Consider the following 40408-nt stretch of genomic DNA (forward strand, 5'->3'; position numbering starts at 1 on the left):
TGTGTCACCGCCGCTTCCGCAGCGTCCCAGCGCCTCAGCAGCGCCGGTGAAGGGGTATTTACGGATTAGGTCTGGGACCTGCAACCCCCATTTTGAAAAAACTTCACGATTCACGAATTTTTCTACAAAAATAAAATAATAACAAAGAGTTATGTGGTGACATGCAGCTTTTACTACTGCTTTGAGGACACTGTCTGCCTATCCAATTGGGGCAAGGCGCAGTCAGAAGACGGAATCGTGGCTAATGACTCAGGGAAGAGCATACCAAATTACCTGAACGTCATGCGTGACAGGCCAGCTTTTCACCCCACCCTTCATTTACCGCGTGCCCTGACTTGAGGTCACAATTGAATTTTAACTTAAATGCAGCAGAGTTTCGAAAACAAGCTGGTCACGGCGGAACAAGGCGCGGAGCTCAACATGCAATTCGACTATGTCATCGTTGGCGGAGGTTCAGCGGGCTGCGTTCTTGCAAACCGTCTGAGCGAAGACCCTGCAACTCGCGTGTGCTTGCTGGAGGCTGGTGGTAGCGGCGATGATGTGGTCGTGCGGATGCCGTCTGCGGCTGTCGCAACTTTGCCAGGTCGACCACGCATCCACAACTGGGCCTTTGAGACTGTTCCCCAGACAGGTTTGAATGGGCGCAAAGGCTATCAACCGCGTGGAAAAACGTTGGGAGGTTCCAGCGCCATCAATGCGATGCTTTATGTCAGGGGTCAGCGGCAGGATTACGATGATTGGGCCGATATGGGCTGCGAAGGATGGGCCTGGAACGATGTTCTTCCATACTTCAACCGTTCCGAGAACAATGAGCAGGGCGCAGATGATATGCATGGCGGCTGCGGACCGCTGCACGTGTCTCATCAAAAAGAACCCCGCCCGATCACCCGCGCCTTTGTCGAAGCCGCTGGGCAACTGCAACACCGCAGAACAAGCGATTTCAATCGGGGCGATAATGAAGGTGTTGGTCTGTATCAGGTCACGCAGTTCCACGGCCCAGCAAAGAATGGTGAGCGTTGCTCTGCCGCGTCGGCATTCTTGATTCCGGCAATGGACCGTCCAAACCTGACCGTCATCACACATGCCGTTGTCAAAGAGCTGACATTTGAAGGAAAACGCGCCAGTGGTGTAACCTACCGGACCAAGGGCAAAGGTGCGGACATCAGCGTAAAGGCCACACGCGAAGTTCTGCTGTGTGCGGGCGCGCTAAAATCGCCGCAACTTTTGCAACTTTCGGGCATAGGTGCTGGCTCAGATCTGAACCCCCATGGAATAGCCATACGTCATGAATTGCCTGGTGTTGGGCAAAACCTTCAAGACCATTTGGATTTCACCCTGACATACCGCACCAAAGACACAAACACATTTGGTATTGGTCCGGTTGGGGCTGTTCGGCTTCTTGGGCATATCCAGCGATGGTACAAGACCGGCGCTTCCATGGCCGCCACACCCTTTGCCGAAGGGGCAGCCTTTTTGAAAACCAGCCCTGATCTGGAACGCCCCGATATCCAGCTACATTTCACAATCGCAATGGTCGATGATCATGCACGCAAACTGCACTACGGATACGGGTATGGTTGTCATGTCTGCAAATTGCGCCCGGACAGCCGGGGGGCAGTTGGGCTGCGCAGCGCCGACCCAATGGACACACCGGCCATTGATCCCGCTTTTCTATCCGACGCGCGGGATCTTGAAACTATGATCAAAGGGGCGCGGATGACTCGGGATATCCTTGAAGCGCCTGCTTTGGCAAAATACCGACACAAAGAGATGTTCGGAACGGACACCGCCCAGACGGATGCCGATTGGGAAAAACACATCCGCGCCCGCGCCGATACGATCTATCACCCGGTCGGCACCTGCAAAATGGGGCGCGATCCGATGGCAGTTGTGGATCCCCAACTGCGTGTGCACGGGTTGGAGGGGCTTCGTGTTGTCGATGCGTCAATCATGCCAAAGCTGGTATCCGGAAATACAAATGCGCCGACCATCATGATTGCGGAAAAAGCAGCGGACATGATCAGGTCAGCAGCGGGTTAAGGTGCTACTGGCCTTTCATCAAGGCGTCTAACCCGACCCTGTAATTGGGATAGATCAAAGTCACGCCTAGCTCGTCCTTGATCCGACTGTTACGCACACGCTTGTTTTCATTATAGAAGCTGCGCGCCATTGGCGTCAGGTCGGCCTCTTCATAGGATACCGCCGGCGGAAGGGGAAGACCTTGTAGCTCAGCAGCGTAACCAATGACGTCCTGTGGCGGGACGGGTTCATCGTCACATACATTGTAGACACGACCCGGGTTGGAGTTGGTCATCGAGGCGTCGAGGATTTGCGCGATGTCCTCCACGTGAATGCGCGAAAACACCTGCCCCGGCTTGATGATACGCCGCAACCCGCCGCGTTTGAGCTTGGAAAATGGACCCCGGCCCGGCCCATAGATTCCCGCCAGCCGGAAGATATGGATGGGTAGGTCGGGAATGGACGACCATTGCTGCTCGGCCAGCATGCGCCATTTGCCGCGTTTGGCCGTTGGTGCCAGAGGCGTATCTTCGTCAACCCATCCACCCTGATGATCGCCATAGACGGCAGTTGTCGACAAATATCCAACCCATGTGAATTGAGCCGCGCGGCGGGCGATTTCATCACCCAGCGCCGCCAAGACCGGATCACCCTCTGCATTCGGGGCGGTCGAAATCAGCAGATGCGTCACCCCATCCAGGTTCGGTTCCTGTCCTGGCCAGACCAACGGCTCTGCACCCGAGTCACGGATGGCTTCCATACCCTCGCTGTCACGTGTGGTGCCAAGAATGCGCCAGCCTTTCGGAGCAATATGTCGGGACAGGGCCTGTGCGGAATAACCATGGCCAAATGAAAAAAGCGTCTGAGTCATGCCCCTTTGATGGGCCTCAGTGATCCGGGATGCAAGCGCTGCATGGACGCACTTGAATCGAATCTTTGGATGCGGCTTTCTGTTGGGTATGAGCGACAAGAAACCCGATTTGCATTCGGCCTATACGCTGAACTCACCTGATGAACACAAACGCCTCTATGCGGAATGGGCTGGGGATTATGATGACAGCTTCGCCGCGCGCGAAGACTACTTGCTGCACACCCACACGGCGCGGGCATTTGTGCGTGCTGGCGGTCAAGGCCCGGTTCTGGACGTCGGCGCAGGCACAGGCCTTTGCGGCGCTGTGTTGTCCGGGCTGGGCGTCGGGCCGATAGACGCAACTGATATGAGCACGGAAATGCTGGATCAGGCCATGCGCAAGGATATCTACCGCGACGCGATCGAAGCAGACGTGACCCAAGGTATCCCGGTACCGCGCGAAAACTATTCCGGCGTCGTCTCATCCGGGACCTTCACCCATGGTCATCTTGGCCCCGAGGTCTTTCCCGCGCTGTTGCGTATCGCACGGCCCGGCGCGCAGTTTGCCATTTCGATCAATGCCCGTCATTTCGAAAAGCTGGGTTTCGCAGACATGCTGCGCCAATTGGAACAAGGTCAGATTCGAAATCTGACCCTGCCCGAGGTTCGTATTTATGGCGATCTTGCCGCCGGTCCGAACAAGGACGATAGGGCATTTGTTGCCTTGTTCGAACGGGTTTGACCCAAGGCGATTAAATCGGCCCTATCAAGTATACATCTGCTTTTTATAAGCGCGCGTACGTGTCGTCGCCTCAGCCGATCCATCGTGGTAGGTGCCGAACCACTTATCAAACGGGATTTCGGACGTGCCGTAGTTGCACTCGAAATACCGGTGATGAAGCTGGTGGAAGAAATCCCCGGCCCGCGCGGCGTCGGTCTCTCCTGCCTTCAGTTTTTCGAACCCTGAATGCGACAGAACCGGGCTGATCTGTTGGAAAGAGCTGTGAAACAACAGATGCAGCGGATGAGACGGCACAATCAGGTGGATGAAGTAGGTGGTGAAATACAGCAGGTTTTCATACCAGTGGTTCGAAATGCCAGACCATGGTCCAACGTTTACATTACGGTGATGAACGGCGTGGACGTGTTTGTAGAGCTTTGGGTGATGCTCCAACCGGTGTATCCAGTAAAAGTGCAAGCCAGACCACATGGGGATGAACATTATCCAGACGACAAACCAAACCGGAGCTTCAGCCCAGGTGATCGTTGGTGCCCAACCATTGGCCATCGCCCAGTAGATGATCCACTGGTAAACGGTTGCCACTGTCATGGCGCTGCCCAGCGTCCACCAGATATTGTCCCAAACCTGATTGCGGAAGGTAAACACGCCGTTGTTCCGCGTCAGATCCCGGCGGTCGAACTTTTTATACATGCCCTGCCCTTTGCGCATGTAAAGCCACCAGTGTAGCGCACCGGCGACCAGGATTTGCGGCACCATGTTCAACAGCCAGATCCGAAACATCCAACCGGGCGCGAAGCTCTTCATCGTCTCTAATTCGGGGAAAAAGAAGGCATAGGCCGTTACCGCCAGGACCATGCACAAGGTCAGGGACGTGATCTGTAACCACGCGCCACTGTACCATTTCAGCACAGCCGCAGGGCGCGGTGGCCAGCTGAACAGAGGGTTCAGACCTACGGGGCCTTCGGGATGATAGTGCCAGCGGGCGGTTTCGGGATCCGGGGCGATATCTGTCATGAGGCTATCTGAAGAATTGGCGGTTAGGATGCGTAGTCCGAGCCCTCTGTGTCGAGAATCGCCTTTATCTCACGCAGATGGGCTTCGGCCTGATCGGGGTAGTCGTCCAGCTCTTTTGCGGTTTTCTCGGCAATCTCATCCGACAACACACGCAGGGGCAGGCCCGTTTGCAACGCGCGAATATACGTCTCGGCGGCGCGTTCGAAGTAGTACAACCTGTTGAAGGTATCTGCGGGGTCACTACCGATGATCAAAACGCCATGGTTGCCCATGATCATGACCTTTTTCTTTGGGTCCGTCAGCATTCCAGCACAGCGTTCACCTTCATTTTCGAAGGCCAGCCCACCAAACTCTTGGTCAATCACATAGCGATTGTAGAACGTTGCGGTGTTCTGATCGATCGGTGGCAAAGTGCTGTCGGCCAACGAGGCCAGAACTGTCGCAAAGATCGAATGCACGTGCATGACGCAACGCGCGTGCGGACAGTGGCGATGGATTGACCCATGCAATCCCCATGCCGTGGGATCCGGCGCGCCAGGTTGAGACATCACCTCGGGGTCATTGGCATCCAACAGCAGCAAGTCCGACGCGCGGATGCGCGAGAAATGCGCCTGGTTGGGGTTCATCAGGAACTGCGTGCCGTCATCGTTCACAGCAAGGCTGAAATGATTGGCGACAGCCTCATGCATATTCAACCGCGCAGTCCAGCGGAACGCGGCAGCCATATCCACGCGTTCGGACCAGTGGTCGATATTGGGGCGAAGGTTGGTAACACTCATGCGTGGGCTCCTATTGCGGCTGACCTTTTGTAAAGCCTGCATTTGGTCTGCCCGTTTGACCAACGAAAAAAACAACACTATCCCATTAGCAAAACTAATGCCGGGATTATGTCGATGCAGAATAAGCTGCCTCCGCTGGGCTGGCTGCGTACGTTTGAGGCCGCAGCGCGTCATTTGTCATTCACTGGCGCGGCTCGGGACCTAAACATGACCCAAAGCGCCGTCAGCCAACAGATCAAATCGCTGGAAGGCCATCTGGGTCAGCCCCTATTCCTGCGCCGCCCCAAGGCGTTAGAACTGACCGAGGCCGGAATCACCTATTTGCCAGTGGTCCGAGAAGCGTTTCGAACTCTGATGCGCGGCACACAGGCTGTCACCGGTGCGCAACCAAACGCCGTTCAGGTGCAGTGCAACATCAGCTTTGCCGTCAATTGGCTGGCCCCGCGCCTGCCGATGTTTCAGGCCGAGCATCCCGATGTACAATTAAATATCTTCACCGAACTCTGGGAACCGCGAGAGATGGCCGAAGGCGCCGCGGTTGAGATTCGCTTTTCGTTGCGCCCGTCGGACACCACCCGGACTGAAATGCTGCGCACTGAACACTATTATCCGGTCTGTGCCCCGGGGTATCAGGTGAGTCTGGACGATCTTCAGGAGAAGCCATTGTTTGATTGCTCCAATCTGCTGTCCAATTGGTCAAGCTGGGCAGAGGAGCAGGGTCTAACATGGGGCAATCCATCGATTACCTATGCAACAACCTATCTGGTTTGCCTTTCTGCAGTCACGGCAGGCGGGGGCCTGTGCCTGGCGCACGACGCCATTGCACAACACCTGATCGAACGCGGGCAGCTTGTCGCGCCATTCGAACATCGCGCACCAATGCCCGAGGCATATTATTTGCTGCTATCCCCGCAGGCCGAGGACACGCCCGGTGCAGTGGCTTTTGCGAATTGGATTCGGCGCGAAATTGGGTCAACAACGTAATCCGGTAAGCTCCCGCCGTTGCCCAAGGCCATTGCGCACCTGTCCGATGGTCGGGCAGCACGAGTTGGCTGCAAGTGGATGGAGGCCAAACAGGAATCTATGATCTATTTGTGACGACGCAGAACCGGGGTTGCACCCGCTCGCGCATTCGTGAAAGTTGAGCCATGGAATACACACCTTTCCCAAGTTGGCCCGATGTCGCCCCCAAGTTGATCGAAGTCGCGGCCGGACGCGCGCCTGCAGACACGATCATTCAGGGCGGTGTTTGGGTAAACGTACACAGCCGCGAGTTACTGCCGGATCATTCCGTTGCGATTGCAGAAGGACGGATTGCTTTTGTGGGACCTGACGCCTCGCATTGCATCGAACCGAACACACAGATCATAGACGCGCGCGGCCGCTATATTCTGCCCGGCCTGTGCGACGCGCATATGCATATCGAATCCGGCATGCTCACCCCGGCCGAATTCGCCCGTGCGGTCATCCCGCACGGTACGACCAGCATGTTCACCGACCCGCATGAGATCGCCAATGTGCTTGGTCTAGAAGGTGTGCGCATGATGCATGACGAAGCGATGATGCAACCGGTCAATATCTTCACCCAAATGCCATCTTGTGCGCCATCTGCGCCGGGGCTGGAAACCACGGGTTATGAAATCACGCCCGAAGATGTGACAGAAGCCATGAGTTGGCCAGGCATCATCGGGCTGGGTGAGATGATGAATTTTCCGGGCGTAATCCACGGCGATCCCAAGATGCTGGCCGAGATTGCAGCCACACAACGTGCTGGCAAAACCGTGGGTGGGCATTACGCTTCGCCTGATTTAGGGTCTAATTTTGCAGCTTATGTGGCCGGTGGGCCAGCGGACGATCACGAAGGCACCTGCGAAGCCGACGCCATTGCTCGAGTGCGGCAAGGCATGCGGTCGATGATGCGCTTGGGCTCGGCCTGGTATGATGTCGAAAGCCAAATCACCGCAGTGACCGAGAAAGGGCTGGACCCGCGCAACTTCATTTTGTGTACCGATGACTGCCACTCGGGCACGTTGGTGAATGACGGACATATGAACCGTGTCGTACGCCATGCGATTGCTTGTGGATGTGAGCCTCTGATCGCCTTGCAAATGGCGACAATCAATACAGCCACGCATTTCGGGCTGGAACGCGAAATCGGATCCGTCACGCCAGGACGGAGGGCGGATATCGTTCTCAGCTCGGACCTGACGAGCCTGCCGATCGAGATAGTGATTGCACGAGGAAAAGTGGTCGCGGAAAACGGAGTAATTCAGGTCGATTGTCCGCATTTGAACTGGCCCCAAAAAGCGCGCAACACTGTTCATTTGGGCCATGCGCTAAGCTCGGCCGATTTTGAGATCAAGGCACCGGCCGGTGCGAACCGGGTACGGGCCAATGTCATCGGCGTAGTTGAAAACCAAGCCCCGACAAAGGCGCTGAAGGCCGAACTGCCAATCATTGGCGGGCTGGTCGAGGGCGAAGGTGATGTTTGCCAAATCGCTCTAGTCGAACGGCATCGGGCGACGGGTGGAGTGACCAATGCGTTTGTCTCGGGCTTTGGATATCAGGGCAAGATGGCTATGGCCTCGACCGTGGCGCATGACAGTCATCATATGATTGTCGTAGGCACGGATAAGGAACAGATGGCACTGGCAGCCAACCGACTGGCCGAAGTGGGTGGCGGCATTACCATTTTCCGCGACGGGCAGGAACTGGCGCTGGTCGAATTGCCCATTGCTGGCCTGATGTCCGACAGCCCCGCCGCCGAGGTCGCAGCCAAAGCCGATGAGATGGTGCAAGCCATGCAGGACTGCGGCTGTCATCTGAACAACGCGTATATGCAGCACTCTCTGCTGGCGCTGGTCGTGATCCCTGAACTCAGAATATCGGATCTGGGGTTGGTAGACGTGCGCACTTTCGAAAAAATCGACCTTTTGGAACCTTTGGCATGACGACACTTCTGACCCCTGACTCACAAGCGCCAGAGCAATTCACCGATCCAGCAGCCGCCGTTGCCCGTTTGGAAGAGCTTTACACACAAGCCACGGAATTCCTGTGCGACAGCTTTTCCAAGGCGATGCAAGAAGGTGCTCCGTCCGCACGATACAGAGCCTATTACCCGGAAATTCGCATTCAAACGTCCACTTACGCGCAGGTCGACAGCCGCCTGAGCTTTGGTCACGTCTCAGAGCCCGGCGTCCATGCCACCACGGTGACACGGCCCGATCTTTTCCGGTCTTACCTGACACAACAGATTGCTTTGTTGATCAAGAACCACGGCCAGCCGGTGACAATTGCGGCGTCAGAAACGCCCATCCCGGTGCATTTTGCTGTGGCGAACAATTCTGATCTGGTTGTGCCACATCAGGGAGCGGCCGCGTTCACCCTGCGTGACGTGTTTGATGTACCAGATCTGAGCACAACCAACGACGACATCGTCAACGGTGTGCATGATCACGAGGATGTCGTTGGACCCCTGTCGCTGTTTACCGCCCAGCGCGTGGATTATTCGCTGGCTCGTCTGGCGCATTACACAGCGACCGATGCAAGCCATTTCCAGAACCACGTGCTGTTCACGAACTATCAGTTCTATGTCTCGGAATTCGAAAACTACGCCCGCGAGCAATTGGCAGATCCCGCCAGCGGCTATACCAGCTTTGTTTCGACCGGAAACGCCGAGATCACGGACCCAGAGGCAGCGATTGAACAGCCGCTGAAACTGCCGCAGATGCCGACCTATCACCTCAAGCGGGAAGACGGTTCGGGGATCACGTTGGTGAATATCGGTGTTGGTCCGTCGAATGCAAAAACCGCAACGGACCACATTGCGGTGCTGCGCCCACACGCCTGGTTAATGGTCGGCCATTGTGCCGGGCTGCGCAACACGCAGGCGTTGGGGGATTTCGTCCTTGCCCATGCCTATCTGCGCGACGACAAGGTTCTGGATGACGATCTGCCGGTCTGGGTTCCAATCCCACCCTTGGCCGAGATCCAGGTAGCGCTGGAACGCGCCGTGGCCGAAGTGACAGAGTTGGAAGGGTACGAACTGAAGCGGATCATGCGGACGGGCACTGTAGCCTCGGTCGATAATCGCAACTGGGAATTGCGCGATCAATCCGGTCCGGTCCAGCGCCTCAGCCAATCGCGGGCGATTGCGCTGGATATGGAAAGCGCCACCATCGCTGCAAATGGCTACCGCTTCCGTGTTCCCTACGGCACGTTGCTGTGCGTTTCGGACAAACCGCTACATGGCGAATTGAAGCTGCCAGGTATGGCCTCATCCTTTTATACCACGCAGGTCAGCCGTCATCTGGCTATCGGAATAAAAGCGATGGAACACTTGCGCGGCATGCCGCTGGAGCGGTTACACAGCCGGAAATTGCGTTCGTTTGACGAAACAGCCTTCCTCTGACGCAAAAAAGCAACGTTTTCCCCATATTTTTAGGGGTTTCAGCGCTACTATTCGTTGTGTTTGGCCACAATATCCCGTTACAGTTACGCGGTGAGGCCCTATAGATCGGGCACGTTAAGGAGACCAAGAAATGGCAAAGCCTATGACTAAGACTCAGCTGGTTGCTGCTCTCGCTGAGGAAATGGGAACCGACAAGAAATCGGCGAACGCCGCGCTTGAGGCCGTGACCGGCCTGATCACACGCGAAGTTTCTGCCGGTGGCGCAGTCACCCTGCCCGGCGTTGGCAAAATCTACTGCCGCGAGCGCCCCGAGCGTCAAGTTCGCAACCCGGCCACTGGTGAGACCTTCACCAAAGAAGCCGACAAGGTTGTGAAAATGACCATCGCGAAAGCGCTGAAGGACAGCGTGAACGGCTAAGTTCCGTTTTTCGACATGATCAAGGGCCGCCAATTGGGGGCCCTTTTTCTTTGGCCTCAGTTTCTTTGGCCTCAGTGCAGACTGAGCAAAACCTCAAGATCACGCCGGCTTAGTCGCTCCATCAGCGACCGTTCGTCGGATGTGAGCTTTGCATCGCTGCGGATGTATTTTTCTATATGCAATGCGATGTCGCTGGTCGGTCGGTAATACAGATCGGGATCAAGTTGGCTAAGTGCTTCGACCATGCGCATCAGAATTTTCTTCTGCTTCTCTGAGTCAAGATCTTTGCGTTTTTCTTCCAGCACTCTGCACACCTTTCGTCTTTCCCTGTGTAACATAGGGCAAACCTGATGGTCGCCAAGATGCAACGAAAAGGGGCACCATTTGGGTGCCCCTCGGATCAGTGCTTTGATCGACAATTAGTGAACCGTCTCAACCTTATGGAAGTCCAGATCGCGGTCTTCTGGCATCGCATCGATGCTCAACACCTCTTTGCGCTTTGTGATCAGGATATAGACCACGCAGGCCAGATACAGACCGACAACCACCGCTCCGATCCACTGGATCTGCAGCCACTGGCTTTGGAATAACAGGGTCAGAACAAACAACAGCGCAACGTTGCCGGCCACATAAGTGGCCTTACCGAACCGTTCGACCGTCATTTTCAGGTTGTCCGTATACAAGCGGATCAACGAGTCGAGCGAGTTGATCACGAAGGTCACACCAACGATCACCATCGCGATATTGGTGATTCCTGCGGTGCTGATGCCGTTCAAATGGTAATAGTAGAGAACGGTGAACCAGATCCCCAGCGGGATGGATGGAAAGATAAGCAGCGCCGCCAGCAATTGCCACGTGGTCAGACCGCCCACAAATCGCGAGGTAAACTGACCAATCATGATCGACCAAGCGAACCACCAAAACAGATAGAAGGCGTGATAGTCGGTCAGCGGCAGGACAAACTTGTGAAGGTTGGCGAAATAAGCGCCGATATTGCTGCCGGTTTCCAAAAAGCCAGTCACGCCCATGCCTGCCGCAGCCCACATTCCGATGATCAGCGCGAGGAACAGAAAGGTCGAACCCACCGACAGGATGCGTACGTATTTCAGGTCAGTCGACGAATAGGCCGCCGCCAGGATGACCACAAATACGATGATGTAGAACGTTGTTACAACGGACTCGCCGTCTCCGACTTCGGGTAGGTAGCCGGGCAGATAGATCAGGAACAGGCTGGCGGTGAAGGCGCAGGTGCCGATGATGACCACGTTATTGATCAGCTTGACCAGCGGAATCTCAAAGAACTTCACGCGTGGTTCGATCACGCAGAAATAGAAGGCTGTCAGGAAGTAGAACGCCCAGATCAGGAAGCCCCAGAACCCAAACTCGATCGCCAGCGGGTTGGCAAATGCATAAGCAGTGTCCTCGGCATAGCCACCGAATTCTGTCAGTGGGAACATGATCAGGCCGACATCCAGACCGGATGTGAACAGGATCGCGATGAACGTGAACAGATGAACCGGTGTCACACCAACGCAACGCAGGTTCCACCATTTCACGACGAAGAAAGCGACCAGGCCCAATGCCAGCAGGACGCCAAAAGATAGAATGTACTCCAGAAGCACTGACAAACCTCCCTTGTTTGGTCAGATCGTCACGCCGTTATAGTTTATTGGCTGATCAATCAATAAAAACATACATAAATCACACCGCATGTTACCTGCGTGTCTTTTTTGGCGCAGGCAACTTGCAGCGAGCTGGAAAATCGGGAACAGTCCGCCGAACATGACAGGGGGTCTCCATGGATCTGCGCGCCATAGCCATGGGGCTTACATTTGCTCTGATCTGGTCATCTGCCTTTACCTCGGCGCGGATCATCGTTGCAGATGCCTCACCTTTGTTCTCGCTGGCGTTGCGGTTCCTGATTTCTGGTGTTCTGGGCGTGATAATTGCAAGGGCAATGGGCCAAAGCTGGCACCTCACCCAAAACCAGTGGCGCGCGACGATCCTGTTCGGGATTTGTCAAAATGCTCTTTATTTGGGTCTGAATTTCTACGCAATGCAAACAGTTGAGGCTTCGGTTGCGGCCATTATTGCATCTACAATGCCGTTGTTGGTTGCACTTGCAGGATGGCTGATCTTTGGTGAAAAGCTGCGTCCGCTGGGCATTCTGGGTCTCTTTGCCGGTTTCGCAGGTGTTGCTCTGATCATGAGCAGCAGGATAAGCGCTGGTGTTGACATGTTCGGTGTCGCGCTTTGCGGTATCGGGGCGCTTGCTTTGACATTCGCCACGCTAGCGGTTCGCGGCGCGACGTCTGGCGGGAATTTCATGATGGTCGTGGGGCTGCAAATGCTGGTTGGCTCGGCCGTCTTGTTTGTCGCTGCGCCGATCTTTGAAACCATTTACATCCATCCAACGGTGCCGCTGGCACTGGCTTTCACATACACCACCTTGTTCCCTGGGCTGCTTGCCACACTGATATGGTTTCTGCTGCTGGATCGCATCGGTGCCGTCCGGGCAGCGACCTTCCACTTCCTGAACCCCGTATTCGGGGTCACAATCGCAGCGATATTGCTAGGTGAAAAACTAGGCGCGCTGGACGCGGTTGGTGTCGCTGTCACAACGCTTGGAATTCTTGCAGTCCAGCTCTCGCGTCAACCCGCTCAGGGCAGCAAAGCTTCCACCTGATTCAACAATTTGCGTGAGTCGGGTTTGACGTTTGAACCATAAGTCGCAACTACTTCGCCCGCTGGGTCGATCAGGATCTTGTTAAAGTTCCATTTCGGTGTGAACCCAGTCTGGGCGGCAACAGCCTTGTAAAACGGATGAGCGTCTTTTCCCTTAACCGGCGTGATATCTGTCATCGGCAACGTCAGCCCATAGTTCATCTCGCAGAACTGCTTTACCTCTTCCGCGGACCCGAGTTCCTGATTGAACGAATCTGAGGGAACCGCAAGCACGACCAGCCCTTTGCCGGAATAGGTCTCATGCACCCTTTGTAGAGCCTTGTATTGCCCGGTGAACCCACAGTGTGACGCGGTATTGACTACCAGCACGGGTTGGCCACGCCAATCTTCAATGGCCAATGTGCCCCCGTCGATCGAGGCGAACTCACCGGTCACCGGCGCAGCCTGAACGGCGCGACCCAACAAGATCAAGGCAGTCAAAAGCAGCAATCTGAACATGTCTTGCCCTCCCTTTTTAAATTGATACGCAGAACGGCACACTCCAGATCACTTGCACGACTGCGAGAGCGGTTTGAAATATCGCTTTGCTTTCCACCCTGCAGCCCCCAGATAATGGCGCAATAAAAAATTCTGCCGGAGGATCCATGACTCGCTATACCAAAGACCCCACGGCCATCGCTGCGCTTTCGCCCGAAGAGTTTCACGTCACTCAACGCAGCGGCACCGAACGTCCGGGCACTGGACAATACCTGAACAACAAGGAACCGGGTATCTATGTGGACATCGTATCGGGTGAGCCTCTTTTTGCCTCTACCCACAAATACGAATCCGGATGTGGCTGGCCCAGCTTTACCAAGCCGATCATCCATGAGCATGTGGAAGAGTTTCGCGACACGACCCATGGTATGATCCGGACCGAGGTCCGCTCGAAACACGGCGATAGCCATCTGGGGCATGTCTTCCCCGATGGCCCGCGCGAACATGGCGGGCTACGTTATTGCATCAATTCCGCCTCTCTTCGATTCATCCATCGCGATGACATGGAAGCCGAAGGGTATGGCGAATATCTGATTCATGTGGAGGACATCTGATGACCGAACGACGCGCTGTACTGGCCGGGGGATGTTTTTGGGGCATGCAGGACCTGATCCGCAAATTGCCGGGCGTTTCACGCACCCGCGTCGGTTACACCGGCGGCGATGTGCCCAACGCGACCTATCGCAACCACGGTACCCACGCCGAAGGGATCGAGATCTGGTTTGACCCGTCGCAGATCAGCTATCGCGACCTGCTGGAGTTCTTTTTCCAAATCCACGACCCGACCACGATTAACCGTCAGGGCAACGATCGCGGCATGAGCTATCGCTCGGCGATCTACTATTTGGACGACGCGCAAAAACAGGTCGCGGTCGATACCATCGCTGACGTGAACGCCAGTGGCTTGTGGCCCGGCAAGGTCGTGACCGAAGTCGAACCTCTCGGAGATTTCTGGGAGGCCGAGCCAGAGCACCAGGATTATCTGGAGCGTATCCCCAACGGCTATACCTGCCACTTCCCGCGCCCGGACTGGGTCTTGCCCAAACGCGCCAGCGCCGCAGAATAAAGCACCACCTGCCCGGCCCCTCTGAACCTTTCAGGGGGGCTAGCCTGTCGCCACCCTTGGTCGCCCGCTTGCCTCGACCGTAATCATGGCTTCGACAAACACATCCTTGGCCTCGACCCGCGCCGTTTTGATATCGCGATCCACAATCACCCGGATATCTTCCGCACCAGCTTCTCTTACAGCGCCCTCAGCCTCGGACTTGAGAACACGTTCCAACAAATCCAGAGCTTCTTCGGACACCGCGAAATCCTGTGGCCCATCCTCCAGATGCACACGATACCGCCCTTCGGTCGGTGACGTGACCGTACCTGACCGCCGCATGGTCAACCGACCAACAACAGCACCGATTGCATTCGCTACACCCGCGTGTTCGGGCAGGATCATGCGGCAATGCAACCGCTCACCCACAGCCGGGTAATAGCTGGGGGCTGACGCCCCAAGACCCACCACATCCACATTCAACGCGGCATTCAACGACAGCAACCCACGATGTTGCGCCAACCCACGCTGCGTCAGCACGTGGCGCGCCAAGTCATGCGGCGGCAGTCCAAACCCTTCGCTCTCCTCGTCGAAAGCAGCCTCTAACAAGGTCAAACTGGTCTGTTCTGTCAATTGATCCACAATCATCTGCGCCAACGCCTCTGGCGAATTTGCCAGCATGTCCCCAGATCCGACCCGTTTGCGGGCCACCAGCTCCAAGGCCTTGCGCGCTGCTTCGGCGTCCCAGGCATTGACGCGCCCAAGCACGTGACTGGCATCCGAGGGTGTCACACCCGAGACCTGAACGATCCCGCGGTCGACCAAGCGGTTCAGAGCGCCATTCTCCATCCGTGACCGCAGCAACGCGCCAAGGGGGAGGACCTGATCGCCCAGACGCTCCAACAAAATCTCTTCCCGTACGCCCACGCCGTCAGCATGGACCCCCGGCACGCGTCGCACAAATCGAGTGTCATGTTCTCCGACCGTTGTGGCTCGCATCTGAGTATCCAGAATGCCATGCACAACATCTGGCGCCTCTGCCGCGATCAAAGACACAGGTAGAACACGCCGTGGCCCCAGAAACACACCGCTCTGCAATCCTTCGGTCACTACGTGCACCTGGCTGTCGCCGCCCAGACCATGGGTGCGCATCGCCACAGCTTCAACCATGGTTCGAAACCCACCCACTTGCGCACCGGCAGGATCAATCGCGGGCTTTCCACCCCGGATCAACGCCACATCGGTTGTGGTGCCACCAATGTCGGACACCAGCGCATTTTCCGCCCCGGTCAGCCAGCGCGCCCCGACGATCGAGGCCGCTGGGCCGCTGAGAATCGTTTCAATCGGGCGTTCCCGCGCCTGTTCGGCGCTCATCAATGCGCCATCGCCACGCACCACCATCATCGGGGCCGTGATCCCCAATGCGCGCAACTGATCTTGCGCGCGCCCGATCAGACGGTCGATCATGCCGATCAATCGTGCATTCAGAACCGCCGTCACAGCGCGCTTAGGGCCGTTCAGCTTGGCAGACAGGTGGTGCGAGCATGTCACCGGCGCACCGGTCTCTTGCAACACAACCCGCGCTGCTTCCAGCTCATGCGCCGGGTTGCGGGTCGCAAACTGAGATGCAATGGCAAAGCCCGAAACCCCTTTATGAGTGTCTAAAAAAACCTCCAAGGCGGCGACATCAAGCGGCGCGGCCTCGCTGCCCGAATGTGTGTGCCCACCCGCAATCACAAGGGCTGGATCGTCCTTTAGTGCGTCCTTCAAGCCATGTTTTTGCAGATCGCTATGCTTGAACCCGATATAGATCAGGGCCACACGTCCACCCTGCCCCTCGACCAGAGCGTTTGTGGCCAGTGTTGTCGACAAAGACGCCATCGCGATCTGATCCGGCGCAACCTGCGCCTCTTCCAAAACAGACGAAATCGCATTGCCCACGCCAATCGCCAGATCCGCGCGCGTGGTCAGGGACTTGGCCGAAGCAATCACCTCTTTCTCGTCCCGGATCAACACCGCATCAGTATAGGTGCCGCCTGTATCTACCCCCAATGACAGCGTCATCGGATCCTCCTTACTGTTTGCTGCGGATGGGTGTAGCGGTTATGCGCGACGCGTCCAGCCTGTTTGCGGCATTTATAACAACTGTTCCACCGCCCAGCGCGCAGCATCAGCCACGGCTGGATCCGGATCTTCTGTGAGCGCCCGAGCGACAGATATCAAACACGGCTGTCCCGAGTTTCCAATCGCATAAAGCACATTTCGCACGAACCGATCTCGCCCGATGCGCTTGATAGGTGATCCGGAAAATTTCGTGCGAAAACCCGCATCATCCAACGCAGCCAATTCGCTCAGTACAGGCGCTTTCAGATCGTCCCGGGCGGCATAACGTATGTCGCTCGCGGCAACAGCAAACTTGTTCCATGGGCAAGCCGCCAGACAATCATCGCATCCATAGATTCGATTACCCAACTTGCTACGCAACTCGATCTCCACCGGACCTTTATGTTCAATGGTCAGATATGAAATGCACCGCCGCGCATCTAACTGATACGGGGTTGGAAATGCGTCGGTCGGGCAGCTGTCCAAGCAAGCGCGACATGAACCGCAGTGATCTACCTCCGGCTCGTCCGTCGGTAGTTCAATTGTTGCAAAGACAGAGCCTATAAAGGCCCAATTACCCCATTCCCGACTCACTAAGTTGGTATGTTTTCCCTGCCACCCTAGTCCAGCCGCATGCCCCAATGCCTTTTCCGGGACGGGTGCGGTGTCGACAAACACCTTCACCTCACCTCCGGCTTCAGAAACCAGCCACCGCGCCAATCGCTTCAGCCGTTTCTTTACCAGATCGTGGTAATCCTTGTTTTGCGCATAAACCGAAATCGCGCCCCGGTCTGGATAATTCAGAACCTCCGTCGGGTCATGTTCTGGCGTGTAACTTTCGGCCAACATGATCACCGACCGTGCCTCGGGCCACAAGGCACCAGGATCACCGCGCCAATGCACCCGCTCGGTCATCCACCCCATCTGTCCGTGATACCCCGCACCCAAAAATGCCCCAAGGCGCTCTGGCACCTGCGGAACATCCCATGGGCGGCATACTCGACACGCCACAAACCCCTCTGCCAGGGCCTGTTGTACCAGCTTTTTCTTCAGATCTGATCCGCTCTTCATCTGGCCAAAAATACCTTCGGGGGAATCGCGCCTCCGGCGCGATGGGGGCAGACAGCCCCCTGCTGAACCCTATCAGAAATCCAGATCGGCGTAATGAGGCGGCGGTCGAAACCCTGGTACCTGATCCGCCAGAATAGACCGAAACGCCGGGCGCGACTTGATCTTCGCGTACCAATCCTTGACCACCTGGCTGCGGTTCCAATCCACATCCGAGATATAGTCCAGCGCCGACAAATGCGCCGCCGCCGCGAAATCAGCCAATGTCATCTGATCTCCGGCCAGCCAACGGCGGTGATCCAGCAGCCAGGCCATGTAGTCCAGATGATACTTGATCGCCTTGGCACCCTGTTTGACATTCTTGCTGTCCGGGTATCCCTGACCTGTCACTTTCTTGTTCACCCGTTCGTACAGCAGCTTGGACGTCACTTCGTGATGGAACTTGTCATCGAACCAGCCCACTAGGCGCCGGACCTCAAACCGGGCTTCGGGGTTTTTCGGCATCAACGGCGGTTCGGGGCGGGTTTCTTCGATATATTCGCAGATTGCTGCGCTTTCAGACATGATTTGCCCATCCAGACGCAGCACTGGTACTTTACCTGCCGGGTTGCGGCGCAGAAAATCCGGATCCTGTTCCCAGTATCGCTCCTCGACCAATTCAACCTCGATCTTCTTCTCTGCCAAAGACAATCGGACCTTGCGGCAATACGGAGATAGGGGAACATGAAACAGACGCGCCATGGGCTTCCAATCGAACCAGTGAATTCCTGACTGATTTAGCCCTTGAGGGAGGCGGGTTTCAATCCTCGAAACAATCTGCGCGACCATCTGCGCGGATGGTGGCCGCCCCATCCATAATCGCAGCCGCACGCCGACGTGTGCGCACGCTTGGATCCGTGACCGAACGATTGCGCGGAGATGGCAGGATGGCAGCAATCCGCGCCGCCTGAACCGAGCTCAACTGCGCTGCACTTCTGTTGAAATAACGCTGTGCGGCTGCTTCAACGCCAAACACTCCATTCCCGGTTTCCGCGACGTTCAGATAAACTTCCAGAATGCGTTGCTTGCTCCAGAAAACCTCGACGACCGGAGTGATCGAGGTTTCCATCGCTTTCCTGACCCAACTGCGCCCCTGCCACAGGAATACGTTCTTCACCACCTGTTGTGTGATGGTCGACGCACCGCGATTGCCGCCGCCCTCAATCGCGTCACGAATGGCCTCGACATCGAATCCCCAGTGCAGGCAAAAATTTGCATCCTCAGCCGCAACGACGGATCGCGCCATGATGGGAGAGATTTCTTCAATCGAGACCCATTCGCGCTCAACCTTGCCCAACCGACGCCACTCCGACCATATGGTGTGGGTTACCGGCGGATTTACAACTGAATACAGCAAGACCAACGCGACAACCAACGCGACAGCCGCCAATGCGACTCGCATCACCCAACGGCGAAGTTGTTGCGCCACTGGTGTTTTCTTGCTGGATGCCTTCTTATTCTTACCGCTTGATTTGCGGGCTGCTTTCTTCGCCATGTCTCAGCTATACGACGCACCGCCTGCGTTTGAAACGACCTAAATCACGAATGCGCGCGCCTCGCGCGGGTGAACCACCGGCCGCGCTGTTTCCAGAAACATTGGATCCGCCCCCGCCAGTTCGGGGAACAAATGTAACACTTCGCTTTGAGTTTCCCGGTCTGACGCTGATAAGGCATGACCCGGATAATAACTTTCGCTCTTTGCCCCATTGGCGATGATAATCTGATGCTGCCTGAACAACAGGTGGATATATTCCACTTCACCACCTTCGACACGTGTGACGGTATCGCCATTGACCAGAACATGGGCTGCAACCAGCGCCTCGGCATGTCCAAAAAAGTAGGATGCACGCCAATCTTCGATCAGCATTCTATGCTGCGGCGAGACAAGAAGTGGACGATCAAGATCAAAAACGCCTGTCTCAAAACGGATCGGTGCTAATTTACCCTTGGCCTTGACCACCGTACGCCCCACCCAGATCAATGGTTGTGGGCCATGATCCAGAGTTGTGACCAGATCACCGGCTTTCAGGTCTTCCACTGCGCGGTCCCCTTCGGGGGTCGCGATCATCGTGCCAGGTGTAAAACAGGGCGGACCCAGGGTACCGACATCCAATGGCCCTTGCGTGGTGACAAATGTGGTCGAAACCAACGTGCCGGGTTGTAGCACCTGACCGTCCGTCGGCGTAAAAACCCGAGAGCCATCGGCAAGATAAAACGTGGTTCCGACATATGTTACGTTGCCGACACCTGCCACATTGATCGTAATTGTGTCCCCTGGCCAGGAGTTTGTGACGTCCTGCCCATTTACGGTATCACCGCTTGGCGCATCGATTTCGTTGTCATCATCCACATCCGTGAAATCAAGACTGACGACCGCAACAGATGTTCCCGCCGGCGGCGGGTTCGCCGGATCGAAGGTATAGAACTGGTCGCGATACGTTGTTGGCATACTTCTGCCCTCGATTTGCACCACAGGATTTCCAAAATCATCCTTGGTTTTCGTTCAAATTCTACAAAGACTGGCGAAATTCCTGTGATTAGGCAAGAAACCTACTAAGACAGCGTAAACAAACCGGGCCTCGCGTGGTGCAAATGACACGCGAGGCCCGACTTTTAATACTGTTCAGCCTTAGATTGTTACATCAGGCTTCATTCAGCAGGAACTGCGGTGGCTTCGATACTCAGCGGATGGCTCAGTTTGTTCAGCATTTCCTTGGGGCACACCTGCAAAAAGTTGCCTTTTTCCATGTCCCAATGTTGCAGAATATCAACGGCTTTCCGGCTATAGGTCTCTTCAGCGTGGCGAGCAACAAGAGCCTTCAACTGCTCTTCCCAATGTGCGACAGAAACCGGACAGGTGACAAGCGTCTCCATGTTCATCAGCGCTTGGGCCCTGCCTTCGGGATTATACAGATAAGCCATGCCGCCTGTCATACCAGCGCCAAAGTTGGCTCCGATATCGCCCAAGATCACTGCAACACCGCCGGTCATGTACTCACATCCGTTCGAGCCGCAGCCCTCGATGACCACCTTGGCACCTGAGTTCCGCACAGCAAACCGTTCACCTGCACGACCAGCGGCGAACAGATGACCGTCGGTGGCCCCGTAAAGGACCGTGTTGCCGATAATCGTGTTGTCATCCGCCTTCAAAGGGCTGACCTGCGGCGGGCGCACAACAATCGTGCCACCAGACAGACCTTTACCCACATAGTCGTTGGCATCGCCCGAAACCTCGAGCTTCAGTCCCGGCGCGGCAAACGCACCCAAAGACTGACCGGCCGAGCCCTGTAGTTTCACATGCAGATGGTCATCCTGGAACGTGTTCCGCATCCCGAAATTCTGCACAATGTGACTGGACACACGCGTACCTACCGTCCGATGCGTGTTCTGAATGGCGTAAGACAGCTGCATTTTTTCGCCATCTTTCAGGAACCGTGCAGCATCACGCACGATTTCGGCGTCAAGTGTATCCGGAACTGCGTTACGGTCCTTGTCCCGGTTATAAACGATGTCTTGTGCTCCATCGACGGTGATCAGCAGCGGGTTGAGGTCCAGATCGTCCAGATGCGCAGACCCACGGCTGACCTGCGCCAGTAGATCCGCCCGGCCAATGATCTCATCCATCGAACGCGCGCCGAGGCTGGCCAACAACTCGCGCACTTCTTGCGCGTAGAAGGTGATCAGGTTCACCACCTTGTCTGCATTGCCGGTGAACTTGGCGCGCAGGCTTTCGTCCTGCGTACACACGCCGACCGGGCAGGTGTTCGACTGACACTGACGCACCATGATGCAGCCCATCGCAATCAGGGCGGCAGTACCAATGCCGTATTCCTCGGCCCCCATCATCGCGGCCATAACGATGTCACGTCCAGTGCGCAGGCCACCATCGGTCCGCAAAGTTACGCGGTCGCGCAGGTTGTTCATCGCCAGCACCTGATGCGCTTCGGTCAGGCCCATCTCCCACGGAAGACCGGCATATTTGATTGAGGTCGCCGGAGACGCACCAGTGCCACCATTGTGACCCGAAATAAGGATAATATCTGCTTTCGCCTTGGCTACACCGGCCGCAATCGTGCCTACGCCCGAAGATGCAACCAGCTTGACCGTCACCTTGCAACGCGGGTTGATCTGCTTGAGATCGTAGATCAACTGCGCCAGATCCTCGATCGAGTAGATATCGTGGTGCGGCGGCGGAGAGATCAGCGTCACGCCCTTGGTTGAGTGCCGCAAACGCGCGATCAGGTCCGTAACCTTCATGCCAGGCAACTGACCACCCTCACCGGGTTTCGCGCCCTGCGCGACCTTGATTTCAAGCTCTTCGCACTGGTTCAGATACTCGGCGGTTACACCGAACCGACCCGAGGCAACCTGTTTGATCTTGGCCGATGGATTATCGCCATTGGGCTCTGGCACAAAATGCGCCGGATCTTCACCACCTTCGCCTGAATCAGACTTAGCACCGATCCGGTTCATCGCCACGTTCAGCGTCTTATGCGCCTCTGGCGACAGCGCGCCCAGCGACATGCCCGGGGTGACAAACCGCTTGCGGATCGAGGTGATCGATTCGACCTCTTCAATCGGGATCGCTTTGCCCTTGGGTTTGAAGTCCATCAGATCACGCAGATGGATCGGCGGATTCGATTGCATCTTGGCGGAATATTGCTTCCACAGCTCATAGGAAGCGCGATTACATGCCATTTGCATCATGTGCATCGATGTGGCTTCCCACGCATGGGTCTCACCCGATTTCCGCGCCTTGTAGAATCCCCCGATAGGCAGCACGTCCAGACCACTGTCCCAGGCCTTTGCGTGGATTTCCTCAAGCTTGGTCTGGATACCGGTCACGCCAATACCCGAGATCCGGCTGGTCATGCCCGGGAAATACTCGGCAACCATAGCGCGGCTAAGGCCCACGGCCTCAAAATTCAGCCCGCCACGATAGGATGAGATCACTGAAATGCCCATCTTGGCCATGATCTTCAGAAGGCCCTGGTCGATGGCTTCGCGATACCGCGCAACATTCTCGGTCAAAGTTCCGTCCAGCAGGCCGCGGTCAATGCGGTCAGCCAGCGAATCTTCGGCCAAATATGCATTCACAACCGTCGCCCCGCAGCCGATCAGTACGGCAAAATAGTGCGGGTCAATACACTCAGCTGAACGCACGTTCAACGAGCAGAATGTCCGCAACCCTTGCCGGGTCAGATGAGAATGTATCGCGCTGGTCGCCAGGATCATTGGCATCGCAACCCGACCCTCGCCTGTGTTCATGTCGGACAACACGATATGCCCAGCGCCCGAGCGTACCGCCTCTTCAGATTCGGCTCTAACACGGGCCAAACCTGCGCTCAGCGCGCCGCGACCTGGTTCAAAGCTACAATCAATCTCGACCAACGGTGCATCAAAATTCTCGACCAAATTGTCCCATTGCGCATTGCCGACAAAGGGGCTTTCGAGGACGATGATTTCGGTCTGGCTGCTGTCCTCATCCAACACGTTCTTTAGGTTGGCAAAGCGCGTTTTCAGCGACATCACCCGGTATTCACGCAAACTGTCGATCGGTGGGTTGGTCACCTGGCTAAAGTTCTGACGAAAGAAATGGCTAAGTGGTCGGTACTGTTTCGACAATACCGCCGAAGGGGTATCGTCACCCATCGACGCAAGCGCCTCTTTACCGTCTTCTGCCATCGGAGCGAGGATTTGCTCCAACTCCTCAACCGAATACCCCGCCGCGATCTGACGCTTGCGCAGCTCTTCGCCGGAAAAGATCGGGGCTTCGGTGACACCCGCCAGCGTGCCGTCAAGATCGTTGATCTTGCCGACCCACTCACCGAATGGCAGCGCAGCGGCCAGCTTGTCCTTGATCTGCGTATCGCGGTACAGCTTGCCCTTTTTCATATCCACGGCCAGCATCTGGCCCGGGCCAAGTGCCCCCTTTTCGGTTACGCTGGCCTCGTCGATCGGAACCATGCCCGCCTCAGAGCCCGCGATAACAAGCCCGTCACCCGTCACGACATACCGCATCGGGCGCAGTCCGTTCCGGTCCAAACCGGCACAGACCCAGCGACCATCGGTCATCGCCAGCGCGGCGGGGCCGTCCCATGGCTCCATCACCGAGTTGCAGTAGGAATACATGTCGCGCCACGCCTGCGGCAACTCAACCGCCTGTTTAGACCAGCTTTCCGGCACCAGCATGGTCTTCGCCATGGGTGCGGAACGGCCTGCGCGCACCAAAACCTCAAAAACCGAGTCTAATGCGGCCGAATCTGATGATCCCCCCGCGATGATCGGTTTGATATCTTCCGCATAATCGCCAAAGCTGTCCGAAGTCATCCGGATCTCGTGGCTTTTCATCCAGTTGATATTGCCCTTCAGGGTGTTGATCTCACCGTTATGCGCCAACATGCGGAACGGTTGCGCAAGCCACCATTGCGGGAAAGTGTTGGTCGAATAGCGTTGGTGGTAAATCGCAAAAGCTGATTCAAAACGCTCATCCATGAGGTCGGGATAGAAAACCGCCACCTGCTCGGCCAACATCATACCTTTGTAGATGATCGAACGACAGGACAGAGAGGCAAGATAGAGCCCGGAAATCCCAGCAGCCGCTGCAGCCTTTTCGATGCGGCGGCGGATTACGTACAACTCACGCTCAAAGGTCTCTTCATCCACGCCCTTGGAATTCGAGATCAGAATCTGTTCGATCTCGGGCCGGGTCGCATTGGCTTTTTCGCCCAGGCACGTCACATCAACCGGTACGTGACGCCAGCCGTAGATGTAATAGCCCAAGCGTAGCACTTCGGTTTCTACGATGGTCCGGCACTGTTCCTGGGCGCCAAAATCGGTACGAGGCAGGAAAACCTGTCCCACTGCGATCAGCTCATCCAACTTGGGTTCGTGGCCGGTACGGCGGATCTGGTCATAGAAAAATGGAACCGGGATCTGCACGTGAATACCCGCGCCGTCACCGGTTTTACCGTCGGCATCAACTGCACCGCGATGCCAAATCGCCTTAAGCGCATCGATCCCTGCGTCTACCACCTTGCGCGACGGTTTGCCGTCGACGGATACGACAAGACCCACACCGCAGGAAGAATGCTCTTCTTCCTCGGAATAGAGACCGTTTTCCGCCATCCAATTGCGCTTGGCTTCCTCGGCCCGCACCCAATCGGCATCATATTTGGTCATTGGCTATTTCCTTCTTTCAAGGGAACGTTTGGCGACGAACCCTCTTAATCCTTGGGCTTACTCGGCTGCGATGGCCGCTTTGGCATTGAACCGGTCGATGATCGCGTCGGCGCAGTCGCGGCCGTCGCGGATCGCCCAGACCACCAGTGAAGCACCACGCACGATGTCACCAATGGCGTAAACACCGTCCATTTCAGTTTCTCCGGTCTGGAACGCGGCCTTTACGGTGCCCCAGCGTGTCACAGGCAGGTCCGGCTGGCCGAACAGGGTGGGCAGGTCTTCGGGTTCAAAGCCCAGCGCCTTGATCACCAGATCGGCCTCTTCCACGTAATCCGCACCTTCGATGACTTCGGGCGCCTGGCGACCCGACGCATCAGGCTGCCCCAGACGCATCTTTTGAACCATCACGCCCGTGACCTTATCGTCACCGGTGAAGCCTTTGGGCGCGCTCAGCCATTCAAAAACAACGCCTTCTTCCTCGGCGTTTTGCGTTTCACGCTGCGAGCCTGGCATATTGGCTCGGTCGCGACGATAGAGGCATTTGACCGAGGTCGCTCCCTGACGGATCGAAGTACGCACGCAATCCATGGCGGTGTCGCCGCCGCCAATTACAACGACCTTTTTTCCTTCGGCATTCAGGCGGCCATTGTCAAAATCTTCGACGGCATCACCAAAACTTTTGCGGTTCGAGGCGGTCAGGAAGTCGATCGCCTTTTCAATTCCACCCAGACCGCTTCCCGGCATGGACAGGTCGCGGGATTTATAAACGCCGGTGGCAATAATCACAGCGTCATGCCGGGCACGAATTTCTTCAAACTTGGTGGCGTCAACATCACAGTTCAGTTCGAACCGGACACCGCCATCGGCCAAAAGGTCATTGCGCCTTTGCACGATGTCCTTTTCAAGCTTGAAGCCCGGAATGCCATACATCAACAGGCCACCCGCACGGTCGTAACGATCATATACTGTCACCTGAATACCTGCGCGGCGCAGCATATCCGCTGCAGCCAATCCACCGGGGCCACCGCCGATAATGCCCACACTCTCGCTGCGCTCCGCAGATGGGGTGGCCGGTTTCACCCAGCCGTTATCCCAGGCGGTGTCCGTGATGTATTTCTCAATGGTGCCGATGGTAACTGTGCCGTGACCCGATTGCTCGATGACGCAGTTGCCTTCACACAAGCGATCCTGTGGGCAGATTCGCCCGCAGATTTCGGGGAAAGTATTGGTCGCCTGACTTGTCTCATAGGCTTCTTCCAGTCGGCCAGTGGCAGTCAGATGCAGCCAATCCGGAATATTGTTGTGCAACGGGCAATGTGACTGGCAGTACGGCACACCACACTGGCTGCAGCGGCTGGCCTGTTCGGCAGCTTTTTCGGCGGCGTATTCGGCATAGATTTCGTCAAAGTCTTCCTTGCGGTCACTTGCAGCACGCTTTTCCGGCATGACTCGGTCGATCTGCACAAATTTCAGCATCGGTTGCTTGGCCACGGGTCAGACTCCATGAATTGGCTTGGTCCGGTTTCTCTACGAGATACCGTAGGGGATTAAAAGTCAATCATACTGACCTAAATAAAGAAAGTTTACTGTGTAGAGCTAATTTTCTTGAAAAGTTCACTATTTTTAGTTCCGTATCGGACCTATATGTGCGCTTTCCTTTTCCCCACCACCCTTATACCCATAACTCGCAAGCAATACGTGACCGCAAATTGGCAGGGCAGATGAGTCTTTTTCACCTGATTCTCGTAGCAATTGTTCAGGGAATCACTGAGTTTTTGCCCATATCATCATCAGGTCATCTGATCCTGCTTCCAAGGCTCACTGGTCTTCAGGATCAAGGTCAAGCCATTGATGTTGCAGTGCATGTTGGAACGCTGGGCGCGGTTGTTCTGTATTTCTGGTCGGATGTAAAACAAGCCCTTGCGGGGTTGCCTGGGGCCTTGCTTGGCCGGGCAGATACGTCACAGACGCGACTGGCACTGGGCCTCATCCTAGCGACGATTCCAACGGTGATTGCAGGTCTGATTCTACATCTGACCGGATTAAGCGATGCCCTGCGCTCGATCGCGGTAATCGGCTGGGCTATGCTTGGTTTCGGCCTGGTTCTGTATTGGGTCGATCAGAGCAGTCCGGAAACCAAAGAGAGCAGTGCGTGGGGCGTCCGTGATGCATTCATCATGGGGCTGTGGCAAGTTCTTGCACTGATTCCCGGCACCTCGCGCTCGGGGATCACAATCACCGGGGCGCGCAAATTGGGCTATACCCGCGAGGACGGGGCGAAGATAGCCATGCTGATGTCAATCCCGACGATTCTGGCGTCTGGCGCTTTGTTGGCTGTGGACGTGATGCGCGACGCTGACGCGCAACTGGCACGTGACGGCGCCATTGCCGCTGTCTTTGCGTTCATTGCGGCCCTTCTAGCACTCAGCCTGATGATGCGGCTGCTGCGCAGCGTCAGTTTCACGCCCTACGTCATCTACCGAGTCATTCTTGGCGTTGTCCTGCTGATCATGGCCTATAGCTGATCAGATACGCAGGTTTTTGGCCGAGTTCTGAATGTCGTCATACTGGCCCGACGGACGGAACTTCCACAGGTACTCGGGCAGCACCGATTCCAAGGTGGTCGGTGTGATCCTAAGTTCGGCAAAAGACTTGGCCTCATCGGCAACCACATTGTCATTCCGCAGATTCTTCAACTGATCTCGGGTCAGAATGTTGTTCGGGAACAACTGGAAGCTGACAAACTTAATGATGTCCAGAACACCCGCCATGATCCGTGCTGCAAAAAACGGCATACCAATGATGACGCGGCGACGGTGAATCACATCCAGCATTTGCTGCATTAAAGCGCGGAAAGTCTTCACCTCGGGCCCGCCCAACTCGTACACGCCGGGTTCGGCCTGTCCCAGAACGCCTTTAACTGCAGCCTGGGCCACGTCATCCACATAGACCGGCTGGAATTTGGTTTCGGCCCCAACCAACGGCAGGAACGGCCCCATGCGTGTCATTCCGGCAAAGCGGTTGAAGAATTGATCTTCTGTGCCAAAGATCACGGATGGCCGCAGGATCACCGCGTTTGGCATATGCTTCAGCACACCTGCCTCACCCCGCGCCTTGGTCTGAGAATATTCGCTGGCAGAATTTGCATCGGCTCCAATGGCCGAGACATGAACCATCCGCTCAATCCCCTGCTCTGCCGCCAAACGCGCGATCCGCTCCGCCCCTTCGGCCTGTACAGCGCCAAAGTCGTTTTTGCCCAACTCGTTCAAGACACCGACGCAGTTGACCACGACATCCGCACTGTGCATGGCCTGGGCAACCGACGCGTCATCGCGGATATTGCACAACACCGGCTCAACCTGGCCGACGACACCATAAGGTTTCACGAACATCGCCTCGTTCGGGCGGCGCACCGCCACACGCACACGCCATCCCTCACTCGCCATGCGCCGCGCGATGTAGCGGCCGACAAATCCAGATCCGCCATAAATCGTCACAAGTTTCGACATGAGAGGGCTCCTGCTGAGAAATTGCGCCCTAGACCTAACGCCCGCAGCCCTTTCAAACAAGGCGCTAATTCGCCGCGAGGATGGTGAAATTCAAAGGCACAAATCGGGGGGCAAAGCCCAAATTCAAAAAACTTTCAAAAATCTCCGCGAATCTGGTTGACGCCCTCTGCCACTGGGCTTAAACGCCCCCTCACGACACCTGCCCAGGTGGCGGAATTGGTAGACGCGCTAGCTTCAGGTGCTAGTGTCCGTATGGACGTGGAGGTTCGAGTCCTCTCCTGGGCACCATAACACAAGATAAAATTCTGTAATTTAACGTTTTTCAGAGCGATAGCTTGTGTATCCCCTGTTTTTTCGTTGATGGATGTGAGCCCAAATTTTCTTGCCATCGTTTCCGTTGATACGCATTCTTCTAATAAGATTGATGATAGTAAATGTTGGTATTTGTTGGAGTTAGGCTGTGAAAATGTCCTAACTTTAACGGGCAACCCGACCTAGGTTTAATACCTAATAACGATGCTAGACTCCGACGGCAGCTTTCATGAACAACGGACGTTTATCGAAACTGGGCGACTGACCGAGTTGCGGACGAAGCCGCCCTTCGCTGCACCCGCAATCTGACCATGCCCAAATGTCGCCAACGCGCAGAAAGCTGACTTTGCAAAGTTGCCGTTCAACGTTTCGCTTGCCCGACCTGACCGTCCCAGATGGTCGGAGGCTCTTCTTGGAAGTGCGGCACTTTAGATTGTTGTCCTAATTGAGGCAAATTTAGGTACAGAGCATTTTTGGGCTACGTCAGCCAACGTAAACGCCAGGGAATATGGGCAATGCGAAATCCAATTATCCAGATGACAATTGACGAACTATTGGTCGACTAATCTCATTGTCCGAGCAAAACCTACCATGCGAGCTTCAGCGCTGCTTTCGTTTGACCGAAATAATGCATCCAGAATGTTTTGGATGCCTTGCAGGCACATCCCGTGCCATTGCGTCCACGTTTCCCAGGTGCCGTAACGCTCCGTTGTTCAGCAACACGCCTCGCCCAGCATCATAACGGCGCTGTCCAAATCCGCTGGCAACGCATTCCCAGTCTTCCTTGGCCGCCGCGTTGCGGAATCTCGGTAGGTCGTGCGGGTCATGTCGTCCAGGTGTTGCTGCGACGTGATCGTGTTTCTTCGCATTGCTTTGGTGCGTTAGATGGTGGGTCACTTGTGTTGTGCCAGGTTGCTGGACAGTACCGGTTGTCGGCCTCGGCTTAGGGCGCATGATTGTCACGACGCCTTGTGGCTTCGGATGCCCTGGGACTGCCACGTGAGTTGCCGTCGGTTTTGGTGTCAACTGTGGAACCTGGCCAGGAACCGCCGTGGGAACCTGATTGGGGGTTGCGGTTGGGACAAGCGGTGGTGTCGCCGTAGTACCGCTGGGTTGCGGAACACGGCCGGGCACTGCGACCGGAATCTGGTTTGGTGTTGCAGTTGGGACGAGCGGTGGCACAGCAGTTTGTCCAGTGGGCTGAGGTGGGACCTGACCAGGAACTGCGACTGGTATTTGGTTTGGTGTTGCGGTGGGCACAAGTGGCGGCACCGCTGTTGGGCCGGTGGGTTGAGGCGGAACCTGGCCAGGGGTAGCGACCGGAACTTGATTGGGAGTTGCAGTCGGAACTTGCGACGGCACCGCGGTAGGACCGGCGACCAATGGTGGAACCTGATTGGGAACGGCTGTCGGAACCCGGTTTGGTGTCGCGTTTGGTGCCAAAGGCGGAGCTAGAGTTGGCGCTACTACCGGCGTGGGAACCTGACCAGGAACCGCTATCGGTGTCGCAATAGGAACCTGACCGGGAATTGCGTTCGGGACCGCGCCCGGCGCAAGGACTGGAACAGTAACGGACGTGGGCGTTTGCTGCGTTCCCTTAGGCGGCAACTGATTTGCCACCGGCTGAGTTGGGCCAGTAACTTGATTACCTGCCCCTTGCCCACCAGCCTGCCCGCACCCTTGGCTCGACTGGTGTGGGTTCCCTACACCTCGGCACCACCCGTAGTGATTTCCGCGGGCAAAGACCTGAGTAACGGCCAGTTCTGTAATTAGACAAGTTGCGGTAAGTACAGCAATTCGGTTCAGTTTCATAACATTCTCACCAACTTGTTGTCAGAGCAAGATACGCGCCAGGATCGCCAGAGTCGGTCAAAGGGCCGTCTCTCAAAGGGACACCGACATATCCGGACAGAAATAGATTTTTCTTAAACTCAATGTCCAAACCCAGACCTGTCGACGCCAGTGTAGCATTATCAACTTCGAAACTCGCAGGGTCATTGTTCGAGATGTAACCCACGTCGAAAAAGGCAAAGGGCGTTAAGCGATGTACGCTCTGGGAACTGGGGAAGTAGGAATGAGACACTTCGAAAATCGCGGAAATCCCGGAATCGCCATCCACTTCGTCAAAACGATATCCGCGCAAAGCATAACGATCACCAAGGAAGTACTCTTCGACCGAGGGCAGCCGGTCTGTTGTGTACTGCCCCCAGATCTCGGTTCGCCAAGCTGTGTTGGGAGACAAGCCCGTTAGCGGGCTTTCGTATCCGACGCCGCCTCGTAGATGCCAGAACGAAGAGTCCCCGTCGTCAAAATTCGCGTCTGTCGTGTCGTTGTCATTGTCACCAAAAGATAAGGTTAGCCCCGCTTCCAGAGCTTGTCCCTTTGGATAGTTTTGCCCGTAAAGATATGTAAGGCCAACGACACTCGCGTCACTGGATAGTGGAACGCCACCACTGACTGAGTCCGCTTTTGAAAGGCGATAGTCCAACAGAAGATACCCATAACGGGCCACATCGCGGATCACGGGGTAACCCATCGCGACTGTGAAGTTCTCGCCGTCAATATCTGTTCTCGCAAAGTCCCCCGAGAGGTCACGTTTTGCGTTTATGTTCCCGTAGAAGATCTCACCGTACAGACCATTGCTGTTCAGCGGCGTGCGATAGGTAAGAGCGCCCCATAAAGAGTGTTCATCGTCTTTGTCCCAATTGTAATTGCCTGATCCCTCAAATCGCAGCAAATCCCCGACGGTCAGCGTTGAATAAAACTCTTGTACGACATAGAAGCTGAGCGCTTCTCCAAGCTCACGCGGAGGGTTGTCGAGTGTCGCACTACCGGCTTGTTTGCGCAGAGGTTCTCCCAATACCCTCAGCCGAGCACCAGCCTGATCCGGGTAATCAAGTTCGGTCGACACGTCCAAATCGGGTATGTCCTCGGCTAGCATAACCGCCCGCTCAAATCGTTTGAGAGTTATTGGATATGCGGTGGTGAGGGGCTGAAAAATCTTCTCTAGTGTTTTGAACGTGCGAGTATCTACGCCTTCAATTTCGATGGTTTGAATGCGCCCTTCATCAACAACTATGCTCTGCCCATCGGGACCAGGCCACGCCTCAGCTAAGAAGTAGCCGTCTTCTCGGTAGATCTGAGTGATCGTTGATGCGACCTCCACCGCTGTAATGCGCCCTGATCGATCAAAGGCCAACTGACCGGCAAAAGTTAACAGCTCATCCGCATCATACACCGTTACGCCGCTGACCGAGTGCTGGGATGCGATGTCCCAGGTTTGGGCAATGCTACTTCTTGGAACTGATGCAGTGGCCACAAGAGTGCAAATGATCGCAAAAACAACTGATCTGAATACGCGCATTTTTGACAACCTTAAAGTGACTGAGCATGTTGAAGTCCAATGTTATTATGTGGTTCGCATGTGTGAACCTGACGCTACTCGAATGTATTGATGGGTGATGTTTTTAAGAAACACAGTGAACAGAACGCAGATTTACTTATTACGCCGCACATACGACGGCGCTGAATTACATAAACCGGCTTTTCAACAAGTTAGAGTAGAGAACTAGTAGGACAGTCCTCACAATTCCGGTTGCTCAAAAACATAAAGCCGCGATTTCTTGGCATCGTCTGTTAGGACATAGAGAAGCCCTTTGGTCTCATCGAGAGCGATTCCTTCGGGATGTTTAACTTCCTTTTGTTTGCCATCTTCTGTGAACGTCAAACTGATAGACTTTACGGACTTGGACTCTGGATTGTAGACGAAGATTTGACGGCCTTTGTCACTTACAATCCAAAGAGAACGTGAGGACGGGGACCATGCCAGGCCGCTCAAATCCAGTTCATCATCATCTACACGCTCGGAGATAAAACCTGCATCGCGGGCTAAAGGAATGATCTCAACAATTTCGTCTAGCGCTGGTGATACGACCATTAACAACCTTGGTTGTCCTTCAATGCCAATGAAGACCCGCCCCGATTCCGGGTCAACAGCGATACCTTCGGGTCCCTTGTTTAATGGGTTGCCAACGAGTAATTCAGCGGCGGCCGAGTAACCTTTAAGAGATGTGAGAGGTATTGTTGTCAATTGAATGGGTTCGGTTGGGTGAACGACTAGAATTGATCGGTCAGTTTCCTGAAGCACCAAAACAGACCCATCCTTTCGAGGTGCAACACCCTCCAAATCTGATCCTGCCAATGCTGGCAACTTGAAAGAGTTTCCTAATACCCCGTCGACTCTGAGTAGGTGCAGTTTAGGTTCGGCATCACTTACAGACCACAAGAAGCCTTCAGCGTTAGACATTGCCAAACCGGAAGGCTCTGAAAATCCCTCTGATTTGTCTGCCACCTTGAATTTATCGACCAGAACCAAACCAGCACTTTCGGCGTAGGCAAAATTGGTCCAAGGCAAGAAGGCTGCCGCAACCGAGCTGGCCGTAAAAGCGAGTCGTCTAAGTTTGCAGAAACACCGTGAAATTTCAGCTTTTGACGAAAACACTCTGTTTTCTGTCATTGGATTCTCTCGCGCTTGGACCACATCCCTGTATCAGCGTTCGTATCACAGTCCGGATGCGATGTCCGGAGAATGCACGGTAATCTCTTTACCTGATCGCGCCTGTTGCGATTGAATTGGACAAGATGGCGGAACGCAATCTGCCAGAGCAAGCAGGAAGGAAGTTAAGTTGAACAAGACTTTCCCACTCATGGCCGCGCTATTGATGGTGCTGTTGCCAGGCGCTGCGGTAACACAAATCGACCCCGCGACCATGTTGGCCGGTACTACGGAGTCGGAAATACTTATCGAACGACGTTGGTTACAGTTTCGGGGCAAACAGGAACTGTATTTCTTCACTCTCGACGTCATCGTAACTGTCATACTGACTGGACTAATCGTCTATCACCCCGTGAGGCGGAGAGCCCGCAGAAGTGTCAGTGATATCGTCATGCCGCGACTGTTCTTCCTATACGCGCTTGTTGGCATGGCGGTTGGGTTTCTGGTCGTACAGCACGGATCGATGATCGGGTTCGTGATATTTGGAATAGGAGCTCTGCTGCGGTTCCGGTCAAATATGGATGACCCGGTCGACACGGTGGAAATGATCATAGTCACCGTGCTTGGGCTGGCGGTAGGGCTGGGCTTGCCCTTGATGGCCACGCTGGTGGCGGTTGTTTGTTGGTGTTTCATTTGGCTTGGTGGACGCAACAAGGGTGTTGAAATTTCCCTCAAGGCCTCAGACGAAGAGCACTCATTAAAAGTCAGCGGAGCCATTGAAGCCATGGCCGCAGACGCTGGCTGGAAGCTGGTCAGAAAACACCACGTTCCGGGCAAATCTCGTGTTTCATTGCTTTTCATCACCTCGGGTGGACTTTCGGAAGCCCGGATCGAAGAGATGATAAATGATCTGGTCCCTGAAAAAGTTGAGCTGAAACTCAACTTCTAGTCATTTCACAAGGTCCAAGCGTTTCAATACCGCATTCGGGGATCTGATCTCTTTTGGGAGCGACTTGAAGTTAACCGACCTTTCGAAATCAGGCCCTCGATATACTGCTATCCCAAACTCTCCGTTCGACTGGAACGTAACATGCGTGAAGCTGTGAGGTGATCTGGCGCTATCGCCAATAAGCCGCCGCGGGCCACCGCCCAAACAAGCCTGTGAAACATAAGCCACACCGCCTTTCCAACCCGGATAGAAGGCATGATGGTGGCCTGACAGATGCAGAACAACACCGCTTTCCAGATAGATTTTCTCAAGTGTCGGGTCACCGATGATTTCGCGTTCGCGCTGGATCGCGAAAGGCCAAAGTGGGAGGTGACTGAAAGTGACAATCGGGTCTCCATCTGAACCCAGTTCCTTTAGCCGGTCCTGCTGGTCGCCGGATAGCGGCCCTAGGGTTGTTGCATCCAAAGACGCAAATGTTACACCCTGCATCTCAAATGCGTAGAAGAACGGGTAGTCATCCGAAATCAGGAAATCGACGTCTGGCTTTCTCGGTGTCCATTGCTCTGCATATATTTTTCTTTCACGCTCGAACCCTCGGTAAGCAGAGGCATCGTGGTTCCCAGGCGTGACCGCAAATGGAATTCCGGCGGCCTCTAAAGGATCTGATACGGCTTCGTGAAAGGCATTCCACATCTCCCTGACTTGTTTGTCTGACAAGTTGGGAATGCGCTGTCCCGCGACCATATCGCCCGTCGAAATCACCAAATCGGGATCAATCTCGATTATCCGTTCAATCGCCGTATCGACCCGAGGCGCATACTTTACCGAACCGTAACTGCCGTTCAGGTCCGATATGACGATGACGTCCAATGCCGCCGCTTTGCAGGCGATTAGAGCGGTCCAAATGAACGCCGCAAAAAGCGTAGAAAGCCTACGGGTCATTACAATCCACTGTCTCTACCTCGGTGTTGTTTCTCAAAAAGAATGCGACAGGATCCAAGTCGAACATCAAATCACCATTAGAACAATTGTCCTGGAGAATGGACGTTGCCAACTCGGTGTTTTTTACAACCTGTGCAATCTGCTTATCTGACAACCCAAGGCTTCGCGACAACCAGCCGTAGACGGGACCTTGAGATTGAAGATCATTATTCAAAGCGACCAAGCGCCGGTACGTGCTTGGAGAGAAGTGCCGCATTTTCTCCAGCATTTGAGTAGATTTCGCGAAGTTGGCGTATTCGACACGCCCACCAGCATCGTTGTCGTTTAGATTGCTGCGACGGATCAATAATGCGTCGTCGGGAACGTCTCCATCGTTTGGCTCATGGTGCTTGGCTTTCTTATGCTTCAGCTTTCCGTCTTCGACCCAATACCAATAGGGTGTGAAGTCTATGTTTCCTACGCGGTCCTGCTGGCTAAAGATGAAATCGAGGAGTACAATCTCGGTAAGTTCTTGCATCCAAAATGCCATCTGTTGGTCACTGACATCGGGACCGAGATCCTTGTTGATCATCCGGTCTTTTCGGCCTTCTTTCACGCCCTCTGCAATGGCCTCTAGCAAGGGTTTTGAAGATCGCAAAGCCAAGAAAGCGGGGGTTTCCTGAAAATCGCGGTTCTGACCTTTCCCCCAACCAGATTTGCGGGTGCCGTTGATTTCCGAGCCGTATCGATGCCCGGGACTGTCAAGCAGTACACCGTAAATTTGCGTTCGATCCGAGGTGAACAGATCATCGGTGGGTTGGTATGAATTTGGGTCGGAATCCGCAGCTGCGAAGACCCGCCAGCCTTCATGGTTCATGCGCCCGCCATGAGAGCCACCAGAAATCGCAAGGCCAGGTTCGGCAACCTCGGAAAAATGCGCCTGGGCGTCCATGCTGCGCCAAACAGCGACTGGAACTTTTACAGTCGTGTCGAAATATCTGGAGAAATGATAGTAAAGCAGCGACGAGGTGGAAAAGGTTCCGCTGGTGCCCTTTTGGTTCATGGTGGATTTGAATTTGGCCACCCTGTCCTTGGCCAGATCTTTCGCCGCCTTCCCCTCTTTGCAAGCGTTTCTCTCGAACTCAGAACGGTTCCCCGCGTAGGGCCCTTCCGAAATATCGTAGACGGCCATTCCTGGGCTGGTGCTCCAGGTTTTTGGGCAAATAGCGATACCGGGTGCATAGAAATCGATCTCGCAATAGGCTGTTTCTTCCTCAAGATCGCTTTTCTTATACTCGCCCGTAGGAGTTTTTTCGATCCGAATACAGCGTTCAGTAACGCCGTTGGGACTCTCAAATGTCGTGGCTTCACCAAGAACATCGTCGTTCGCCCACAAGACGGTGGGTGCAATGAAAGCAAGTGACCCCAGAAGATTGAACTTCATTTGGATAGTCCTTCTGATATCATTTGGGACAAATCGCTGCCTGTTGTTCGGCGGAGATCTTCAAATTGGGGTCAACACTGAAGTTGGCGAATTTTGAGTCAATCCACTGGTCACACCCGCCTGAACACGGGGCCCCGTTTCGGGCATCATTCCAATATTCCTTGGCCCTGCCTTCCGTCCAACCGCAAAACTGAACGAGTGCCATTGCCGACAATGCCCCCGAAGAATGAACGCCCCACATGCAGTGCACCAAGACAGGGCCTTTTCCGGGGTTTTCAATCACCTCGTGTATGGACGCCATGACAGCATCGGGTCGGGAGGATCTGGCACTTTGATAGTCAAAGGATCCGCTTCCACAACTGGTGCGACCGTATTCAGTGTTTTTGCCAAAGTCCGCATAAAACCCGGTTGAAAACCCTTCACTGCACAGAGTTTTGCGTTGACCGTTACTTAGGCCCGTTCGGTCCTTGTCACCGCCTTTGAAACCGGATCGATACAAGACTCCGCTTAAGACTGGGCGAAAGAAAGCGACGCCATCAACACCTCCGTCGCCACCCTTTGAAAGCATTTGACTGTTGCTTGGGCCACCGTTTCGACTGGTTACGTCAGAATTCGCCGCGGTTGCCAGAGCACCAATGAATATGAGGGACGTCAAAAACCGCATGCCAGCTCCTTTCTATTTTTCAGCCTGTTATGCTCAAACTCTTCCTACTTGGTAATCTATTGGAGCGGCTCATTCTCAACAGCCGTATCAAGTGCGGGATAGACTTTCCGACCTGAAGCTTTAAATCGGCCACACCAAATTGATGATAAAGACGACCACGAAGTAGGCCAGAAAAACTTTCCAGTTCCATTGGTGTTTGCTTTCTTCGTTGATCACGCCGGACGACTTCAATGCCAGGTTTGTGACAATCAGAGCGACAACGATGACCGCCGCATGTACCAGATCAAAATGCAAACTTAAGCTCCCTTTTGCAGATGTTTGATTTATGAAAAATGTGTCAGCAGTCACCTGATGGCAGCATAGCTACATCTGAGTACCTTCCCTCAGATGTCGTGATCCGAGCACATGCACCAGTATCCGTGTTAAACCAGTACGAGGTGAGCCCTTCGCTTCGGATGAGTTCAAATCCGAGACTCTGGATGCCCATTTCAGCCTGTCCCGCTCTTGCCCCTTCAAATGACGAAAGATCGCTAGAGCTGCCCACAGTTGGTGCACTTGCATCCACTGATCCGCCACTCTCGTCGCATGCTGCAAGCGCAGTAATACACGTCGTGCCGATCACCAATAGGACCTTGGGATTCATCTGTGTTTCCCTCGCTTTTTTGGACTTGCGTTCCAGGGTTTCTGATTGATCACCTATTCAATTCCGAAAATTACGTTGTAGTCGACGGAAGAGTTGCTGCGATTGATAACTTCCACAACATGATCACCGGATTGCCAAAGCTGTCCTCGATACTCCTTGTCCGCCGACATCAATCCCAACAGTTCAGAACCATCGGGGTTACGAATGACGTAGTCCAAGGAGCCATTTCGCGGAGCAACGCGGACGTAAGGGAACTGTTCGTTCTTTGCACCGAGAAGGTATTGCTGCGACGCTCCGGGCGCGAGTTGGCCGACAAGTTCGGCGCCAGTGGAACCGACATCGAATTTGACACGCTGGCTACCGGTAGAACCGGCGACGCCTGCAATGGCTCCACCGCCATCATCCATCGCCTCGACAACCGACATCTCTCCAATGCTTCCATCCTTGTACGCGATGCAGCGCCAAAGTGTTCCACCTGCATCTCGTAGCATGACGAGCGTACCTGCTTCCGAGAACTCTGAGCTTTCTATCGTACCTGATTGACCGTCTGGTCCTCCAACCTGCCGTAATTGGTCGATACACGCGTCATCGGCTTCTGACATTGCAAAAGCAGCAGTGCCCGCGATTGCGAACATGGGAGTGAGGAGTTTGAGTAAAACGAGTTTCATCAGATGGTTCCCTGTTGGCTTGTCCTTACAGTTTTGTTCCGTACTAAGCGGAACCTCACTTTGCATCCCTCAACTTTGATAGAAACTCATCGCATGCCTGTGCGCTGCCGACGACCTCGTCTGTCGTTTCAATTCCTTGCAGTGATGCCATCTCGGAATTTACGCGATTGAGGATCTGATCCGCTTGCTCGGGGGTGATCAGGTTCTCTGCTTGTGCTCCTTTCAATGTGGTGCAGACACCGGCGGACAAGCCTGTCGCAACGCCGACACCCACTGCGGCCCCGCCACCTAAGGTCATCGCCCCAACCACGCCGAGGACGAGCCCGATCACAATACCCAAGATCACTTTTCCCATGTTTTCCTCCCTTTTGGTGAGAATAAGCGCGGCTTTCACTACCGGCGCAAACCATGTGCCCATCTGCAAATCAAGACCAGCGCTAACAGGTTGAGCACCGGTGCGAGCGCCGCGAACCACGGTTTGGCCGACTCTGAGATCGAGTCCGCTACAAGTATCCAAGGTAGTCCCAACGGCAGAAGGAACACCCCGGACAAAGGGTCTCTTTCCTGTCCCAACCAGCCAAATGTGCCCGTCAAGAATGCAATCAACGCCAACAGGTAAAGGATCGCGAATACAATGATAGTGGTTCTACAAACCAAGTCGAGCCTCAGCAAATCAAGCCAGTGCTACGCAGCCGTTTTCGGCTACGCGACAGACTGGTCACAATGCGCCTTCGTCGCCCAGGAACTCGATACCAGCTGTCGTGCCATCACTGTAAGCAATGCAATTCCAAGGAGCACGATCCTCGCCAACGCCTACAGTGACCTGTGTCCCCGCCTCGCTAAACGCGGATGAGAGCACCACGACTTGCGAATTGTTCGTTGTGCTGGCTACATCTCGCAAACACGCCTGCTGAGCGGGTGTGAGTTCGGCGGACGCACTGGATGTACTCGTATCGTCGCAGGCCGCAAGCAGTGCGAAACAAGTTGCGCCCGCAATCATCACCATCTTTTTAGACATTTTCTTCTCCCTCTGGTTCCGTTGAAATTGGTGAAATTGGATGGCTTGTTTGAAGTTCTCGCGTCGGAGCAGGCTATGAAACATACTTCGGCCCTGTAACTTCCCTTCCCAACAACTTGTCGCGGGGGGTGGCGGGCGGAGCACTATTACTTTGACAACCGAGACCGCCGACAACGTGTGAAGGCTGAATGACGACAATGGCAGAAGCTCGAGCGAATTCTGGAGGTAGGCCGAGTACACTAAGTATAAGCATCGCGTCCTCCCAACGCTCAATCATTGTAAAGTGCCTTCCGACCGCCAGCACTCACTCCAGCGGCCGGTAGGGCCCGACAAGTCGGGCGACAGCGATCACAACGGAGGTAAAATGAAAGTTGTGTCAAATTCACATGTTTGAATCTAATTTTTAATAAATCAACATTTTTTCCGCGCGTAAACTTCATTACGCTCTCGTACGATAGGCGTCTGCCCTCAAACAAAAAGGTAGGTGGGAGCACCCATGAGGGCGAATGTGTTCTTTTGGGTCGGCGAGGCGTTCTGAGGTCGCGCAGAAACCAAGAAAGGATTGAAAATGGGTTTTGTTGAAGCCGTCAAAACGTGTTTCTCGAAATACTTCCAGTTCTCCGGTCGGGCTATGCGCTCAGAATACTGGTGGTTCTTCTTGTTTGTGGTTCTCGTGAGTTCTGCTTTAGCTGTGGTGGATGCGATCATATTCGGGACCAACCCAGAAACAGGGCAAGGATCTCGAGTTCTGTCCTCTGTTTTCCAACTGGCCGTTATCATCCCTATGCTGGCCGCCGGTTGGCGGAGGTTGCATGATACAGGGCGACCTGGCTGGTACTTGCTGCTGCCGATGGCGCTCAGCATTACAACGCTTTTTGTTATGCTGGGTGGCG

At 55.0% G+C, this 40408-nt stretch carries 34 protein-coding genes and 1 tRNA gene; 13 read left to right on the forward strand and 22 right to left on the reverse strand.

Going from position 1 to position 40408, the window contains the following annotated elements; genetic code table 11:
• The first annotated feature begins 420 nt into the window (after positions 1-420).
• Positions 421-2040: a GMC family oxidoreductase gene (locus GOV89_RS21495; protein WP_171239073.1), complete on the forward strand. Its 1620-nt coding sequence runs from the start codon at positions 421-423 to the stop codon at positions 2038-2040.
• 4 nt (positions 2041-2044) lie between these two features.
• Here GOV89_RS21495 and GOV89_RS21500 read toward each other — a convergent pair whose 3' ends face one another.
• The gene (locus GOV89_RS21500) at positions 2045-2890 is read right to left on the reverse strand and encodes an SDR family oxidoreductase (RefSeq protein WP_171178843.1); all 846 of its coding nucleotides are present in this window, start codon (positions 2888-2890) and stop codon (positions 2045-2047) included.
• A gap of 88 nt (positions 2891-2978) precedes the next feature.
• On the opposite strand from GOV89_RS21500, the gene GOV89_RS21505 reads away from it, so the two are divergent.
• On the forward strand, positions 2979-3611 hold the full coding sequence (locus GOV89_RS21505) for a class I SAM-dependent methyltransferase (protein ID WP_171178841.1): 633 nt from the start codon (positions 2979-2981) through the stop codon (positions 3609-3611).
• A 24-nt stretch (positions 3612-3635) separates the two neighbouring features.
• Here the strand turns inward: GOV89_RS21505 and GOV89_RS21510 are convergent, their stop codons facing one another.
• Together GOV89_RS21510 and GOV89_RS21515 are read right to left on the reverse strand one after the other, a co-directional pair.
• On the reverse strand, positions 3636-4625 hold the full coding sequence (locus tag GOV89_RS21510; RefSeq protein ID WP_171178839.1) for a sterol desaturase family protein: 990 nt from the start codon (positions 4623-4625) through the stop codon (positions 3636-3638).
• 23 nt (positions 4626-4648) lie between these two features.
• On the reverse strand, positions 4649-5404 hold the full coding sequence (locus tag GOV89_RS21515; protein WP_171178837.1) for a class II aldolase and adducin N-terminal domain-containing protein: 756 nt from the start codon (positions 5402-5404) through the stop codon (positions 4649-4651).
• A gap of 114 nt (positions 5405-5518) precedes the next feature.
• Here GOV89_RS21515 and GOV89_RS21520 point away from each other — a divergent pair, with 114 nt between their 5' ends.
• From GOV89_RS21520 to GOV89_RS21535, 4 genes are all read left to right on the forward strand, one after another.
• A complete protein-coding gene (locus GOV89_RS21520) occupies positions 5519-6388 on the forward strand; it encodes a LysR family transcriptional regulator (RefSeq protein ID WP_171178835.1) in 870 nt (289 codons plus the stop codon).
• A gap of 164 nt (positions 6389-6552) precedes the next feature.
• The gene (gene ade / locus GOV89_RS21525) at positions 6553-8355 is read left to right on the forward strand and encodes an adenine deaminase (protein WP_171239065.1); all 1803 of its coding nucleotides are present in this window, start codon (positions 6553-6555) and stop codon (positions 8353-8355) included.
• A complete protein-coding gene (locus GOV89_RS21530; protein WP_171178831.1) occupies positions 8352-9815 on the forward strand; it encodes an AMP nucleosidase in 1464 nt (487 codons plus the stop codon). Before ade ends, GOV89_RS21530 begins: the two co-directional genes overlap by 4 nt.
• A 130-nt stretch (positions 9816-9945) precedes the next feature.
• The gene (locus GOV89_RS21535) at positions 9946-10233 is read left to right on the forward strand and encodes an HU family DNA-binding protein (RefSeq protein WP_050605937.1); all 288 of its coding nucleotides are present in this window, start codon (positions 9946-9948) and stop codon (positions 10231-10233) included.
• A 71-nt stretch (positions 10234-10304) separates the two neighbouring features.
• Here GOV89_RS21535 and GOV89_RS21540 read toward each other — a convergent pair whose 3' ends face one another.
• Positions 10305-10538 (reverse strand): hypothetical protein, encoded by a 234-nt coding sequence (locus tag GOV89_RS21540; RefSeq protein WP_171178829.1) that lies wholly within the window; start codon positions 10536-10538, stop codon positions 10305-10307.
• A gap of 114 nt (positions 10539-10652) precedes the next feature.
• Positions 10653-11849, reverse strand: coding sequence for a BCCT family transporter (locus GOV89_RS21545; protein ID WP_171178870.1), 1197 nt, complete (start codon positions 11847-11849; stop codon positions 10653-10655).
• Positions 11850-12031: 182 nt separating this feature from the next.
• On the opposite strand from GOV89_RS21545, the gene GOV89_RS21550 reads away from it, so the two are divergent.
• On the forward strand, positions 12032-12919 hold the full coding sequence (locus GOV89_RS21550; protein WP_171239066.1) for a DMT family transporter: 888 nt from the start codon (positions 12032-12034) through the stop codon (positions 12917-12919).
• On the opposite strand, the gene GOV89_RS21555 is transcribed toward GOV89_RS21550, so the two are convergent.
• Positions 12895-13416, reverse strand: a complete 522-nt coding sequence (locus GOV89_RS21555; protein WP_171178825.1) for a glutathione peroxidase — start codon at positions 13414-13416, stop codon at positions 12895-12897. The genes GOV89_RS21550 and GOV89_RS21555 overlap by 25 nt on opposite strands.
• A gap of 146 nt (positions 13417-13562) precedes the next feature.
• On the opposite strand from GOV89_RS21555, the gene msrB reads away from it, so the two are divergent.
• Together msrB and msrA are read left to right on the forward strand one after the other, a co-directional pair.
• On the forward strand, positions 13563-14009 hold the full coding sequence (msrB, locus tag GOV89_RS21560; protein WP_171178823.1) for a peptide-methionine (R)-S-oxide reductase MsrB: 447 nt from the start codon (positions 13563-13565) through the stop codon (positions 14007-14009).
• On the forward strand, positions 14009-14521 hold the full coding sequence (gene msrA / locus GOV89_RS21565; protein ID WP_171239067.1) for a peptide-methionine (S)-S-oxide reductase MsrA: 513 nt from the start codon (positions 14009-14011) through the stop codon (positions 14519-14521). Before msrB ends, msrA begins: the two co-directional genes overlap by 1 nt.
• 39 nt (positions 14522-14560) lie before the next feature.
• On the opposite strand, the gene GOV89_RS21570 is transcribed toward msrA, so the two are convergent.
• From GOV89_RS21570 to GOV89_RS21600, 7 genes are all read right to left on the reverse strand, one after another.
• On the reverse strand, positions 14561-16564 hold the full coding sequence (locus tag GOV89_RS21570) for a hydantoinase/oxoprolinase family protein (RefSeq protein WP_171239068.1): 2004 nt from the start codon (positions 16562-16564) through the stop codon (positions 14561-14563).
• 72 nt (positions 16565-16636) lie between these two features.
• On the reverse strand, positions 16637-17674 hold the full coding sequence (queG, locus tag GOV89_RS21575; protein ID WP_171178817.1) for a tRNA epoxyqueuosine(34) reductase QueG: 1038 nt from the start codon (positions 17672-17674) through the stop codon (positions 16637-16639).
• Between the two features lie 72 nt (positions 17675-17746).
• On the reverse strand, positions 17747-18412 hold the full coding sequence (locus tag GOV89_RS21580; protein WP_171093340.1) for a glutathione S-transferase family protein: 666 nt from the start codon (positions 18410-18412) through the stop codon (positions 17747-17749).
• Between the two features lie 58 nt (positions 18413-18470).
• Positions 18471-19205, reverse strand: coding sequence for a monofunctional biosynthetic peptidoglycan transglycosylase (gene mtgA, locus GOV89_RS21585; RefSeq protein WP_171178815.1), 735 nt, complete (start codon positions 19203-19205; stop codon positions 18471-18473).
• Positions 19206-19244: 39 nt separating this feature from the next.
• Complete coding sequence (locus GOV89_RS21590; protein WP_171178813.1) at positions 19245-20159, reverse strand: Hint domain-containing protein; 915 nt, start codon at positions 20157-20159, stop codon at positions 19245-19247.
• A 200-nt stretch (positions 20160-20359) separates the two neighbouring features.
• On the reverse strand, positions 20360-24892 hold the full coding sequence (gltB, locus tag GOV89_RS21595) for a glutamate synthase large subunit (protein WP_171178811.1): 4533 nt from the start codon (positions 24890-24892) through the stop codon (positions 20360-20362).
• A gap of 57 nt (positions 24893-24949) precedes the next feature.
• The gene (locus GOV89_RS21600; RefSeq protein WP_171234597.1) at positions 24950-26383 is read right to left on the reverse strand and encodes an NAD(P)-dependent oxidoreductase; all 1434 of its coding nucleotides are present in this window, start codon (positions 26381-26383) and stop codon (positions 24950-24952) included.
• Positions 26384-26613: 230 nt separating this feature from the next.
• Here GOV89_RS21600 and GOV89_RS21605 point away from each other — a divergent pair, with 230 nt between their 5' ends.
• Positions 26614-27417, forward strand: coding sequence for an undecaprenyl-diphosphate phosphatase (locus GOV89_RS21605; protein ID WP_171178807.1), 804 nt, complete (start codon positions 26614-26616; stop codon positions 27415-27417).
• Here GOV89_RS21605 and GOV89_RS21610 read toward each other — a convergent pair whose 3' ends face one another.
• Positions 27418-28401 (reverse strand): complex I NDUFA9 subunit family protein, encoded by a 984-nt coding sequence (locus GOV89_RS21610; RefSeq protein ID WP_171178804.1) that lies wholly within the window; start codon positions 28399-28401, stop codon positions 27418-27420. It abuts the gene before it with no gap.
• A 201-nt stretch (positions 28402-28602) separates the two neighbouring features.
• Here GOV89_RS21610 and GOV89_RS21615 point away from each other — a divergent pair.
• Positions 28603-28689: transfer RNA gene (locus GOV89_RS21615), tRNA-Leu, on the forward strand.
• Positions 28690-30532: 1843 nt separating this feature from the next.
• On the opposite strand, the gene GOV89_RS21620 is transcribed toward GOV89_RS21615, so the two are convergent.
• Together GOV89_RS21620 and GOV89_RS21625 are read right to left on the reverse strand one after the other, a co-directional pair.
• Positions 30533-32077 carry a ShlB/FhaC/HecB family hemolysin secretion/activation protein gene (locus GOV89_RS21620; protein WP_171180429.1) on the reverse strand — a complete coding sequence of 515 codons (1545 nt, stop codon included), beginning with the start codon at positions 32075-32077 and terminating at the stop codon, positions 30533-30535.
• Positions 32078-32296: 219 nt separating this feature from the next.
• Entirely contained in the window at positions 32297-33229 is a 933-nt protein-coding gene (locus GOV89_RS21625; protein ID WP_170790473.1) for an SdiA-regulated domain-containing protein, read from the reverse strand.
• A 169-nt stretch (positions 33230-33398) separates the two neighbouring features.
• Between GOV89_RS21625 and GOV89_RS21630 the strand changes: the two genes are divergently transcribed.
• On the forward strand, positions 33399-34157 hold the full coding sequence (locus GOV89_RS21630) for a hypothetical protein (RefSeq protein ID WP_170418903.1): 759 nt from the start codon (positions 33399-33401) through the stop codon (positions 34155-34157).
• Here GOV89_RS21630 and GOV89_RS21635 read toward each other — a convergent pair whose 3' ends face one another.
• From GOV89_RS21635 to GOV89_RS21660, 6 genes are all read right to left on the reverse strand, one after another.
• A complete protein-coding gene (locus GOV89_RS21635) occupies positions 34158-35099 on the reverse strand; it encodes a metallophosphoesterase (RefSeq protein WP_170621296.1) in 942 nt (313 codons plus the stop codon). It abuts the gene before it with no gap.
• Positions 35089-36522: a hypothetical protein gene (locus GOV89_RS21640; protein ID WP_171239069.1), complete on the reverse strand. Its 1434-nt coding sequence runs from the start codon at positions 36520-36522 to the stop codon at positions 35089-35091. Before GOV89_RS21640 ends, GOV89_RS21635 begins: the two co-directional genes overlap by 11 nt.
• Before the next feature lie 784 nt (positions 36523-37306).
• On the reverse strand, positions 37307-37480 hold the full coding sequence (locus GOV89_RS21645; RefSeq protein WP_171239070.1) for a hypothetical protein: 174 nt from the start codon (positions 37478-37480) through the stop codon (positions 37307-37309).
• A 402-nt stretch (positions 37481-37882) separates the two neighbouring features.
• Positions 37883-38497 carry a hypothetical protein gene (locus GOV89_RS21650; RefSeq protein ID WP_171239071.1) on the reverse strand — a complete coding sequence of 205 codons (615 nt, stop codon included), beginning with the start codon at positions 38495-38497 and terminating at the stop codon, positions 37883-37885.
• Between the two features lie 55 nt (positions 38498-38552).
• Complete coding sequence (locus GOV89_RS21655) at positions 38553-38852, reverse strand: hypothetical protein (protein WP_171237080.1); 300 nt, start codon at positions 38850-38852, stop codon at positions 38553-38555.
• A gap of 363 nt (positions 38853-39215) precedes the next feature.
• A complete protein-coding gene (locus GOV89_RS21660) occupies positions 39216-39515 on the reverse strand; it encodes a hypothetical protein (protein WP_170790054.1) in 300 nt (99 codons plus the stop codon).
• A gap of 568 nt (positions 39516-40083) precedes the next feature.
• Between GOV89_RS21660 and GOV89_RS21665 the strand changes: the two genes are divergently transcribed.
• Positions 40084-40408 (forward strand): DUF805 domain-containing protein (locus tag GOV89_RS21665; RefSeq protein ID WP_171239072.1); only part of this gene is annotated, 325 nt, incomplete at its 3' end.

The organism is Ruegeria sp. HKCCA5763 (assembly GCF_013034545.1).
Taxonomy (GTDB): Bacteria; Pseudomonadota; Alphaproteobacteria; order Rhodobacterales; family Rhodobacteraceae; genus Ruegeria.

Bases quoted from the DNA above. Each gene is read 5' to 3' on its own strand.
- GOV89_RS21510 (WP_171178839.1), bottom strand. From the start codon at position 4,625: ATGACAGATATCGCCCCGGATCCCGAAACCGCCCGCTGGCACTATCAT.
- GOV89_RS21620 (WP_171180429.1), bottom strand. From the start codon at position 32,077: ATGCGCGTATTCAGATCAGTTGTTTTTGCGATCATTTGCACTCTTGTG.
- queG (WP_171178817.1), bottom strand. From the start codon at position 17,674: ATGAAGAGCGGATCAGATCTGAAGAAAAAGCTGGTACAACAGGCCCTG.
- GOV89_RS21520 (WP_171178835.1), top strand. From the start codon at position 5,519: ATGCAGAATAAGCTGCCTCCGCTGGGCTGGCTGCGTACGTTTGAGGCC.
- GOV89_RS21500 (WP_171178843.1), bottom strand. From the start codon at position 2,890: ATGACTCAGACGCTTTTTTCATTTGGCCATGGTTATTCCGCACAGGCC.
- msrB (WP_171178823.1), top strand. From the start codon at position 13,563: ATGACTCGCTATACCAAAGACCCCACGGCCATCGCTGCGCTTTCGCCC.
- GOV89_RS21610 (WP_171178804.1), bottom strand. From the start codon at position 28,401: ATGTCGAAACTTGTGACGATTTATGGCGGATCTGGATTTGTCGGCCGC.
- GOV89_RS21605 (WP_171178807.1), top strand. From the start codon at position 26,614: ATGAGTCTTTTTCACCTGATTCTCGTAGCAATTGTTCAGGGAATCACT.
- GOV89_RS21495 (WP_171239073.1), top strand. From the start codon at position 421: ATGCAATTCGACTATGTCATCGTTGGCGGAGGTTCAGCGGGCTGCGTT.
- gltB (WP_171178811.1), bottom strand. From the start codon at position 24,892: ATGACCAAATATGATGCCGATTGGGTGCGGGCCGAGGAAGCCAAGCGC.
- GOV89_RS21505 (WP_171178841.1), top strand. From the start codon at position 2,979: ATGAGCGACAAGAAACCCGATTTGCATTCGGCCTATACGCTGAACTCA.
- GOV89_RS21590 (WP_171178813.1), bottom strand. From the start codon at position 20,159: ATGCCAACAACGTATCGCGACCAGTTCTATACCTTCGATCCGGCGAAC.
- GOV89_RS21515 (WP_171178837.1), bottom strand. From the start codon at position 5,404: ATGAGTGTTACCAACCTTCGCCCCAATATCGACCACTGGTCCGAACGC.
- GOV89_RS21555 (WP_171178825.1), bottom strand. From the start codon at position 13,416: ATGTTCAGATTGCTGCTTTTGACTGCCTTGATCTTGTTGGGTCGCGCC.
- GOV89_RS21535 (WP_050605937.1), top strand. From the start codon at position 9,946: ATGGCAAAGCCTATGACTAAGACTCAGCTGGTTGCTGCTCTCGCTGAG.
- GOV89_RS21660 (WP_170790054.1), bottom strand. From the start codon at position 39,515: ATGTCTAAAAAGATGGTGATGATTGCGGGCGCAACTTGTTTCGCACTG.
- mtgA (WP_171178815.1), bottom strand. From the start codon at position 19,205: ATGGCGAAGAAAGCAGCCCGCAAATCAAGCGGTAAGAATAAGAAGGCA.
- msrA (WP_171239067.1), top strand. From the start codon at position 14,009: ATGACCGAACGACGCGCTGTACTGGCCGGGGGATGTTTTTGGGGCATG.
- GOV89_RS21625 (WP_170790473.1), bottom strand. From the start codon at position 33,229: ATGACAGAAAACAGAGTGTTTTCGTCAAAAGCTGAAATTTCACGGTGT.
- ade (WP_171239065.1), top strand. From the start codon at position 6,553: ATGGAATACACACCTTTCCCAAGTTGGCCCGATGTCGCCCCCAAGTTG.
- GOV89_RS21530 (WP_171178831.1), top strand. From the start codon at position 8,352: ATGACGACACTTCTGACCCCTGACTCACAAGCGCCAGAGCAATTCACC.
- GOV89_RS21570 (WP_171239068.1), bottom strand. From the start codon at position 16,564: ATGACGCTGTCATTGGGGGTAGATACAGGCGGCACCTATACTGATGCG.
- GOV89_RS21650 (WP_171239071.1), bottom strand. From the start codon at position 38,497: ATGAAACTCGTTTTACTCAAACTCCTCACTCCCATGTTCGCAATCGCG.
- GOV89_RS21580 (WP_171093340.1), bottom strand. From the start codon at position 18,412: ATGGCGCGTCTGTTTCATGTTCCCCTATCTCCGTATTGCCGCAAGGTC.
- GOV89_RS21640 (WP_171239069.1), bottom strand. From the start codon at position 36,522: ATGAAGTTCAATCTTCTGGGGTCACTTGCTTTCATTGCACCCACCGTC.
- GOV89_RS21635 (WP_170621296.1), bottom strand. From the start codon at position 35,099: ATGACCCGTAGGCTTTCTACGCTTTTTGCGGCGTTCATTTGGACCGCT.
- GOV89_RS21550 (WP_171239066.1), top strand. From the start codon at position 12,032: ATGGATCTGCGCGCCATAGCCATGGGGCTTACATTTGCTCTGATCTGG.
- GOV89_RS21655 (WP_171237080.1), bottom strand. From the start codon at position 38,852: ATGGGAAAAGTGATCTTGGGTATTGTGATCGGGCTCGTCCTCGGCGTG.